General features: G+C 69.3%; 41 protein-coding genes and 1 riboswitch (2 of these 42 only partly in view). Of the genes, 13 read left to right on the top strand and 28 right to left on the bottom strand.

What is annotated here, in order from left to right; translation table 11 throughout:
* From AACL56_RS33800 to AACL56_RS33775, 6 genes are all read right to left on the bottom strand, one after another.
* Window positions 1-78, bottom strand: the beginning of a protein-coding gene (locus AACL56_RS33800) for a hypothetical protein (RefSeq protein WP_339095047.1). Its footprint begins 708 nt before the window's first position; 78 of the gene's 786 nt are visible here — the first part of the coding sequence; its start codon is at window positions 76-78; its stop codon lies beyond the left edge, outside the window.
* 13 nt (window positions 79-91) lie between these two features.
* Window positions 92-1,882, bottom strand: a complete 1,791-nt coding sequence (locus AACL56_RS33795) for a putative porin (RefSeq protein ID WP_339095045.1) — start codon at window positions 1,880-1,882, stop codon at window positions 92-94.
* A 59-nt stretch (window positions 1,883-1,941) separates the two neighbouring features.
* Window positions 1,942-2,661 (bottom strand): hypothetical protein, encoded by a 720-nt coding sequence (locus AACL56_RS33790; protein WP_339095043.1) that lies wholly within the window; start codon window positions 2,659-2,661, stop codon window positions 1,942-1,944.
* 10 nt (window positions 2,662-2,671) lie between these two features.
* Window positions 2,672-3,085: an ExbD/TolR family protein gene (locus tag AACL56_RS33785; protein WP_339095041.1), complete on the bottom strand. Its 414-nt coding sequence runs from the start codon at window positions 3,083-3,085 to the stop codon at window positions 2,672-2,674.
* A 12-nt stretch (window positions 3,086-3,097) separates the two neighbouring features.
* On the bottom strand, window positions 3,098-4,909 hold the full coding sequence (locus AACL56_RS33780; protein WP_339095039.1) for a DUF2341 domain-containing protein: 1,812 nt from the start codon (window positions 4,907-4,909) through the stop codon (window positions 3,098-3,100).
* Between the two features lie 63 nt (window positions 4,910-4,972).
* On the bottom strand, window positions 4,973-6,673 hold the full coding sequence (locus AACL56_RS33775) for a ShlB/FhaC/HecB family hemolysin secretion/activation protein (RefSeq protein ID WP_339095037.1): 1,701 nt from the start codon (window positions 6,671-6,673) through the stop codon (window positions 4,973-4,975).
* Window positions 6,674-7,069: 396 nt separating this feature from the next.
* Between AACL56_RS33775 and AACL56_RS33770 the strand changes: the two genes are divergently transcribed.
* The gene (locus tag AACL56_RS33770; RefSeq protein ID WP_339095035.1) at window positions 7,070-7,435 is read left to right on the top strand and encodes a hypothetical protein; all 366 of its coding nucleotides are present in this window, start codon (window positions 7,070-7,072) and stop codon (window positions 7,433-7,435) included.
* Between the two features lie 85 nt (window positions 7,436-7,520).
* On the opposite strand, the gene AACL56_RS33765 is transcribed toward AACL56_RS33770, so the two are convergent.
* The 6 genes from AACL56_RS33765 to AACL56_RS33740 all read right to left on the bottom strand — a co-directional run bounded on the left by AACL56_RS33765 (window position 7,521) and on the right by AACL56_RS33740 (window position 24,805).
* On the bottom strand, window positions 7,521-8,084 hold the full coding sequence (locus AACL56_RS33765) for an RNA polymerase sigma factor (RefSeq protein ID WP_339095033.1): 564 nt from the start codon (window positions 8,082-8,084) through the stop codon (window positions 7,521-7,523).
* Between the two features lie 13 nt (window positions 8,085-8,097).
* Complete coding sequence (locus AACL56_RS33760; RefSeq protein ID WP_339095031.1) at window positions 8,098-20,628, bottom strand: filamentous hemagglutinin family protein; 12,531 nt, start codon at window positions 20,626-20,628, stop codon at window positions 8,098-8,100.
* 180 nt (window positions 20,629-20,808) lie between these two features.
* A complete protein-coding gene (locus AACL56_RS33755; protein WP_339095029.1) occupies window positions 20,809-21,831 on the bottom strand; it encodes a FecR family protein in 1,023 nt (340 codons plus the stop codon).
* 36 nt (window positions 21,832-21,867) lie between these two features.
* Entirely contained in the window at window positions 21,868-22,404 is a 537-nt protein-coding gene (locus AACL56_RS33750) for an RNA polymerase sigma factor (protein ID WP_339095027.1), read from the bottom strand.
* A 13-nt stretch (window positions 22,405-22,417) separates the two neighbouring features.
* Window positions 22,418-23,134 (bottom strand): secretin and TonB N-terminal domain-containing protein, encoded by a 717-nt coding sequence (locus AACL56_RS33745; protein WP_339095025.1) that lies wholly within the window; start codon window positions 23,132-23,134, stop codon window positions 22,418-22,420.
* A 678-nt stretch (window positions 23,135-23,812) separates the two neighbouring features.
* Complete coding sequence (locus AACL56_RS33740) at window positions 23,813-24,805, bottom strand: LysR family transcriptional regulator (RefSeq protein ID WP_339095023.1); 993 nt, start codon at window positions 24,803-24,805, stop codon at window positions 23,813-23,815.
* Window positions 24,806-24,894: 89 nt separating this feature from the next.
* Between AACL56_RS33740 and AACL56_RS33735 the strand changes: the two genes are divergently transcribed.
* From AACL56_RS33735 to AACL56_RS33720, 4 genes are read left to right on the top strand one after another with little or no spacing between them, the layout of a single operon-like run.
* Window positions 24,895-26,103: a CaiB/BaiF CoA transferase family protein gene (locus AACL56_RS33735; RefSeq protein WP_339095021.1), complete on the top strand. Its 1,209-nt coding sequence runs from the start codon at window positions 24,895-24,897 to the stop codon at window positions 26,101-26,103.
* Window positions 26,104-26,128: 25 nt separating this feature from the next.
* On the top strand, window positions 26,129-27,400 hold the full coding sequence (locus AACL56_RS33730) for a DUF1254 domain-containing protein (RefSeq protein ID WP_339095019.1): 1,272 nt from the start codon (window positions 26,129-26,131) through the stop codon (window positions 27,398-27,400).
* 31 nt (window positions 27,401-27,431) lie between these two features.
* The gene (locus AACL56_RS33725) at window positions 27,432-28,406 is read left to right on the top strand and encodes a Bug family tripartite tricarboxylate transporter substrate binding protein (protein WP_339095017.1); all 975 of its coding nucleotides are present in this window, start codon (window positions 27,432-27,434) and stop codon (window positions 28,404-28,406) included.
* On the top strand, window positions 28,403-30,163 hold the full coding sequence (locus AACL56_RS33720) for a carboxylesterase/lipase family protein (protein ID WP_339095015.1): 1,761 nt from the start codon (window positions 28,403-28,405) through the stop codon (window positions 30,161-30,163). Before AACL56_RS33725 ends, AACL56_RS33720 begins: the two co-directional genes overlap by 4 nt.
* Window positions 30,164-30,436: 273 nt before the next feature.
* Here AACL56_RS33720 and AACL56_RS33715 read toward each other — a convergent pair whose 3' ends face one another.
* The 10 genes from AACL56_RS33715 to paoA form a co-directional block, all read right to left on the bottom strand.
* Window positions 30,437-36,181 (bottom strand): autotransporter outer membrane beta-barrel domain-containing protein, encoded by a 5,745-nt coding sequence (locus AACL56_RS33715; protein ID WP_339095013.1) that lies wholly within the window; start codon window positions 36,179-36,181, stop codon window positions 30,437-30,439.
* A gap of 461 nt (window positions 36,182-36,642) precedes the next feature.
* Window positions 36,643-37,584, bottom strand: coding sequence for a class I SAM-dependent methyltransferase (locus AACL56_RS33710; RefSeq protein WP_339095011.1), 942 nt, complete (start codon window positions 37,582-37,584; stop codon window positions 36,643-36,645).
* A gap of 129 nt (window positions 37,585-37,713) precedes the next feature.
* A complete protein-coding gene (locus AACL56_RS33705; RefSeq protein WP_339095009.1) occupies window positions 37,714-38,697 on the bottom strand; it encodes an aldo/keto reductase in 984 nt (327 codons plus the stop codon).
* A gap of 58 nt (window positions 38,698-38,755) precedes the next feature.
* Complete coding sequence (locus AACL56_RS33700; protein WP_339095007.1) at window positions 38,756-39,157, bottom strand: carboxymuconolactone decarboxylase family protein; 402 nt, start codon at window positions 39,155-39,157, stop codon at window positions 38,756-38,758.
* Window positions 39,154-39,639: a (R)-mandelonitrile lyase gene (locus AACL56_RS33695; protein WP_339095005.1), complete on the bottom strand. Its 486-nt coding sequence runs from the start codon at window positions 39,637-39,639 to the stop codon at window positions 39,154-39,156. Before AACL56_RS33695 ends, AACL56_RS33700 begins: the two co-directional genes overlap by 4 nt.
* A 100-nt stretch (window positions 39,640-39,739) precedes the next feature.
* Entirely contained in the window at window positions 39,740-40,591 is an 852-nt protein-coding gene (locus AACL56_RS33690; RefSeq protein ID WP_339095003.1) for an aldo/keto reductase, read from the bottom strand.
* A gap of 14 nt (window positions 40,592-40,605) precedes the next feature.
* A complete protein-coding gene (locus tag AACL56_RS33685; RefSeq protein ID WP_339095001.1) occupies window positions 40,606-41,217 on the bottom strand; it encodes a flavodoxin in 612 nt (203 codons plus the stop codon).
* A gap of 22 nt (window positions 41,218-41,239) precedes the next feature.
* Window positions 41,240-43,444 carry an aldehyde oxidoreductase molybdenum-binding subunit PaoC gene (gene paoC / locus AACL56_RS33680; RefSeq protein ID WP_339094999.1) on the bottom strand — a complete coding sequence of 735 codons (2,205 nt, stop codon included), beginning with the start codon at window positions 43,442-43,444 and terminating at the stop codon, window positions 41,240-41,242.
* Window positions 43,445-43,447: 3 nt separating this feature from the next.
* Window positions 43,448-44,398, bottom strand: a complete 951-nt coding sequence (locus AACL56_RS33675; protein ID WP_339094997.1) for an FAD binding domain-containing protein — start codon at window positions 44,396-44,398, stop codon at window positions 43,448-43,450.
* Window positions 44,395-45,042 (bottom strand): aldehyde dehydrogenase iron-sulfur subunit PaoA, encoded by a 648-nt coding sequence (paoA, locus tag AACL56_RS33670; protein WP_339094995.1) that lies wholly within the window; start codon window positions 45,040-45,042, stop codon window positions 44,395-44,397. The genes AACL56_RS33675 and paoA overlap by 4 nt, the downstream gene beginning before the upstream one ends.
* Window positions 45,043-45,179: 137 nt before the next feature.
* On the opposite strand from paoA, the gene AACL56_RS33665 reads away from it, so the two are divergent.
* Entirely contained in the window at window positions 45,180-46,190 is a 1,011-nt protein-coding gene (locus AACL56_RS33665; RefSeq protein ID WP_339094993.1) for a LysR family transcriptional regulator, read from the top strand.
* Between the two features lie 83 nt (window positions 46,191-46,273).
* Here AACL56_RS33665 and AACL56_RS33660 read toward each other — a convergent pair whose 3' ends face one another.
* From AACL56_RS33660 to AACL56_RS33650, 3 genes are all read right to left on the bottom strand, one after another.
* The gene (locus AACL56_RS33660; protein ID WP_339094991.1) at window positions 46,274-47,065 is read right to left on the bottom strand and encodes an ABC transporter permease; all 792 of its coding nucleotides are present in this window, start codon (window positions 47,063-47,065) and stop codon (window positions 46,274-46,276) included.
* Window positions 47,062-47,676, bottom strand: a complete 615-nt coding sequence (locus AACL56_RS33655; RefSeq protein ID WP_339094989.1) for an ABC transporter ATP-binding protein — start codon at window positions 47,674-47,676, stop codon at window positions 47,062-47,064. Before AACL56_RS33655 ends, AACL56_RS33660 begins: the two co-directional genes overlap by 4 nt.
* 195 nt (window positions 47,677-47,871) lie before the next feature.
* Window positions 47,872-48,051 (bottom strand): PepSY domain-containing protein, encoded by a 180-nt coding sequence (locus AACL56_RS33650; RefSeq protein WP_339094987.1) that lies wholly within the window; start codon window positions 48,049-48,051, stop codon window positions 47,872-47,874.
* Window positions 48,052-48,254: 203 nt separating this feature from the next.
* Here AACL56_RS33650 and AACL56_RS33645 point away from each other — a divergent pair, with 203 nt between their 5' ends.
* The 3 genes from AACL56_RS33645 (at window position 48,255) to AACL56_RS33635 (ending at window position 50,056) form a co-directional block, all read left to right on the top strand.
* Window positions 48,255-48,650 carry a hypothetical protein gene (locus AACL56_RS33645; RefSeq protein WP_339094985.1) on the top strand — a complete coding sequence of 132 codons (396 nt, stop codon included), beginning with the start codon at window positions 48,255-48,257 and terminating at the stop codon, window positions 48,648-48,650.
* A 199-nt stretch (window positions 48,651-48,849) separates the two neighbouring features.
* The gene (locus AACL56_RS33640; protein WP_339094983.1) at window positions 48,850-49,440 is read left to right on the top strand and encodes a phosphatase PAP2 family protein; all 591 of its coding nucleotides are present in this window, start codon (window positions 48,850-48,852) and stop codon (window positions 49,438-49,440) included.
* A gap of 133 nt (window positions 49,441-49,573) precedes the next feature.
* Window positions 49,574-50,056, top strand: coding sequence for a nuclear transport factor 2 family protein (locus tag AACL56_RS33635; RefSeq protein ID WP_339094981.1), 483 nt, complete (start codon window positions 49,574-49,576; stop codon window positions 50,054-50,056).
* A gap of 144 nt (window positions 50,057-50,200) precedes the next feature.
* On the opposite strand, the gene AACL56_RS33630 is transcribed toward AACL56_RS33635, so the two are convergent.
* The 3 genes from AACL56_RS33630 to mntP all read right to left on the bottom strand — a co-directional run bounded on the left by AACL56_RS33630 (window position 50,201) and on the right by mntP (window position 52,705).
* Window positions 50,201-50,749 carry a cytochrome b gene (locus AACL56_RS33630; protein ID WP_339094979.1) on the bottom strand — a complete coding sequence of 183 codons (549 nt, stop codon included), beginning with the start codon at window positions 50,747-50,749 and terminating at the stop codon, window positions 50,201-50,203.
* The gene (locus tag AACL56_RS33625; protein ID WP_339094977.1) at window positions 50,746-51,813 is read right to left on the bottom strand and encodes a catalase family peroxidase; all 1,068 of its coding nucleotides are present in this window, start codon (window positions 51,811-51,813) and stop codon (window positions 50,746-50,748) included. Before AACL56_RS33625 ends, AACL56_RS33630 begins: the two co-directional genes overlap by 4 nt.
* 319 nt (window positions 51,814-52,132) lie before the next feature.
* Window positions 52,133-52,705 carry a manganese efflux pump MntP gene (gene mntP / locus AACL56_RS33620; RefSeq protein WP_339094975.1) on the bottom strand — a complete coding sequence of 191 codons (573 nt, stop codon included), beginning with the start codon at window positions 52,703-52,705 and terminating at the stop codon, window positions 52,133-52,135.
* A 19-nt stretch (window positions 52,706-52,724) separates the two neighbouring features.
* Window positions 52,725-52,892: riboswitch (yybP-ykoY riboswitch) on the bottom strand.
* Between the two features lie 90 nt (window positions 52,893-52,982).
* Between mntP and AACL56_RS33615 the strand changes: the two genes are divergently transcribed.
* The 4 genes from AACL56_RS33615 to AACL56_RS33600 form a co-directional block, all read left to right on the top strand.
* Window positions 52,983-54,626, top strand: a complete 1,644-nt coding sequence (locus AACL56_RS33615) for a phosphoethanolamine transferase (protein WP_339094973.1) — start codon at window positions 52,983-52,985, stop codon at window positions 54,624-54,626.
* A gap of 148 nt (window positions 54,627-54,774) precedes the next feature.
* Complete coding sequence (gene hisD / locus AACL56_RS33610; protein ID WP_339094971.1) at window positions 54,775-56,094, top strand: histidinol dehydrogenase; 1,320 nt, start codon at window positions 54,775-54,777, stop codon at window positions 56,092-56,094.
* On the top strand, window positions 56,094-56,861 hold the full coding sequence (locus AACL56_RS33605) for an SDR family NAD(P)-dependent oxidoreductase (protein ID WP_339094969.1): 768 nt from the start codon (window positions 56,094-56,096) through the stop codon (window positions 56,859-56,861). Before hisD ends, AACL56_RS33605 begins: the two co-directional genes overlap by 1 nt.
* A protein-coding gene (locus AACL56_RS33600) for a LacI family DNA-binding transcriptional regulator (protein ID WP_339094967.1) crosses the window boundary here: on the top strand, window positions 56,858-57,671 show its 5' portion. The gene runs 239 nt beyond the window's last position; only the first 814 of its 1,053 coding nucleotides appear in the window; its start codon is at window positions 56,858-56,860; its stop codon lies beyond the right edge, outside the window. The genes AACL56_RS33605 and AACL56_RS33600 overlap by 4 nt, the downstream gene beginning before the upstream one ends.

Genomic DNA, 57,671 nt, shown 5'->3' with positions numbered 1-57,671 from the left:
GTGCGCCACGCCGGCCGGGCCCGACAGCGCTGCCAAGGCGGCGAGCACCAGCGCCGGGACTGTATTTCCTCTGGACACGGCTGGCTCCCTCCTAGAAGCGCGCATTGAATTCGAGCTGCAGGGTGTCGATCGACTGCGGCGGCCCGTAGACCTCCTTGGTCGAGATCCAGCGACCGGTGAACCACATGTTCTTGTCGATCGCGTACGAGCCGCCCAGGAAGTAGCCGCGCGCGTTGGTGCCGCCGCCGTGGAAGGTCGAGTCGTTGTAGCCGTCGGGCATCGCATCGGGTTCGATGCGCTTGTAGCCCGCCAGCACGTTCCAGTCGCCGCGTGCGGCCGGTGCCGGCTTGCCGTAGGTGGCCTGCAGCATGTAGGCGTTGCCGCCACTCTTGAAGTCGGCCTGCGAGGTGCCGCCGGTGGGGCCGAAGTTGTTCACGATGGCGCCGCGGATGCCGGCACGGTTCCAGATGTCCCTGGCGTCGTAGGCCGTGTTCTTCACGAAGTTGGCATCCAGGCGCAGGTTGTTGCCTGCCACCGCGGTGTCCCAGCGCAGGTTCAGGTCGATCAGGCGGAACTTGGAAGCCAGCCCCACGTACTGCGGCTGCGGTGTGCCGGCCGGGTTGAGCGGATCGAGCGAGATGTCGCGCAGCAGCATGAGCGTGTTGCCCTTCTGCATGAAGGCGGGGCGCGACCAGTCGGTGCTGCAGCCGTCGGCGCCCGCGTACAGCGCGCAGGGCTGCGAGACCTGGCCGCTGATGTTGCGGAAGTTGTAGTACGCGAGCGCGCCGCGCACGCGGTTGTCCTCGTCGAGCTTCCAGTCGGCGCCGAACTGCGCACCGAGCAGCCACTTGTTCTCGCTCTTCGCCTTGTCCTGGCTGCGGCTGGGCGCGTTGTCCGAGGAATACTCCAGCGGGATCAGGCCCAGCGTGCCGAACAGCGTGAGGTCGCGGTTGGAGGCCAGCTTTTTCTCGAACTGCGCGGCGATGCCGTCGAAGTTCAGGTCGCTCGAGTACAGCAGGTCGGTCGACATGAACGGATTGCCGAAGCGGCCCGCCGTCACCGTCAGCCAGTCGACCGGCTTGTGCGAGATCCACATCTGGTCGAGCCACACGCTCTTCTTGCCCAGGCCGCCGCCCAGGGTCTGCGTGGTGGACACCGGGCTTTCGTCGCTGCCCGAGGCCAGGCGCACGCCGGCCTTGGTGTTCTCGGTGATGTCGGCGTACACGCCCAGCCGCGCGCGGGCGCGGAACAGGTTGCGGCGGTCCTGGCGCGTGTTGAGCAGCGAGGGCAGCGCGAGGTTGGTGTTCGGGTTGACGTCGTAGCCCGAGCCCTTGTTGAGCTCGGCCCAGTTGATCTCGATATTGCTGTTGTTGCCGGCGTAGCCGCGCGACTCGTTGCGCACGCGCACGTCGCCTTCCACGCGGATGCGCTTGCTCCACTCGGGCGTCTCGTTGGGCGCGGCCCAGCCCTCGTCCTTGGCCTGCGCCATGACCTGCGCCTTGACCTCGTCGCGGATCTGGTCGCGCACGGTCTGCGAGATGTAGGGCACGCGCACGTCGCCCGGCGCGAGGCGCACGCCGCCGGCCGTCACGGCCGACGCCGCGGTGGCCGAGGCGGCCATGCGCTGCGCCTGCTGCGCCGCCATGGCTTCGGTCTGGGCCTGCGCCAGCAGCGCCTCGCCCACGTCCTTGGCGAGCGTGCCGCTCTGGATCAGGCCGCGGATCAGCTTGACCATCGCGGTCTCGGCGGGCGCCGGTGCGTTTTGGGCCGCGACCGGCGCGGCCGCCAGGACGAACACGGAGGCCACGGCCGCCGCGAGCGCGCACTGGCGCAGGATCGGCATCGCGCGCCGGCTCGGAATTCGTTGTTGAAGTTGGTTCATCGCTTCGTTCACAGGATTGATTGGGACAGTGGGGGCTGCGGCGCGCGGGCGTACCGCGCTCATGGCCTGCGCCCCCTCATGGACACGCGCATCGGGAATCGCGCCGACGCGGGCGGCTTCTCGTCGATGCGGTCGAGCCCGCGCACCAGCGCCAGCACGGCCTCGTCGATGTCGCTCGTGCCGGTGCCGCGCACCAGCTGCGCGCGCACGGTCTTGCCGTCGGCGCCGAGCCACAGGTCGATCTGGATGTCGTCGAACACGAGCTGGCGGGTGCGCGAATCGCGCGACAGCGCCTGCTGCAACAAGGTGGCCACGTAGCGGCCGTAGGAGCCGCTGCCCAGGCCGCCGCCGGCACCGGTGCCGCTCATGCCGCCGCCGCTGCCGGCCTGGATGCCGAACGCGTCGTTGCCGGCCTGCGCGGCGCTGTCCATGGTCACCGGGTCGCCCAGGTCCTTCGACGGGCTGGGCGGGGTGTCGTCCTTGGGCGGCTCCAGCGGCTCGACCGGCTTGGGTTCCGGCTCGGTCACGGGCTTGATCTTTTCCGGCTCGGGCTCGGGCAGTTTCTCGGGTTCGGGCGGAGGCGGCGGCGGGGGCGGCAGCATCAGCATCGGCGCATCGGCCACCACGCGTTTCGTGCTCGCGGTGTCCGACAGCAGGTGCCACACCAGCGCCACCAGCGCGGCGGCCATCGCCAGGCCGATGAACCACCCGCCCCAGCGGCGCCACAGTCCGTCGGGACGGCGCGCGGCGGCGGGAGAACTCGCGTCGCGAGGTTTCACTCTGCGTTCCTCACTTCTGCTTGCCGGTCACGAGGCCGATCTGGTTCAGCTCGATGCGGCGCAGCAGGTCGAGCACGTCGATCACCTTCGCGTACTGCACGCTGGAGTCGCCGCGCACGATCACGGGAAAGTCGGGCGACAGCGCCTTCTCGGTGCGCAGGCGCTCCTCGAGCTCGGGCAGCGTGACCGGGTACGCATCGAGGAACACGTTGCCCGCGTTGTCGATGGTGATGGCCTTGGTCTTCGGCTTCTCCAGCGCCACCGAGGCGCTGGCCTTTGGCAGGTCGACCTTGATGCCCGGGATGCTGGCGTTGCTGGTGAGGATGAAGATCACCAGCACCACCAGCAGCACGTCGACGAAGGGCGTGATGTTGATGCCGCCCGCGCGCTTGCGGGTGCCGAACTTGGCTGCGGTATTTGCCATGCTGCCTGGTCCTCAGGCGCGCTTGGCGACGACCTGCGGCATCGAGCGGCCTTCGCCCTGCTCTTCTGCCAGGCGCGTGACGAACTCGTCGACGAACACGGCCATGTCGGCGCCGATGGCATCCGAGCGCGAGGCGAGCCAGTTGTAGCCAAAGAGCGCCGGGATCGCGACGCCGAGGCCGGCGGCGGTACACAGCAGCGCGGCGGCCATGCCGGGCGCCACCGAGTTGATGTCCACCGCGCCGGCCATGGCCGCCACCACGAACACCAGCATGATCCCGATCACGGTGCCGAACAGGCCCACGTAGGGCGCGCCTTCGATGGTGGTCGACAGCCAGTTCATGCGCTTGGACATGCGCTCGGTCTCGCGCACCATCACGCCGTCCATCGCGGCGCGGATGGCGCCGATGGTGGCGGCCGACACCGCGCTCAGGTCGTAGCCGCGGTCGTGGCGGCGGCGCATCTCGTCGATGGCCACTTCGTACAGGCGCCACAGCGACGAGTCGGCGCGCACGTCCTGTGGCACCGTGTTGTTGACCGCCAGGCGGTCCAGCGGCGCGCCGGCGGCTTCGCGGAAGTGCTCGATGAAGGCGGCGTTGGCGCGCGAGGTGGCGCCGTAGCTGCGGCCCTTGCCGATCATGATGGCCCATGACAGCGACATCATCAGGCCCAGCAGCCCCACGACGACCCAGGCGTCCAGCGGCATCGCGGCCAGGATGAAGCCGAAGTGGCTCTTGCCGGCCTGCTGCTCGTCGGCGCCGAACACGGTCAGGCGCGACTCGGCGCCCTGCGAGACGGCGTCGGCCAGCAGCAACGCGTCGGCACGCGCCACCTTCGACAGGCGCACTTCGTCGATTGCGCCGGTGAAGGGCGAGAACGCGGCGGCCTGCGTGCCCTGGGCATTCGCGGCGGCGGCGGCCGTGGCCGGCGCATCGGCGCCGAGCGCCGCGGCGGTGTTCATCGCGGGCAGCTTGGCGGCCAGCGACACCGCAGGGCGTCCACCGACGAACAGCGCGACGCTGTCGCCCTCGGCCTTCACCGCGATGTGCGACCACTGGCCGGCCTGGATCGGCTGGCCCGGCGTGCTGCGCTGGCCGTTGACCTGCACGAAAGGCACGCCCTGGTCGATGCCGACCACCAGCTCGCCGGCGCCGTCGCGGCGTGCATAGATGGCCTGGCGCGCACCGAGCTGGTCGGGCTTGACCCATGCGGAAAAGGTGAGCGAACCGCCCGCCTGCACCGCCAGCGACGGCGTGGCGGGCAGCATCAACGCACCGTTGCCGAGCTGCGCGCCCTTGCCGATGACCGTGCCTTCGACGGGCACCGCAGGCGTCTGGCCGTTGTTGCCGTAGGCCGTGGTGTCGCGCGGCGGCACCGCGCCTTCGGCGAAGTGGTAGACCAGCGTGTAGTCGGGGTCGAAGCTGCGCTGGCCGTTGCCCGAGGCCGGGGCCTTGGGGTTGCCGTAGTACATCCACAGCTTCTGCGGCGTGCCGGCCGACACGTTGGGCACGTCCACCCAGATGAGCGCCATGCCCAGCAGCGGATCGAACTGCTCGATCTGGTGGTTGAGCACGGTCTTGTCGTCGGCCGCGACGAAGCGAAGGTCGGCGCCCGTTTCGCTGACGCCCTCGAACTTGAAGTTGCCGGTGTGCAGGCGCACCAGCACCGGCACGCGGCCGGCATCGCTGCCGATGGCGCCGGCCTGCGGACCGCCGTCGATGGTGACGGGCTTGCGGTAGGACCACTCGGCCTGCCACCAGGCGTGGGCCAGGCCCGGCAGGAGCGTGCTCAGCAGCGTGAGCACGATGAAAAGGATGCGTCGCATGACAGTTCTCCGGAAAACTCGTAGAGAGAAGAAATTGGGAAAGAGGAAGCGGAAGCCGCGCGCTCAGTAGTTCGCGGTCAGGCTGAAATTCACGTTGGCGTCGTGCCGTTTGGTGCGGGGACCGTCCTTCAGCGGATAGCCGAAATCGACCCGGCCCGAGAAGTACTGGCCTACCTTGAAGGTCGTGCCCACGCCCACCGAGGCGAGCTGGAACTTGTCGGCCTGCTCGGGCAGCGGACTCTTCAGGCGCAGCCGCGCGGCATCGACGAAGCCGTACACGCGCCAGTTCTCGACCCAGCTGCCCAGGAAGGTCAGCGGCTGGCTGCGCAGCTCGAGCGAGCCGACCACGCCGTAGTCGCCGGTGGCCTCGGCCGAGAGGTAGCCGCGCACCGAGTTCATGCCGCCGCCGGCGATCTGTTCGCTCGACACCAGCGGCGAGTCGGTCATCTGCGCGTTGACGCGGAAGGCCAGCTGCTGGCCGCCGTCGAAGGTGTGCGTGCCGTTGAGATCGGTCTTCAGCACCATGAAGCTCGGCGAGGACTTGTAGCGCTTGTAGTCGAAGGCGGCCCAGTCGCTGCCGTACTTGAACGAGCTGCTCGTGCCCACCACCAGCGACAGGCCCACGCCGTACTGGCTCTTCTCGGTCTGGCGAAGGCCGGTGTACGACAGCGTGATGGGCGCGTACTTCAGCGGCACCGTGTCGCCGGTGCTGCCGAGCTGCAGCGCTTCCTTGTTGTTCTTGAAGTCGACGCCCACGCTGAACGCGTGCCACCAGTTGCCGGCGTTCGGCATGGTGTAGATCGCCTTCAGCCCGAACGAGTGGCCCTTGCCGAGCACGCTGGTGCCGCCCACGGTGGCCACGTTGCTGTCGGACACGTAGGCGTTGCCCTCGACGGCCCAGTTGATGCCGGCGAACGGCGCGTTGTACGAGGCCGAGAACACCTTGGTCTGGCTCAGGTCCTGCGGCGCGCCGAAGAAGCTGATGGAGGCGCTGTGGCCGAGCTGCCAGAGGTTGTCGTGGCCGAGCGATGCGCTCGCGCGCAGCTTGCGCGTGTCGGCGCTGTAGTCGTTGTTGAGGCCCACGCTGGCGCGCCACGGGTTGCTGTCGTCGACCTTCAGGTCGACGTCCATCGTGCCGGGCATCGTGCCCTGGCGCACCAGCGGCATCACCTGCCGCTTGGGACCGCGGTTCAGCGCGGTGAGTTCGGTCTGCGCCTGCGTGAAGTTCGGCACCGAGCCTTCCTTCAGCGCGGGCACCTGCTCTCGAACGTCCAGCGGCGAGCTGTATTCGGCCCCCACAACGCGCACGCGGCCCACGCGCGTCTCGTTGACCTGCAGGAACACCACGCCCTGCGTGACCTGCTGTTCGGGCAGGTCGACGTAGACCGACTCGTAGCCCGCCGCCTGATAGGCCGCGAGCAGCGCGTCGCGCGCGGCCTCCACGTCCTTCAGCGTGCGCTCGGGCCCGAGGAACGGCGTGACCGCCTTCTCGATGGCGCGTTCATCGAGCACGGTGTTGCCGCGCACGATGTACTCGGCGATGTCGACCTTGCGCACGGATTCCGCCGATGCGGGCGCGGGAGCGGCCGAGGGTGCGCTCGCGTTCTCGGGCGAGGGTGCGGGTGCGGAGTTGCTCGCGGGTGCGGTGGTGGCCTCGGGCGCGCTCGCCTGCGCGAAGACCGCGCCCTGCGCGCCCATCGCCATCACCGCCAGCCACACCGCCCTCCAGCATGTCGGTGGACCGTTCTTCTTCATGTCGTGCATCTACAGCTCGTTCTAGGGAATGAATCGCTGTGCAGCACATGATGGAGAGTCTTCATGTCGCTGCTGCGTACCGCTATCTAGACGCGCGGTGTTCGCGGCGACTGCCGTTTGTCACAAAAACTTCATTGAAAAAGTCATACCCGGGCGTTTCGCCTGCCTAAGAAGAAGGGCCTCCGAAAACAGGCCCTGCGCTTTCGACGCCGCGATGGATGGACGGCGGATTTCTTTCACCGCTTTGCGACAGTGGCGCGCGTTGCTCGTGCACGCATGCAGCGGTCCTGCTCTCTTGTTCTCCTGCTTCCGCGCGGGGGCGAACCGTCTTCCGTTCGACTTGTGCCGTGCATAGACTTGCCGGCTTCACGCATGCGGTCGGCGCACGTCAACGTGGGAGGTGGGATGGGCAGCTTTCGTTTGTGCGGCATGGCCGCAGTGGCCGCGCTCGCTTCCGGCATCGGCTTGCCGGCACGCGCGGCCGATGCCGCGCCGGCACCCGCGTCGTCGTGCATCGAGGTGACCGTGAACGGCGAGCGCGTGCCTTCCTACGACTGCATGACCGACAAGCTTCGCCCGTCCGCCGCAGCACCGGGCGCGGCCGGCCAGGGCCTGGCCTCGGAGGCCATCGTGCAGCGCCCTTCCAACCAGCTCGGCCTGTTCAACCGTGCCGCGACCGAACACCGCATGGGCAACACGTTCGGAACCTCGGTGTACCCGCAGCGTCCGCCCGCCGCGGTGCCGTCCTCGCCGCTGATGCCGGCGCGGTAGGCGTCGCAAGGGCGGCCCTTCGGCGGGCGCTCGTTCCTTGCGCGCCCGCCCTCCCCGCCTCGCGCCGCCGCTTCAAGCCGTCGTTTCAAGCCCGCGCGCACGACGCACCGGCCGACACGGGCAGGTGAAGCAGTGCCTGCCGCATCATGGTGTCCACCCTGCGCAGCGACATGCCATGGCGCACCGCGACCTCGTGCCGCGTGAACTCGTGCACCCGCAGCGCGACCAGGATGTCCTGGTGCCGGTTGGGCAGCCGCTGCATCGCACGGTCTACCGCCTTCAGGTCGGAGCGCGCCTCGGCGATCAGTTCGGGGCCGGGCGAATGGTCGGGCAGGTGTTCCAGCGTGTCGTTGGCGTCGCCCGCGTACTGCCAAGGCCGCTCCGCGCGCAGGCGGTCCACGGCAGCGTTGCACGCCACTCGAAAGATGTAGGCCACGGGGCTTTGCACCGGGGCCTCGACGCGCGGAGCGGCCAGCCGCAGCCAGGCCTCGTGCAGGCTCTCGCTGGCGGCATCGGCGCAGCCCAGATGGCGCGCGAGCCGGCGATGCAGCTCGGCGTAGTTCTCCGCCAGCAGGGCCCGGAAGTCGGGCAGCGAGGCAGGGTCGAGCCCTGCGGCCTCGCCGCAGGGCGCATGCATGAGCGTGGTCATGGCGCGGCCGTAACTAGCGTCCGCGCGGCAGGCCGCGGCGCTCGCTGTCGCTGAGCCGCGCGATCTGCGCGTCGGTCAGCGCGCCATGGCCCACCATCTGGATGAAGCCCGACGGGTCGTAGCTCGCCTGCTCCGCCGGCGTGCGCCGCACCTCGCTGCCGGCACCCGGGCCCGCGCCGCCCGCGGGCTCTTCCCCGAAGCCCAGCACGCGCACGGTGAACACCGAGGGCAGCGCCTGCCGCTGCGACGCGCGCTCTCGCTGCAGCACGTCCTGCGCAGCGGCCGCGGCCTGCGATGCGGCCGCGCTCGCGTTGGTGAGCGCGCCGACGTTCACCGCCGCGATCGTCGGAATGCCCACCGACTCGCCCTTGACCGCGATGTTGGCCGCGTTCACCACCTGCAGGGCCGCGAGGTTCACGTTGCCCGACACGCGGATGCCCGCCTCGCCCGCGTCGATGGTGCCCAGCGGCGCGATCAGGTCGATGTCGCCGGCCGGCACCTCCGGGATCGGCGCCAGCGTGGCGATGCCCGCGCCGGTGCTCGGCACGTTCGACGACAGCGTGACGTTGCCCCACTGGTCGTACTCGCGCTTGGGCGGCGTGTAGACCACCGTGGTCTTGGAGCCGCGCCCGGCGTTGATGTCGCCCTCGGCCGACCAGCCCAGGATGTGACCGCCGAAGGTGGTCATGATGCGGCTCTGGCCCAGCAGGATGCTGCCCAGCGAATACAGCGAGATGTCGCCCGCGCCCTGCGTGATGACGCCCGGCGTGACACCGCCCTTGGCCACGGGCGCGTCGCCCTCGATGCCGAACAGCTGGGCGCCGCCCGGGGTCAGCATCTGGATGCCGCCGCCGAACAGCGTGTTGACGCCGCCCGAGCCGTACATCGTGATGTCGCCGCGGTAGCTGACGGCCTTGCCCGTCGCGTCGGTCTCGGGAAACAGCGCCGCGGTGGCATTGCGCCCGCGCAGGTAGCTGCCGAAGCGCTTGCCCTCGGTGTCGTTGTACTCGCGCCCGCCCGCCTTGAGTTCGGCGAAGTACACCTGCCGCGCGAACACGCGCTGCTGCGCGGCCGGCAACGCGTCGAAGAAGGCCTGCGCCTCGTTCGCCGTGCCGTCGAAGCCCAGGCCGTTGCCCTTGTCGGACAGCCATGCGAACAGCTCGGCCTCGTAGGTCTTCACGACCTTGCCGGGCTGGTCGGCCAGCGCCGCGCCGCTGTCGGCAAGGTTGGCCGCGCCGAGGTAGCGGGCCAGGAAGCCCGCATAGTCCGCGCCCTGCGCACCGGTGCCCGCCATCATCACGATGCTGGCGCCGGGTCGCTTGTCGCCCGGCGTCACCGGGCCCAGGCTCATCACGGCGGCGCGGTCTTCCATCACGATGTTGCGGCCCGCGCTCACTTCCAGCGTGCCGGGGCCTGCCACGTTGAAGCTGCTGTAGAGGATGTCTCGGCCCGCCACCACGCGCGAGACGTCCTGCGCGTGGTTGTGGATCGCCACGTTGCCGGTGGACGCCGCGCCGGTGTTCAGGCCGCTGCCCAGGCTCACTGTCGTGGGCTGCCCGAGCACGGTGCCGGCGCCCACGATGTCGCGCCCGGCCATCACCCAGGTCGGCGCGGCGGCCTCGTACCAGGTACGGCCGTCCTCGCGCGCCAGGATCTCGCCGCTGCGCAGGCCCACGATGTCGCCCGTCATCGCATAGAAGCGCGAAGGTGTGCGCGGCGCGTCGGCGGCGGTGCCCGCATAGGTTTCGGGCACGAAGGCGAACAGCCGGAACGGATCGGTGCGCGTCGCCATGCGGAAGCCCTCGGTGCCGATGTTGCTGGCCACGCGCGTGTTGTTGTCGAACCCGGAGAACGCGGGGTGCAGCGGGCCGGGCATGGCCGCCGGGTCCGCGCCCGACTGGTCGATGGGGTAGCGGCCCATGAAGAGCGAGTCGCCTGCCAGCATCTCGAGCTGGCCGCTGTGCGACGGCGCGAGCAGCAGCGATGTCATCGACGCGAAGTCGTTGACACCGTCGCTCGACGAGTTGGCGGCCGCGCCGCTGTAGATGCTGCCGCCCGGGGCCACCGCGCGCAGGATCGCCGGATAGACATAACGGTAGTCGCTGGCCGACACGTTGGCGCTGGTCATCGACGAGGTCTGGGTCGACTCGCTCATCTGCGTGCTGGGGGTCAGGTTGCCGCCGGCGGAGAACAGGTCGATGGCGGTGCGGTCGGTCCACAGCGAGAACCAGCTCAGGCCGCCGCCGCCGTAGGCGCTCGAACCCACGCTGAAGGGCGAGCTGTTCTGCAGCTTCACGCGCCCCGGGTCGGCCGCCGCGCCCACCACGAGGTTGCCCAGCGTGTCGATGCGCATGGCCGAGTCGCCGGGAACGAGCACCAGGCCGCCGGTCGATTCGGCCCGGGTCGAGCTGAACGGGTCGAAGGCGCGCGGGTCCTTCAGGTCGCGCCCGCCCAGGATCATGCCGCCGATCGAGCCCGCGCTCAGCTGCGTCGCGCCGCGCAGGTTGATCAGTGCGCCCTGAAGGTCGTGGTTGGGAACGAAGGAGCTGTTGGCGTTGCCGCGCGCCAGTTGCGAGCTGTTCACGCCGCCGCCGATGCGCATGTCGATGTCGCCGCCGCCGGTGAGCACGAGGCTGCCGTCGTCGGCCACGCGCCCGGTGCTGCCGACCGCCACCACCAGCCCCTGGCTGCGCGCGGTGCCCTTGCGCTCGAGCATGCCGGCGTTGCCGCCGGCCTCGATCTGCACGTTGCCGCCGCCGAGCGCGCCGAAGCCGGTGAAGCCGACCAGCGAGGGCTTCACGTCCGCGCCGAACGCGCCAGAGGGTTCGCGGGCATAGCTGCCGAAGTTGATCCACCACGCCGTGGGCAGCTGCGCGCTGCCGTCGCCCTGACGCCAGAGCCAGTTGCCCACGCCGACGGTGGACTTCTGCGACACGTCCTGGGTCGTCGCGGTCAGCATGTCGCTCGTGAGGTTGCCGCCCGCGCGCACCGTGAGGTTGCCGCCGCCATCGGGAAACCACGCCTGGTAGACGCGCCCGTCGCCGGCCACCAGCGATTCGTAGTCGGCGCCGCCCGTGCCCAGCACGCTGGTCGCGCCGTTGGCGTTGCCGCGCGCCTGGTTGTGGCGGGCGTCGACGCCTGCCGACTGCGTGCCGGCGGTGTACATGCCGTAGAGCGAACGCACGTCGATGTCGCCCGAGGCGATCAGGTCGAGGTCACCGGTGCCGGTGCGCACCACGCTCAGGCTCTGGCCGTGCACGGCGATCGAGTTCATGGCCGAGCCGTAGTCGATGCAGGCCTCGGGCGTGAAGTCGCAGATCGGCAGGTACTCCTCCGGCACGGGCGTGCCGCCCGGGAAGTCGTAGCCGTTGCCGGGCGCCCATGCGATGCCGGTCTTGGTGACGCAGTCGTTCGGGTCCAGCAGCTGGCACAGCCACTCGTCTTCCGCCGTCACGGGCTGTCCCGAGGGCATGCCCCACGCGTTGTTCTCCGACCAGACCAGCGTGCCGCCGCCCTTGGTGGCGGTCGCACCGTAGTGGGTGTCGGCCAGGCGCAGGCTTCCGGCGTTCGCCAGCGCGATGCGGGTGTCGGCGGCGCCCAGGTCGGCGCCGGCTACCAGCCGCACCGACCACGATTCGCTGCCGGGCGCCAGCATCGGCGCCAGCGCCCAGTTGCGCCCGCGGGTGCCGTCGCTGGCGGGGCGCAGTTCGATGAAGCCCACGCCGTCCTCGAGCACCACCCGCGTCGTCGACGGAATCAGCGCGCCGCGCTGCAGGTCGAGCGCGCCCCTGAGCAGCACGGTATTGCGCGGCACGCCGTTCTCGAAGGCGAACGGCAGCGGCACGCCCTTGGGCCACAGCATGGCGTTCAGCGCGGTGCCGCTGGCCAGCAGCATGCCGGCGCCCAGTTGCGTGCCTGCGGGCAGCACGACATCGCTCTTGAGCAGCGTGCCGCGCGCATGCAGCAAGGCACCCGCCGCGTCGCGCACGTCGGCGGCCAGCACGGTGCCGGCGGCCAGGGTGATCGGCTGCGCCAGCGTCGCAGGCGCCGGCAGGCGCACCCCCTCGCCCAGCGTCAGCGCCTGCATCGGCAGGTCGTAGTTCAGCGTGGCGCCCGACGGAAAGCTCGTGCCGTCGGCCACGCGCACGTTGCCGATCGGCAGCACCAGGTCGCCGTTGTAGGGCTGCACGCCCGGCACCAGCGCCCAGCCGTCTTCCTCGGGCGTGAGCGGCGGCGGCGCGAAGCCGTCGTTGATGGTGCCGTAGACCTCCATGTTGCCGGCGGCGCGCAGCACCAGGCTGCCCGCCTCGCCCGAGCCGTACACGCCGGTCTTCTGCGTGCGCGGGTTGAGGCTGGCATAGCGGTAGCCCGACAGGTCGAGATCGCCCTGCACCACCAGGTCCCTGTCGGTCGCGATCTCCACGCCGGGGCGCAGGTGCAGCGCGTCGGCGTAGGTGGCGTTGTTCAGGCCCGCGAGCTTGCCGTGCAGCAGCGCGCCGTTGGCGAGCGCGGCGTCCATGAACTTCGTGCTCTGCACGTGCTTCTGGTCGAGGTAGGCCTGCGTGATCTCGCGGTAGGGGCGGCCGCTGATCGAGTCGAGCCCGTCCTTGATGACGGCCAGCGGATCGGTGTCGTCGTAGCGCCAGACCGCGTTGAGTGCGATGGAGCGTGCGCCGTCGATGGCCAGGCTGCCGCTGGCGTCGATCCGGATGTCGCCGCTGGTCTCGCCGGTGCGCGCCGCGTACAGCTCCAGCGTGCCGCGCTTCTGGCCGTCGTGCTGGCCGGGCTGGGTGCCCACCGTGGCGCCGGTGCCGTGGCGCAGGTCGATGCGCGCGCCGCCGGCCAGCGTGAGCACGCCGTCGCCGCCGTTGAGCTCGACCATGGCGCGGTTGGGCGCGTCGATGATCTGGCCACGGCTGTCCACGCGCAGCACCGTGCCGTGCGCGTCGAGCACCGCGGCGCCGCCGATCGTCAGTCCGTGCTTGCCCGCCAGGCGGATGCTGCCCACGCGCTCGCCGCTGGCGTCGATGGTGCCCAGCACCGTGAGGCTGCCGTTGTCGACCGACACGTTCACCTCGCCGGCCTTCAGGCCGTTGCCGATGGCGAGGTCGCCCTGCTTCAGCTGGAAGCTGCGGTTGCCGAACACCGCGCCGTCGTTCAGGCGCTGGTTGAGGCTCGCGAACTGGTCGTCGAGCGTGCCGCCGTCGCCCAGGCGCTGCGCGCGGATGTCCACGCTGCCCGCCTTGAACGGCACCAGCGTGCCGCCGGCATCGTAGTGGCCGCTGCCGGCGCCGAGGATGCGGCCCTGCAGGTCGACCACGCCGGCCGACGCGTCCAGCGCCACCGCCTTCAGCGTGCCGGCGCGGTTCTGCTGCGCCGACAGGTCGATGGTCGCGCCGGCCGCCTGGCGGATGCTGCCGGCCCGGCTCTCGAGGTCGATGTCGCCGCCCCAGCTGTACTTGTCGAGGTCGTTGAAGGCCAGCTTGCGGCCGCCCACGTCGAGCAGCGCACCGTCGGCCAGCGTGATGTCGCCCTGCGCCTTCATCGTGAGCTTGCCGGTGGGCAGCACGATGGCGGTGTCCACCACGATGTCGCGCGCCTCGAAGGAGAGGTCGGCACCCAGCGCCTGCACGCCCTTGGCCAGATCCGCGCCGCGCGCGCCGCCTCCGGGCGCGCCGATGCGCAGGCTGCCGCCGGCCGTGATGCTGCCGACCGCGCCGGCGTCGCCGGTGAGCAGCGGCGTCGATATCTCGAGGTTGCCGCCGCTGTAGGTGTAGCCCTTGCCGGTCTCGTACGCGCCCTGGCTCTGGTAGACCGCGAGGCTGCCCTTGCGGCTGCTGGTCAGGCGCTCGCTGGCACCCAGCTTCACGGTGGAAAAGCCGAGCGCGAGGCGCGCGTCGTCGTCCTGCCCGTTGTTCACCGCATGCGGCATGTCGCCGAGCTCGATGCGCTCGGCCTGGATGTCGAGCGTGCCGCTGCCCGTGCCCGCGCCGCCGCTCGCCACGGTGCCCGGCGCCTGCGTGGCGCCGCTCCAGATCAGGTTGCGCGTGCGGATGGTCGCCACATCGCCCGCCGAACCCGCGCCGTAGATCGCCGGGGTGCCAAGCACCAGCGTGTCCAGCCGCGACTTGCCCGTGGCCGGATCGATGGTGTCGAGCGTGACGTTGCCGTAGAAGTTGACGGCGTCGCGTGCCGTGAGCGTGAGCGACTCGAGCGCCGGCGCGCCGGTGCTGCTGTCGCCGTTCAGCAGGCGCTGCAGCACCTCCTGGTTGAGCGTGAGGCCGCTCGCCAGTACGCCGCGCGACTGCGCGTCGGCCAGCGCGGCGGCCGAGCCGGCGTTCACCGCGCCCACCGCCAGCGCGAGGTGGCGCGTGCCGTAGCGCGCGGCCTCGTCGAGCTCGAAGCTGCCGTTGGTGGCGGCCGTGATCGTGCCTTCGGAGTACAGCGTGGCGTTGGCGCTGCACGACGCGCTGTTGCACACGCCCAGCCGGATCGAGCCCTTGCCCGCGGCGGCAGGCGCCAGCACGTCGAGCCGGCCGTTCGACACGGCCAGCAGGTTCGACGTGTCGGGCTGGTAGACGAAGCCGTCGGCCGCGTCGTAGATGGCCGCGCCCTGGCCCAGCGTGGAGATGCCGGCGCCGGCCTCGACGGCCATGTCGCGGCGCGTTGCCAGGAACACCTCGGGGGCCTTCAGCAATGCGCCCGCGCGCAGCGTCACGTCGCTCGCCACGTCGTTGAAGCCGACATAGCGCCCGCTCTGCCCGTAGACCACGGCGGGCCGTGCGCCGACCACCAGCCGCTCGGCGTGCAGGCCGTTGAGCGTGTCCGCGCGCACCGAGGCGCCCTCGAAGCCCGGCGTGCGCGATTGGCCAGTGCCCACCACCTCGATCAGGCCACCCAGCAGCACGGCGCTGCCGCCGCGCCCGCCCTCGGCCGCCTGGAAGCGCGCGAGGCCCTCGAAGTCCAGCGACATGTCGCTGCGCCCGGCGCTGAGCACGAAGGTCAGCGAACCGGCATCGGCCGGCAGCACCGCGCGCGGCACACCCACGCGTGCGGCGTCGGCCCGCACGAAGTCGGCGTAGCTGGTCTCGTTGTATTGCGAGTACGTGCGCAGCACGTCGGCCGAGGTCACGATCACCTGCGTGGGAAGGCTGTCGCGCACGCCGGTGCCGGCCACCGACAGCTGCCCGGTGCTGGCCCAGGAACCGTTGCGCATCGCCAGCGCCTGCCCCGCGGGGCCGACGCTTTTCGCCGCGCCGTTGAGCTCCACGCGGAAGGCGCCCGGCAGCAGCGCATAGGTCGAGGGCATCAGCGTGTAGGTGCCCGCGGGCAGCCCCGGCACGCCGGCGCCGATGGTGATCTGCCGGCCCACCGCGATCGGCGAGGCGCCCGCCGGGCCGGTGGCCGGCGCGGCCACCGGCTGCACGCCCGGCACGATGGCTAACACCGCGTTGGTGGACAGCGAAGGCAGCGAGAAGCGGCCGTCGGCGCCGACCTGCATCAGCGGATGCAGGCGCGCGTCGGTCGAGCCGCCGCGGCCCGCGATGAAGCCCGCGCCCGCGAGCTCGCCGCCGCCCGACATGTCGAGCAGCGCGCCGGCCTGCACGTCCACGTGCTCGGCCCCCAGGCGGATGCCCGCGCCGCCGCCGTCGCCCAGCAGCCGCACGGCGCGCCCGCCGTAGCTGTAGTCGATGCCGTCGGTGGTGCCGCCGTAGGGCATGACCAGTCCGGCACCGCTGACCGAGGTGATGCTGCCCGGCAGCAGCGCCACGCGCAGCCCGCCCTGCTCGAGGTCGGTACCCAGGCGGATGTTGCCCAGCGGCGCGCGCAGCACGCCACCCTGCTCGATCACGGCGGCGCCGAACTCGAGCGCGCCGAAGGCCGAGGACGGTACGCCGGCCGGCGCCTCGCCGCGGCGCTCGATGCGCAGCGGGCTGTCGGCGTCGAACACGGTGCGCAGCAGCACCGGGTCCATGCGGTAGCCCGCGTTCACCACGGCGATCGCGCCGGTCTCGGGATAGAGCTGCGCCGCCGCGAGCGTGAGGCCGCCGTGCGTCCACAGGCGCGAGCGCGCGTCGTTGTCGTTGGCCAGCAGGAAGCGGATGTCGCCGTCGCTCGCCAGCTCGACCTTCTCGAAACCGCGCCGCTCCACGTGCACCGGCGTGAACTCGCTCTGCATCGCATAGCGGCCCTCGGTGCCGAAGGACAGGCTGTTGCCCAGGTCGAGCAACTGGCCGGCCTGGACGGAGAACACCGCCTGCGAGTCCAGCGGGGTCATGCCGTGCAGCATGCGCGGGCGCAGGATGCCGGTGGTCGCGTAGTACGCGCCCGTGCCCGACAGCTTGACGTAGGGCGCGGCCAGTTGCACGCGCGCCGACGCGCTCGACGACTCCGCGAGCGACAGCGAACTCGAGAACAGCGTGAGGCTCTGGCCCATGCGCAGCGACACGTCGCCGTCGAAAGAGAGCTGGCCGTTGGCCAGCAGCGTGAGGTTGTCGAAGCCGCCGGCACCCAGCCGGTCTGCCGACAGCGTGGTCTTGCCGTAGCGCAGCGCCGCATCGGCCTGGCCAGGCGCGAGGCTGTCGGCCAGCAACGAGGGCTGCGCCTGCGATTGCGACACCACGAGCTCGCGCGGGACGATCGCTTCCTGCTGCGCCCGGGCAAGGCCGGTGGCGGCATACAGCGGCGATTCGAGCGCGATGTCGAGCGACCCGCCCGCCGCCCCCGCGCCGCCGGCCGCCGCGCGCAGCGAGCCGTCGATGTGCAGGCCGAGGTACGAGCTCAGCGAGATGCGCCCGCCGTCGGTGGCGACGTTCGTGGGGCCGAGGCCCGGCACGTCCAGCAGCGCCTGTGCGCCCGAGGCGTCGAGCTTCGCGCCCGGCCGCACGATCAGGTAGGCGTCGGCCGAAGTGGCGGTGGCCAGGTCGTGGTCGATCGCGCCGCCCAGCACGATGCTGCCGCCGCGCTCCACGCTGCCGTACGTCCGCCCCTGCGCGTCGGTGGCCGTGTGGGCGTGGCCCGACACGTCGAGCACCGCGTTGTCGCCGATCCAGATCGAGCGCGTGTGCACCTTGCCGTCGGCGTTCGGCGTGAGCTCGGCCACGTCGAGGAAGCCGTATTGCTGCTGCCGCACGTCGATGCTGCCTCCGTGCGCGACCAGGGTTCCGTCGACCGTGATCTGGCCGGCGCCGCGCAGCGCGATCGTCTGGCCCGGATCGACCTCGATGCGCGCGCCGCGCCCGATGGCGAGCGTGCTCGTCGCCGGATCGATCTCGGTCAACGTGCTGCGGCCCGCCTGCAGGGTCAGGCTCGCGCCCTTGCGCTGCTGGAGCACGGCCTTGACCGGGTCTTCCTCGTGGAGCGGCGGCGTCCACAGCGCGAGCGCCTGCGCCGCGGCCGCATCGCTCGCTATGCGGCGCGCGTCGTCACGGAAGCGGTACACCGGCATGTTCACGACGACCTGCGTGCCTTCGGCCACGGTCAGCCCTTCGCCGCCGGTGACCTCGTAGGCGGAAAAGCCCTTGTCGAAGAAGTTGCCGCCGAGCACCAGCGTGCCGGCATCGGGCGTGTCGGTGCCTGCCGGCGCGTCGGAGATCAGCACGTTGCCCGCCTGGATCGACAGCGTGCCGCCGCCCGCGACGCCGTGGCCGCGCAGCTGCGCGCCGGGATCGATGCGCAGCGTGCCGGTGGGCGTGGTGGTGGCGAGCGTCACGTTGCCGCCCTTGCCGGCCTGCGTCTTGCCGCCGGCACGCATGACCGCGCCCGAGGACACATCGATCTCGCTCGCGTCGTGCAAGGCCACGTCGCCAGTGCCGCGGATCGACACGCTGCCGCCGTTCGCATAGGCCACGTCCTGCGCGAGCGGGTCGAGCTCCGTGTTCCGCCACAGGCCGCTCGCATCGAGCTTCACATGCTCCGCCAGCGCCACATGGCCGCGCGGCGCCCTCGTGTTCACGATCGACTCGAGGGTGTTGCCCGTGGCCGGCTGCGCGAGCACGTTGCCCAGCGCGATGCTGCCGCCATGCGCGGTCAGGTTGGCCTGCACCGCGACGTCGTTGCCGTACAGCGTGATGTTGCCGCCCGCAGCCACCTGCAGGTCGGCATTGAGCTCGATGCGTTCGCGCGCAGCGATCCGCACGGCGCCCAACCCCAGGCTGTTGAGGTGTGCGGTGTCGAGCAGCAGGCGATCCTTGCGGTCGGCTGGCAGCGCGGTGCCGAAGTCCAGCGCCGCGGCGATGCGCTCGTTCGCGTCGCCCATCTCCCTGAGCTCCACCCGGTCCAGGGCGGCGCTCAACAGGTAGTTCGTCGCGCCCGTGCGCCGGTCGAACATCGGCGTGTAGTCGCCGACGATGAACTGGCCACGCCGCGAAGCCGCGTCGTGCGACTGGTCGTAGCCGTCGAGCGCCGCTTGCGGCGCCTGGGTCTGGCGCAGGCCCTGGAAGGCCTCGGCGGTGATGCCGCCTTCGATCACCGCCGCCTGGGTGCCGACCACCAGCCGGCCGGCATCGCGCCCGACCGTGTAGCCGTTTTCCAGGCGCTGCTGCGGGCCGATCAACGGGTTGTAGAAGAAGCCGGTGGTCTTGTCGCCCCAGCGCTTGTGCTCGTCCTCGAAGCCGCGGTAGAGGCCTTCGTAGCGCTGGTCGCCCGGCGCCTTCGAGACCTCGTACAGGCGGCCGTCGGCGCCCTTGAGCCAGGTCTGGTGGATGAAGCCGGTCTGCACGTTGAGCGTGCCGCCCGAGAGATTGATGCTCGAGCCGGCCTGGGTCACGACCTCGGCGCCACCGAAGCTCACCGTGCCGCCCTGCGCCATCCATTCGCTGGCGGTGTGGCCCTCGGTGCCGAGATAGCCGCCCACCTCCAGCAGCCCGCCGGCGGTGTACCAGCGGTCGCTCGTGTAGCCGTTGGTGCCCTTGGGCACGAAGACGAGGCTGCGCCGGTCGATCCACACGTCGTTGTTGTTGAGGCTCTTGCCGTCGCGGTTGAGCGGCGCATCGCGCTGCTCGTTGCCCTGCACGTTGACCTTGACGTTGTTGCTCTCCATCGCCAGGCTGACGCCGACCGCGCCCGAGACGTCGATCTGCGCGCGGTCGCGCACCAGCGTGCGCCCGGCCGCGACGACCGCGACCTGGCCGCCCGTCGCGAGTGTCAGGGAGTCGGCCTGGAAGTCGACCGTGCCGCTGCTCGCGATCTCGATGCGCGACTGGTCGCGGCGGTCGCTCACCGCCACGATCTCCGGGCCGCTGGCCAGCACGGGGCCGCGCAGGCCGTCGCGCTGGCTGTCCAGCGCGGTGGTCTTGCCGTCGTCCTCGATCACCACCGCCGTGGCGGCGCCCTGCCCGAGCGCGACCGTGCCGCCTTCGCCCACGGCCGAGAGGTGGACGGTGCCGCGGTTGTTGACCGTGCTGGTGGCCAGCGCCACGCCGTTCTGCTGCACGTCGCGCCCCGCCAGCGTCACGTCGCCCTCGCGGGCGACGATCGATCCGGTGTTGACGACCTTGCCCGCGAGACTGCCGGCGGCGAGCTGCGGCGTGACCTCGTTGCCGCGCGTGGTGGAGGCCTGGTTGCCGCCCGTGCCCGCTCCCTTCCTGATGAGGAAGCTGTCGCCGGCCGCGAGCGCGGCCTGCCCCCTGGGCGTGGCGATGTCGCCGGCGTTGTGCACTTCCTGGCCGACCAGCAGCACGTAGCCGCCGCCGTCGGTGGAGATCGTGGGAGTGCGCGTGGCGATGCGCGCGCCGGCCTGTACTTCCACCTTGCCCTGCGCGTCGGTGAAGCTCGGCGCGGTGCCCGCGCTGTAGATGCCGCTGGTCCTGAACTGCTCGTCGCTGATCTTCGCCGCCGCGGCCACGAGGTTGCGCGTGTCGGTCTGGCTGCTGCCGCTGAACACCACGCCGTTGCGGTTGGCGATGAGCACCGTGCCGTCGCCCCTGATCTGCCCCTGGATCTGCGACGGCCGCGCCTGCGGGTCGTTGACGCGGTTGAGCACCGTCCAGTCGGCCTGCTGCTTGAAATCGACGGTGGTGTTCCTGCCGACGTTGAAGGTCTCCCAGTTCAGGATGGCCTTGTCGCCCGTCTGCTGGATCGCGACGTTCGTGCGGCCGTCGGGCTGCTGCGACTGCACCGGGGCGTTGGCGTTGGCCCAGCCCGCGGTGAGGCTCTTTGTGTCGACCTTCAGGCCGCCTTCGGCCAAGCCGTCGGGCACCGACGAAGGGTCGTTCTGCGCGGCTGCGCGCGCCGCGGCCTGTGCCGCCTGCTGCGCCGCGATGCCGCGCGCGGCGAGGTTCAGGTTGCTGATCGACTGCTGCAGCTGCTCGTTGGCGCGCTGCTGCTGCGCCTGCGGGCTCGTGAGCATCGACGCGGGCATGCCGTTGGGCAGGCGTCCGGTGGCGGCGGCCGCGCCCTGCGCCATGTTCTTCTGCGCCATCCACGCGGGGCTGAACGCCTGCTGCGCATGGGCCGGCACGACGGCCGTGGCGGTCGTGCCGGCGGCCAGTGCCATGGCAATGGCCTGCACCAACGGCGAAATGCGGAAGCTCCTCGCTGGCATGACAGCGTCCGTCCTGCGGCTGTCATGTCTCTCGTATGTGTTCATCTGGCGCCCGGTAAAGAGTGAAGTGCACGGGCACTGATTTCGTGGCCCTTACTGGACAGACAGGACGGCGCAAACAAAACCGCTAACTTTTTCAATCCTGACCGGCGCCTGAGGCCAATCGTGTTGTCACAAATATCAGCTAAGCACCAGCACGTGACCGGGCAGGGTGCGCGCCGAGAGGTCGTACGAGCGCTGGATCTGGAGCAGCACCGTGTCGAGCGATGCGATGGCGAAACGCCCGCTCACCGGCCGGTCGGCCAGCGCGCGCGCCAGCAGCACCACGCGGCCCGGGCGGTAGCGGTTGATTTCCGCGACGACATGCGAGAGCGGGGTCTGGCGGAACACCAGCACGCCGGTGCGCCAGGCCGAGATGTCCGCGCCCTGCACGGCGGTGGCGCCGCCGATCGAGGCCGCGTCGTACACCACCTGCTGGCCCGCCAGCAAGGTGCGCGCGCCGGCCCCATGCGTGACCTGCACGCTGCCCTCGATGCAGGTGACGCAGGCGCCGCCGTCGATGTAGCGCACCTCGAAGCGGCCTGCCTGCGCGTCGCTGCGGCCCGCGCCTGCGACCACGCGGAACGACTGGCCTCCCATGACGGAGGCGCCCGATGCCGGAGAAAGCTCGACGGCCGCCTCGCCGGCGATCAGGTCGATGCCGACCGTGCGGCCGTCGAGCGTCTGGCGCTGCACGCTGGTCTGCGTGTTGAGCACCAGGCCGACGCCATCGGCCAGCGCGACCGAACGCTGTTCGCCGGTGGCGGTGCGGAAGTCGGCGTTCCATTCGTTCACCGACGGCCACAGCGCGAGCGGCGGGTACACGGCAGCGGCGACGCCTGCCGCGCCGGCCGCGCCTACCGCGGCGCCGAGGAACGCGCGGCGCGCGAGCACCGGCTGCCGCGCCGGCTGGCGCATGGCCTGCCGGTGTTCGGCCAGGAGCTCCGGCTGCTGCGCCGTCGCCTGGCCGATGGCCGGCTCGAGCGCCTTCCACAGCCGCCTGGCCTCGGCGAAGGCCTGCGCATGCAGCACGCTCGTCTCCCGCCAGCGGCGCAAGCCCTCGAGGTCACGCTGCGTGGCCTTGCCGGAAGTGAGACGGCGCAGCCACGCCTGCGCCTCGCGCTGCAGCTGGGCTGTCTGCTCGGGATCGACGCGGATGCTCATATCCATAAGACGGTTGCGGGGGCGGCGAACCGCATTTTATTTTTCATGGTCTCCGCGCGCATCGCGGGGCCGGCCCATGCGGGCCGCGCAGAAATCGTGCGCATCCTTCAGTTCCTTCTCCACCGTGCGCAGCGAGATGCCGAGCCGCGCGGCCACCTCGCGCTGCGGCAGGTGCTCCCAGCGGACCATCACCAGCACCTGCCGGCGGCGCGGCGGCATGCGCGCGATGAGCGCCGCGAGCGCCGCCATCTCGGAGCGGTCTTCGGCAATCTGCGCAGGGCCTGCGGCAGGGTCAGGCGCCTCGTCGAGCAGGGCGTCGATTTCCTCGGACGTGGCGAGCCGGCCCTGCTTGCCGAGTTCGTCGTAGGCCAGGTTGACGGCCATGCGCAGCAGGTACGAGGCGGGGTCGCGCACGCCGTCGATGTCGTCGCGGCTTTCCAGCCGCAGCCAGGTGTCCTGCAGCGCGTCGCCCGCCCGGTCGGCGTTGCCCAGGCGGCGCGCGAGCCGCTGCTTGAGCTCGTCGTAGCGCGAGACCAGGAAGTTGCGCAGCGCCGGCAGTGCGTTCTCGGGCATGGCGGGCGTCGCCTCAGCGGTGCGCCGGGCATTCGAGCCCAGGCGTCTGCGAGCGCGGCAGGATCAGCATCGTGAGCGGCTGCGCCATGTCGGGCGGGGGCGGCCGGTCGATGCGGATCTGGCGCAGCGTGTCCAGGATCGCGCCGTCGCGCGCGCGGTCGCCGCTGGTGTGCAGGAGGAAGGCGTTGGCGATGCGCCCGGTGCCGTCGATCACGAAGCGCATGGCGGCGCGATAGCTGCCGGGCACGGTGCGCGGATTGGCGCAGAAGGCTTCCCAGATGCGGGTCTGCACGAGGCCGTCGTAGCGGCGGTCGGGCGGTGCGGCCGGCGGCGTGGCCGCATCCTCGCCTGCCGCGCCGGCGGGTGCGCGTTTGAGCACGAAGGCCGTGGAGGTGCCGGTGCCCGAGTAGTCCGCCACCAGGCCGGTGCCCTGCAGCAAGGCGTGCAGCGCCTGCGCGGGCGTCGCCTCGGCCCGAACGGCGCTCGATTCGCGCCCTGCGACGAGCGTTGCGTCGAAGAACACCGGCAGGCCGGTGCGCAGGCCGTACTGCTCGAGCGCCGCGTGCAGCGGCTGACGCGGAATGTCGAACGACAGGCGTGCCGCGCCCTGCCCCTCTTCCTTCGCCACGGCCTCCTGCGGCTGAGCGCGCGCACTCACCGCGAGCAACGCCATGCAGCCCGCGAGCGCAAGGTTGGCCAGTCGAAGAAGAAAGGGAAGGTCATGCCGCATGGATTCGAAACGCCCGGCGAAGGCCGCCGCCCGGGGGCATGTCGAAGTGGATGCTAGGGCTGCTTCATGACGGTCGAGTGACTCGGCGCGGCGGTGACGTCGTCGAGACTCCGGCGCGCCGGTTCATGGCGCCAAACAGCGACACCAGCAGCAACAAGTTCCGCATCGTGCTGGAGCCGACCGCCGTATTGCTTGCGCTACGGCAACAGACGCTGCCGCCGTCCACGCCACCTGACAGGGCGATCACCAGAAATTTCGACCGTGCTACTTTTCTGCCTCCCTAACCTCGGCGGACATACGGATGCCGATCGCGAGCACAGCGCGAGGCGTCGTAGACGGCCGCAGCGCGGCACCCAGGGGCCTGACCGGTCCTCGTGGACGAAGGTTGCGCCATCCAGAGCGCACTTCAGTGCTCAGTACAGGCGCGGCCCCGGAATTCAAGATTGGCACTAGCAGCAAGTGAACCCCCCGTGACCGATAGGCCTCGCCCACAGAGAAGGGAGTGTGGAACCTAGCGAGGCAGGTATCTTTGCGCCGGATTCGACCTCGCAAGGGACAAGATCTCCACGTCTCCCTCTCACGATGCGGCGGTCACTGCGCCGGAGCTGCGCGCATCACCTCAGACACTCGATGAGGCTGCTCTTGTTCACGCACTGCGTGTGCGGCAATGAACGCCTTCTACGCCACCGGAGCCGCCAAAGCGCGACGACGTGGCGCTCCAAGGCGCGTGGCGGCGGCCTTTACTGCGTCGGCGAAGGCCAGCAGCACCTGGGGGCGCTCCATGCCGTCGCGACGAAGAAAGAGCCCGAAAGACGGCAGTGGCACCTTGGGCGCGATCTCGAGCCGCCGCACGCCGCCGCGCGCGATCTCGTCCATGGCGTGCTCCAGCCGCACCGCGCACAGCAGCGATGGGTCCTGTCGCATCAGTGCGCCGATGGTCACGGACGATATCGCCTCGATGACCGGCACGGGCGGCGTCGCGCCGTCATTCAGGAACGCCGTCACGAAGGCCTGGCGCACCAGCGTGTCCTTGGGCGGCAGCAGCCATGGCGAGGCGCCGAGGTCGCTCCATCGCAGCCGTCGACGGCCGCTACCGGGGCCGCCCTTGTGCGACGTTGAAGCCAGCACGCAAAGCTCGTCCTGCAGCATCGCGACGGGCTCCAGCAGCGGCGTGATGTCTGCGGCGATGAGCTCGGGCGTCACGGCACCATAGACACAATCGAGCTCGCCCGCCAGCAGGCGCTGGATCAGCTCATGCACCCGCCCTTCGCGAATCTGCACCGCGGCGCCAGGCATGCGTTCGCGCAGCCGTGCGATCGCCGCCGGCACGGTGGCCGTGACGGACGGCGCGCCCACGCGCAGCACGGCATGCGCGCCCTGCTGCATCGCGCCGACGTCCTCGGTGGCGCGCGCCAGCTGATTCAGCACCGACCGGGCATGGAAGACCGCTGCAGCGCCCAATGCGTTCGGATGAACGCCCTGATGGTTGCGCTCGAACAGACGCGCGCCGAAACAGGCCTCGATCTCGCCGAGCATCTTGCTGATGGCCGGCTGGCTCAGATGCAGCTGCGCGGACGCGCTTCGCATGGTCTCCGCCTCGGCGAGCACTGCGAGCAGTTCGAGGTGGCGCAACCGAAGCTTGCGCACGAGGCGGCCGGTGGTGGCGTCCATGGACTCTCCTTGTCTCTATTCCGAATCGTGATCACTCCCTCACGATTATCGAATTTTCAAGAATCGACGGCGGGGATAAGGTCCTGCCCATGCGCATCCAAGACAAAGAGACATCGACACCCGCCACCCCTCTCGAGGGCGTGCGCGTGCTGGACCTGGGCCAATACATCGCGGGCCCCGGGGCGGCAATGGTGCTGGCCGAACTGGGTGCCGAGGTGATCAAGGTCGAACCGCTGGCAGGCGACCAGGCCCGCCATATCGGCAGCTACGGGGAATCGATGATCCGGGCCTATAGCCGCGGCAAACAGTCGATCGCGCTCGATCTCAAGAGCGAGGCGGGCCGCGAGATCGCCTGGCGGCTGATCGGCCGCAGCGATGTGCTGATCCAGAACCTGCGACCGGGTGCCGTCGAGGCGCTGGGTTTCGGCCCGGCGGAGGTGCGCGGGCGCTTCCCGGCACTCGTCTACCTCTCGATCTCGGGTTTTGGCCACCACGGCCCGTCGAGCGAACGGCCGGGCTACGACATCGCCGCGCAGGCGGAGAGCGGGCTCATGTCCGTCACCGGAGAGGCCGACCGGCTGCCGCAGAAGGTGGGCGTACCGATCATCGACGCCGCCGCGGCCCACCTGGGCGCGCAGGCCGTGCTGGCGGCGTTGTACGGTCGGGCGCGCACCGGCCGGGGCGAGACGCTGCGCACGTCCCTGCTCGAGGTGGCGATGCACCTGCAAGCCACGACCTGGTGCGACTACCTGGGCGGTGCACCCGAGCCCACGCGCATCGGCGACGGCCAGCCCAACAACGCGCCTGCGGCCGAGGTGGTCCCCACGCGCGACGGCCACATCGTGTTGTCGGCCTACGCCGAGGACCATTGGGCCCGCTTCTGCCGGGTCGTGGGGCGCGAGGAACTGATCGCCGATCCCCGGTTTCGCAGCAACGCGTTGCGCGTGCAGCACCGCAAGGAGCTGAGGGCCGTATTGCGTGACTGCCTGTCGTCGATGAGCAGCGAGGAATGCGTCGCGCTGCTCAGCCGCAACCAGATCGTGGTCGGTGCCGTGCGCAGCTACGCGCAGGTGCTGCAGAGTCCAGATGTGCGCGCGAGCGGCATGCTGGTCGACGCGCCGGCGCCCGACGGCACGCGGCATGCCGCGCTGGCCTTGCCCTACACCCTGGGCGACGCGCCCCGCGCTGCCCCCCCGGCAGCCCCGGCCTGTGGCGACGACACCGACGCCGTGCTCGCCACGCTGGGCTTCGCCGCGGGAGAGATCGCCGAACTGCGCCAGCAGGGCGCCGTCGCCTGACGCATTCGAAGCAACCGACCTCCCGATGACACTCGACAGCCGATCCGATCTCGCCACGACGGGCGCCGAAGCCTGCGTGATCCAGACCCTGCCCCTTTTCGAGATGATGCGCATGCGCGCGGCCACCACGGCAAGACGTCATCCGACGCTCGGGTTCGCCTCCGACGAGCCTGGATCGTCCTGGCGCTGGGTCAACCAGTTCACCCACACCCACCGCAGGCTCGGCCCGGACGATCGCGAGGTCGTGAGCCCGAACAACGACACGGTCTACAGCAACGCGTGGATCGACCTCTCGCAAGGGCCGGTCCTGATCGAGTCGCCGGACATGGGCGAGCGCTACTGGACGCTGGGACTGCTCGACGCGTGGACCAATCCTTTCGCCTATGTCGGGCGGCGCACCACCGGCAGCCGCCCGCAGTGCACGCTGGTCCATGGCCCGGGCTGGCGCGGCGACATTCCTGCAGAGGTCACCAGCACCATCGCCGCACCCGGCGACGACGTGTGGCTCATCGGCCGCATTCTGGTCGACGACGACGGCCCCGACGCTGGGCGCGTGCGCTCGTTGCAGCAGGCCCTGCGCCTGCGACGCCTGGACGGCGGCGATGCCGCGATGCGCGTGGACGCGGCGCTCGACGGCCGGGACACCCGCATCCCCTCGGCGTCGCACTACCGCGCGGTGGTCGATGCGGCCTTGCGCGGAAATCCGCCGCCCGACGGCGAGTCGCTCTCCTGGCCGCCCGAAGACGATGCGTTGGCGGCAGCATTGCCGGGCGTGTACGAACGGCTGCGCACCGCAGGCCAGCCCCACGCGCTGGGCGGCGGCTGGGCCATCCCGGTGATGGTCCGCACGCACTGGGGCGACGACCACCTCACGCGGGCGCGCATTGCGCGCAACTTCATCGGGGCCCTGGGTGTCGATGAAGCCATGTACCCGACGGCCGAGGTCGACGTGGCGGGCGAGCCGCTGCACGGTGGCAGGCGCTACGAACTGCGCTTCGCGCCGGACCTCGGTCCGCGGGTCGACGCCTTCTGGTCGCTCACGATGTACCGACGCAGCGACTGCCTGTTCGTCGCCAACGCGATCGACCGCTACTCGATCGGCGACCGCACACCGGGCCTGCGCACCGAACCGGATGGAAGCATCGTCATCCGCCTGCAGGCCGATGACCCCGGCCCCGGTGCCAACTGGCTGCCCGCGCCGGCGGGCGAGCTCTTCTACGTGGTGCTGCGGCTGTACCAGCCCCGTGCGGAGCACCTGGAACTGCGCTTCGACTACCCGCCGATCCGCCCGATCTGACGAACGATTCAACAAGACGGAGACAAGGACCATGCACATCAACCGCCGCCACCTGCTCGCCTGCGCCGCTGGGCTGGCGCTGCCCTGGAGCCTGCACGCTTCCGCGCAGGCCTGGCCCACCCGGCCTGTCCGCCTCGTGTCGCCCTACGGCGCGGGCGGCTCGAACGACATCCTCACGCGCGTGCTCGGCGACTTTCTTTCGCGCCGCCTGGGTCAGAGCATCGTCATCGAGAACAAGGCCGGCGCCGGCACCCGCATCGCGAACGATTACGTGGCCAAGGCCGCGCCCGATGGCTACACGCTGCTGCACGCCGCGGCGCCGATCGCGATCGGCGAGGCGCTTTACAAGGACCTGACCTACGACGTGCACAAGAGCTTCACCGCGATCGGCAGTACGGCCATTGCGCCACTGTTCCTGGTGGTGAACGCCCAGGCTCCCTACAAGACGCTGACCGAATTCATCCGGCATGCAAAGGCAGACCCGAAAGGCGCCACCTTTGGATCGCCCGGCGCCGGCTCGGCCCCGCACCTCACGGCCGAACTGCTGCTGCGCGCGGCCGGCGCGAAGGGCATCGTGGTCCAGTATCGGGGCGACGCGCCGGCTTACACCGAGCTGCTGGCCGGCCGCATCGATGCCACGCTCACCGCGATCTCGACCGCAGTGCCGCACATCCAGGCCGGCAAGCTGCGCGTGCTGGGCGTGGCGAACGAGGAACGCACGCAGCTCTACCCCGACGCCCCGACCCTGCGCGAACAGGGCCTGCCCACCGTGGTCGGCTACGGCTGGTACGGCATGCTCGCGCCGGCCGGCACTCCGGCTGACGTGGTGACACGCCTGCACACCGAACTCAAGGCCGCCTTGGCCGACCCCGACGTGCGACGCAAGGCCGAAGCCGCCGGCCTGCAGTTGCGCGGCGGCTCACCCGCCGAGTTCAGTGCCTTCATCGCGAGCGAGACGCGCAAATGGGCGCAGATCATCCAGGCCGCACAGATCACCGCAGAATGACCGGCGCGCCTGAGCTCAGGAGCCGCGGCTGGCTCACCGTTGGCGCCGCGCTGTTGGCGCTGTGCCTCTGCGGTTGCGCGGCGCCCGGCCTGCGCGAGGCGGCGATGCAGCGCCAGACCACCTGGGGGCCGGTGACGGGCAGCGACGATTCCGCCGTGAGCGGCACCTGGAGCTGGAAGGGAGTGCCGTACGCGCAACCGCCAGTCGGCGCGTTGCGCTGGCGTGCACCGCGCGATCCGCAGCCATGGAGCGCTGCGCGCCCTTCCCAGGCTTTCGCGCCGGCTTGCGTGCAAACCCAGCGCCTCTACGGACCGGGCCTGAACAACCGCTACGACGAGACGGTGGGGAGCACCCTGGGCCGCACCGTGGGCGACGAGGACTGCCTGTACCTCAACATCTGGACCCCCGCGTCGCTCCCCGGCGCGCCACGGCCGGTGATCGTGTTCGTGCATGGCGGCAGCAACATCGCGGGCTACACCGCCGACCCGGTGTACGACGGTGCCGCATTGGCCAGGCACGAGGACGCCGTCGTGGTTTCCATCAACTACCGGCTCGGCATCTTCGGCTTTCTGGACGCCAGGGCACTCAAGACCGGAGTCCGCGAGGAGGATTCCGGCAACTTTGCCTTGCTGGACATCGTGAAGGCCCTCGAATTCGTCGCCGCGAACGCAGCGGCCTTCGGCGGCGACCCGCGGCGCGTGACGCTGATGGGCCAATCGGCCGGTGCCGTCAACGTCTATGCACTGCAGAGTTCTCCGATGCTGGTGGCGCGCGGGCGCGTCCTCTTTCACCGCCTGGCGGCCCTCAGCGGGGGCCTGTCCACCGCAGCGTCGCTCCCGTCCGGAGGCATTCCCGCCGTGCTGCCAGCGCCGGTATGGGCGGCGCGCGGCCAGGCCCTGGTGCTCGAATCGCTCGTGGCAGGCGGTCAGGCCGCCGACGAGACGCAGGCGCGCCAATGGGAGGCCGGCAGCAGCCCCGAGCGCACTGCCGCCTGGCTGCGCAACCTGTCGGCCGACACCCTGCTGCAGGTCGTGCGCACGCGGCTCGCGCCACGCGGCATGGCGGCAAGCAACCCGATCCCCGATGGATGGGTGCTCGCGCAGGACCCGATCATGGCGGTGCGTGCGGGCCGCTATTTGCGCATGCCGGTATTGGCGGGCCACACGCGCGACGAGACGAAGCTCTTTCCGCAGCTCTTCGCCCTGAGCCCGGCGTTGGGCGGCGCCAGCGGCCGCCTGCTGGACGACGGGGCCGTGTTTTCGCTCGCTGCACGCTACAACCCCGAAGCCCCGCCGCAGACCGCGCTGGAGCAATGGATTCCGCCGGCCTATCTGCCGGTGGGCACGCCGGACACCGGCTTCGATGCGCGCGCGCGACGCCTCGATGCCCTGTGGTTCTCGGCGATCCGAGACGACATGCTCGATGCACTGCGCACGCGCCAGGAGGCTGTCTGGGCTTACGAGTTCGAATGGGACCGCCTTCCGCCGCCCCTGGACCAGATCTTCGGTGCCGCTCACACCTTCGACCTGCCTTTCATCTTCGGCAATTTCGGGCCTTCGCTCTACTCGCGCTTCATGTTCACGCACGCCAATGCGCCGGGCCGGCTGGCACTGTCGGACGCGATGATGCGCAGCCTCGGGGCCTTTGCGCGGCGTGGCGACCCCAACGATGCTCGATCGGGCACGGTCTGGCCGCAGTGGCCCAGACGCCTGGTCTTCGATGCCGAGTTGCAGCACGCGGCGATTGGCGTGCGCTGAGCTGGAGCCGCGCGGCCAATCCGTTGGCGCACGACAGCAACTCCGCGATGCGAGAGGCCGTCGGTGCCAGTCGCAGATCCTGCGTCCGGTGGTCGAGCGCATCGCCGAGCCGCGCCGGGCGCGAGCGCTGTCACCCGCAGGCCCGATCCATCGGGCGTTGGTCCGCCATGAAATCGCGAGACCGGAGGGACGCTCGAAGCTCAGGCGGAAAGCCAGCGATTCATCGACAGCCGAGCACTCCGACCCACGCTGCGTGGGCGTCAAAGATGCGTGTCACCATTTCACCCGCACGCCGACCGAGCCGTTGACCGAGCTCCTGACCTTCGCGTCCCCGCCCGAGGCCCAGAGCTTGCCGATTTCGCCATAGACGCTGGTCGATGTACTCAGGGCCAGCGTGAAGCCGCCGGCCAGCTCGGAGCTGGTGCTGCCCGTCGGTGCCGCGATACCGGTCGCGGTCGTGCCGTTGACGAAGCGCGCGATGTCCGCACCGCCCGATGACTTGTACACGTTGAATCGGCCGTACGGTTGCAGCGTCCCCAGGCCGGTGTCGATTTCGCCCTTCACACGGACGCCTGCTCGCGCGATCCAGCCGCTATCGGCCTGCGGCTGCGCGATGGCGCCTGCGATGGCCGAGTTGCCCAGGTCCATGTGCTGGTGGATGAGCTGCAGTTGAGGCTCGATGTGCCAGCCGCCCGCACCGAGCGCAAAGGATTGGCCGATCTCGATCGAGCCCAGCAGGCTATGGCCCTTGCCTCCGACGCCCACGCTGGCGAGCGGCTCGACGGTGTAGCGGTGACGTCCCGACTGCACGACGGCATCGGCATGGAAACCGGTGTCGCTGGTGTAGGTGCCATACACGCCCACATACTGGCTGCGCAGGTCATTGCGGCCGACGGCCAGGTTCTGGATGCCGCTGGCAAAGCCGTTGGTGCGCGCGTCGCCGTCGAGCTGACCGACGTAGAGGCCGGCGCGCCAGCCAGGCATGGCCAGCAAGTCGGTGCCGGCCTGGAAGCCGGTCAAGCGGCCCTTGCTGGTCGGTGAGACGGCGCCGCCCTGGCGGATGTCGATGTCGGTCGAGAGCACGCGCGCCCACGCGCGGCGGTCCGAGCCGGTCGGCGAGGTGGCGGCGCCCTTCACATCGTCATCTCCCACGCGCTTGCGCAGGTCGCCCAGCATCGCGAGGTTGCCCTGGCGCAGCTGGCTCGGCAACGAGGCGTACAGCGCGGCTTCGGGGCGGTAGGTGACCACCGACGACCCTCCCATTGCTCCGGGCGTTGCAGCGTGGGCGGTGGAGCGCAGGAACCAGTTTTCGCCCGCGCCGCCCGCATCCGCTGCGTAGAGGCGGTATTCGTAGGCGCCCGCGTCGACGTGGCCGCCGGCCAGGCTGAACGCGTCCTTCGTGGTTTGCGCGGTGGTCGTGGCGCCCCCCTGCGCCGTCACCACTTCGATGCCGTTACCACTCGTGAGCGCACCCAGGCCGCCGAGGTTGGCGATCTGGACGCTGGTCTTGCCGGTCGCCGTTCCGCCGTTGATCACCAGGCGGTCCGAAGGACCGGTGCCGTTCAAGGCTGTGCCAAGCTTGAGCACGCCGTTGTTGCCGACGTAGTTGCCGTTGACCGTCAAGGTCGTGCCCGCTGCGGCGCCCGCCAGCGAGACCGTGCCGCCGTTGGCGAGCGAGGCGACCGTCTGATTGAAGCCCGCAAGATCCAGTGTCGCGCCTGCGGCCACGCTGTGCGCCGAGCTGGCGCTGAACGTTCCGGTCGCGGCCGCGCGCAAGGTGCCTTGAGCCACGTTCGTGGAACCGGTGAAGGTGTTGACGCCAGCCAGCGTCAGCGTGCCCGTGCCCTCCTTTGTCAGGAAGCCGCCGCCGCTGATGTCACCGCTCAGGGTGCCCGAGAACGCACCGGTGTCGATGACGGGGTCGCTCGTGCCCGTGAGCCGGATCGCGTTGGCGATGTTCACGCCATCGGCACTCAAGCCCAGTGTGGTGCCGTCGTCCATTGCGAGCGCGCCGGTGCCCAACGCCTGGCTGTGGCCTACGTCCAGGCGGCCCTCCTTCAGCGCGGTGCCGCCCGTGTAGGTATTCGCGCCCGACAGTGTGAGCTTGCCGCTGCCGACCTTGACGATCGAGCCACCAGCATCCGAAATCACCCCCGAAATCTCGGTGCTGGTATTGAGGCCACCGACGTTGAGCGTCTTGTTGCCCAGCAGCACCCGTCCCGCGCCTTGAAGTGAACCGATGCTCACGCCCGGCGTCGTGAGACTGCGAATGCGCACGACGCCGCCGGCGTTGTTGATGACTGTCGCCTTGTCGGCGGTGGCGGTGTCATAGATGTCCAGTGCGCCACCGACCTCGTTCGTGATGGTGGCCTGTCCTGCGGAACCGTTGTCAAGCAGGTTGGTTGCGCCGCCGACGTTGGTGATCTTCGCCTGCCCGGCTGTGGCGTTGTTCCAGATCGTGACCTGGCCTCCCCGGTTCTCGATCGTGGCATCGGCCGCCGTGGCGTTGTTTCCGAAGACGATGCTGCCTCCGGCTTGTGCCACCAGGGTGGCGCTGCCGGCCGAGCTCTTGTCGTTGAACTGCGCAAGGCCGCCGTTGACGACGCCGCTGCCTGCGGCCATCGCGATGTTCAGCGCCCCGGCGCTGGCAGTGCCGCTGAAGATAAGGCTGGCATTGCCAGCCACGTTCACCGGGCCTGTACCCAGAGCACCGGAGACGCTCGCATTGAGCGAACCTGCGTCGATGCGGGTGCCGCCCTGATAGCTGTTGGGCGCGGACAGCACCAGATCGCCATTGCCGATCTTGCGCAGCACCCCGCCGCCGCTCATCGTGCCGGCGTAGCTGCCTGGCACGGCCTGGTAGAAGTTGACGGTGGCGTTGTTGAGGATGTCTCCCCGCAGGCTGACAGTGTCGCCCTGCAGTACGCCGGCCGTGACGGTCGTGCCGCCCGTATAGATGTTGACGCCGGTGAGCACCAGTGTGCCGGCCCCCGTCTTGTTCAGTCCGTCCGAGCCTGTCAGGACGTTGGCAATCGTGGCCGTCCAGTTCGCGCTGGCGGCGCTGCCATCGCCCACGCGCACTTCGACCGGGACCACATGCGTCACATCGGCTGCCAGCGTGAGCGCGTCGCCCGTGAGCCGGTAGCCGTCCGACGCGAACTGCATGCCGCCGGCACGCACCGCCCCCGCGCCGTTGTCGATCGTGACCGTTCCGGGCGCCCCCCCGAAGACCGCGAATCCACCGGCAGGCTGCATCGGCGCAGTTACGCTGCCCGTGGCGTCCGTGAAATTCGAACTCGCCGCAGACCACGTGCCGCTACCGCCACCCATCTGGGTCTCGCTGGCCAGGCCGTTGGCGTTCCAGACATTCAGCGTGTAGCCCGCCGTGTGAACCAGATTGATCTGTTTGTCGACCGTGAGGATCTGCAGGCTGCTGCCAGCCGGCGGTGTGAAACCGCCATTGGTAAAACTGAGCGCGCCTTTGTAGCTGAACAGGTTGTACAAGCCCGGCCCCATGCCGCCTGCATCGACGACATTCAGCGTGCTGCTGTCGATGCTCAGGTTGCCGCCCACGGCGACGTTGTCGCCGAGTCCGAAAGACTGGAACGAAGAGCCGGGCGCACCGAATTCGAAGTTCAGCACGGCCCCCTTCTGCAGGGTCAGGTCGCCCAGCACGTTCAACGTGCCGATCGAATGCCCGGGCGCCAGCGTGGCGCCGCTCGACACCGTCGCATTGCCGCCGATGGTGCCGTGCCCGCCGAGGGTGGCGCCGGAGGCGACCATCGCGTCGCCGGCAATGCTGGCCTTCGAACCTGCCGTACCCCCCACGACCAGCGTTCCCGCGTTCACGGAAGTGGTGCCGGTGTAGCTGTTGATGCCGTCCAGCACCAGTTCCCCGACGCCTTGCTTGACCAGTGAGCCGCCTGCGCCGTCGATGGCCCCCGCATAGCCGATGTTGTCGGCCGTGCCGAGTGTGAGCGCCTTCGCGCCAAGCGAGATGCTGCCCGAACCACTGACGTTGCCGAGGGTGAGGCCGGAGGCCTTGGTGCCGCTCACATCGACATGGGCGGCGGCGCCGAGGGTGAGCGCGCCGCCGCTCGCGAGCGCACCGTTGCCGCTGAGGATCAGGTTGCCTGCGTCGAGTATGGTGCCGCCGGTGTAAGTCTGCGCATTGGTCAACGTCCAGCTGTCACCGGCGTCGGTGATGTGCAGCGCGCCACCGGTTCCCCCGCCGATCCCGCCATCGGCGATGACGCCGCCGAAGGTCGACACGCTGGCGCCGTTGTAGGTGGTGAGGGTCTTTCCGCCCAGCGCGATGCGGCCACCGCCCAGAATGAAGTTGGCCTGGCCGCCTGATGCGGCGAGCTGCGAGATGTCGAAGGTGGCACCCGTGGCGACGTTCAATGCGTAGCTGCCGATGTTGCCGGCGCCCTTCAGGGCGAGCGTTCCGGCGTCGACGAAGGTGCCGTCCGTGTAGTCACTGCCGCCGTTCTGGAGCGTGAGTGTGCCGCTTCCGGCCTTGCGCAGGGCACCGAAGACACCGTCGTTGCGAATGGCGCCCGTCATCGTCACATCGAAAGCGCCGGTATCGAGGGTCCCGTAGTTGACGACGTACACATCGCGCGCCAGCGTGAAGGAGGCACCGGCGCGCAGGCTCGCGTCGTTCACGCGCACGGCACCCGTCGGATCGCCGAGACTCGCGTCGCTCGACACCTGCAACGCGCCGCCCAGGATCGCCGTACCACCGGAGTACCCGTTGCTGTTGCCCAGCGTCACCGTTCCGGTTCCGGACTGGGTCAGCGCGCCGGTGCCCGAGATCACGCCGCTGAGCGTCGCGTCCACGCCGCCGCGCAGCGACAGGCCTCCAGCCAGAAGGTCCACCTTGTTCGACAGCGTCAGGCCCGCCGTCGAGAACTCGATGGCGCCGCCATTCGACCGGACGGTGCCCGTGCCGAGACCTGCGGCATCGTCGATCGCCGCAACCGCGCCATTGCGGAGCGCCGCATCCGAAGCGGCCGAGGCACCTCGCAACACCCACCGCCCGCTGTCGATGGCCAGATGATTGAAGTTCAGGTACTTGTCGTGGCTGATCGCGCCGTCCGTGGCCGTCCCCTGCACGAGCTTCAGCGTGTTGTCGCCGCCTGCCCCGCCGTCGACGAAGCCCGTTGCGGCGAAATGGAGGCTCCCGGCGCCCACGGCGACATCGACCGAGGGTGCAGAGCCGACCGCAGGCAGCAGTTTGGAATCGGTGGTCGCAACGAACGTGTTGGTGCTGTTCGCTCCGAGCGACACGCTGCCGTCGAGGATGCCGGCATTCGTGAACGTATTGCCCCCTGCGCTCGATTCCAACGCGACCCGGCCGGTGATGGTGCCGGTGTTGTCAACATGGACCTGTCCGCCGCCGTACAGTGCCATGACCCCGGCGTCCGCACCGACGAGCGTCGCACCGGTGATGCCTGTCGTGGCCATCGTCCCCGTGTTGGTGACCGAAGTGGTACCGCCATCCCCATTCTGGATCGTCAGCGCGAGCCCCGTGAGCCCGAGCGCGACGCCACTGGTGCCGCCCAGGATGCCGTTGTTGGTGACTGTTTGCGTGCTGAAGCCGGCGTTGCCCATGAAGACACCGGACGACAGCTTGCTCGGCGTCCCGCCCACCGCCGTTGGATCGATCTTCCCGTTGTTGGTCAACGTGAGGTTGGATCCGGTCAGTGACATCGCGATGCCGCCTACGCCGGACAGCACGCCGACGGTGGCGTTCGGGTTGACCGTGACATTGAGATTGTCCGTGCCGTTGCTGAAACTGGGCGCCAGGGGATTCGCCGCTCCGGAGCAAGTGATGCCCAGTGCGGAACTCGTGCATACGGCATATGCCGGGGAGCAGGCCATTCCCGCAAACGCCAGCAGCGCGGTCGCGACAGGACGACTCGCCGAAGACTTGCCATTGGCCTTGCTTGTCTCGGGCGCCGCAACCCACGCGCCCGCGGATGCATTCCAGACAGACTTGAATATTGTGTTCACCGCCACTCCCTTTGTGATCGGCGAGCCTATAGCGCCTCTTTCGAATGACCAATATCCGAAATCGGTGGTAATTGCCCGAGACGGCAACCGCGGCTAATGCATTCCTACTCGCTGGCTGGCTCGAGAACGATGGGAGGAAGAGCAACATCCAAGGTTGCTGCGCGCGGCGCGACAGCCCCGGCCTTCACGTTCTTGTCCACGATCTTCATCACCGCGTACTTGGATCGTCCAGGCTCCACTTACCCGCCATGTCCTCGACCGGTGGCTTCGTCTTCCTCATCTCCGCGGCAGTGACGTTGCCGCCCTCTCGGGCCGCCGCGACTCGGGCGATGAATTCGAGAGCTTGCACCACCGGATGTCGTTCATGGCGTGCCAGAGGCCCTCCTCCCGCACTCGAGCTGACTCATTGCGCGAGGCTGAAGTCGTCGACGCTGGCGCCAGATGCGCGAACGCGATTGCACTCATCGGTCGAGTGGAGGCGCCCGGTAAACAAGTACCTTCAGCGAGCGTTGGTCGCAGACGTCCGCAAAATCAGCCGGATTGGAAAGGCGCTCGACGAAGATGAGTTCCGGCGCCAGATTGGCCATGTGATCGAGCAGGAATGCCGGGCCCATCTCGGGAGCGTTGAGACAGAGCATCAAATGGCCGTCTGGCGCAAGAAGATCCGGAAGACGCTTGATCAGCCGTGCGTAGTCCTTGGTCGCGACAAAGCTGCCCTTCTGATAGCTTGGAGGATCCACGATGACCAGCTGGTAAGGCCCGCTGCGCGTGATCTTTCCCCATGAGCTGAACAGGTCGTGGGGAAGAAAGCTGGCGTGCTCCAGCACGTTGTTGGCACGGTGGTTCTGCTGTCCGATAGCCAAAGCGGCTTTGCTCATGTCGAGGTTGACGACATGCCGCGCGCCCGCCTGCAGAGCGACGACCGAGAATGCGCATGTATAGGCGAAAAGGTTCAGCACGCGCACCCGTGACTGCGCACCGGAGCGCGCCGCGACGTATTCGCGCACCCAGTGCCGTCCTTCGGCCATGTCCAGGAAAAGCCCGTGGTTCTGGCCCCTGCCGACATTCACGCGATAACGCGTCGCGCCTTCGGTGACCCAGTGCGGATCCGGCACCTCGCCGGACATCAGGCGCGTGTCGCTCTGGCCTTCGCGGCGGCACTGGAACACCCAGTCCAACGGCTGGCTCGGGGCAAGTTGGTCCCAGCGCGCTGCGAGTGCATCGCCCACCGCAGCCAATTCGTCTTCAGCCAGAGGCTTGAAGCTGGTCAGCACCCACACCGGTGGGAAAAAGTCCAGCGTGAGGTGCTCGCACCCGGGGTAGAGTCCGCCGCGTCCGTGGAAGACGCGCTTTGCGTCGGTGGGCAGCGCCGTCGTGGCGATGGCGTTGAGCAGGGGTTGCATCAAGCGGGTGGATGTTCGAAGAGAAGGGCTTCAATTCTGGCTTATTGGCGAACGGACCCACGCGGCGACGCTGGAGGAACATGACGCGCTCCAAGGCGTTCTCAACGAACGTCCGGCGCTGCTTCCCATCTACCTGCCTACGAGCTTTTGCCGATCCGCCGAGTACCGCGTGCCCTGTACCTGCACGCCGTCAACCGCTGCCTCGACTTGCGCAAGTTCGTCCGTCGACAACTCGACCGAGGCGGCTGCGGCGTTCTCTTCCAGCCGATGCAGCTTGGTGGTGCCGGGAATCGGCACGATCCAGGGCTTGCGGGCCAGCAACCAGGCCAGGGCCAGCTGCGCCGGCGTGACCTGCTTGCGCGCCGCAATGCCGGACAGCACGTCGACCAGCGCGCGATTCGCCTTGCGGGCTTCCGGCGCGAAACGCGGCACGGTGTTGCGGAAGTCCGCGGCGCCGAACGAGGTCTGTGCATCGATCGCGCCGGTCAGGAAGCCCTTGCCCAGCGGGCTGAAGGGCACGAATCCGATGCCGAGCTCCTCCAGCAGCGGAAGGATCTCCGCCTCGGGCTCGCGCCACCACAACGAGTACTCGCTCTGGAGCGCGGCAACGGGTTGCACCGCATGCGCGCGGCGGATGCTGTCGGCCCCCGCTTCCGACAGACCAAGGTGCCTGACCTTGCCTTCGCGAATCAGGTCCTTCACCGTGCCTGCGACCTCTTCCATCGGCACCTGCGGATCGACGCGGTGTTGATAGAACAGGTCGATGCGGTCGGTGCGCAGGCGCATCAAGGCTTCATCGGCCACCTTGCGGATGCGCTCCGGCCGGCTGTCGAGACCCTTGCCGGCGTCGCCGTCGCGAAAGCCGAACTTGGTGGCGATCACGACCTGGTCGCGCATCGGCGCCAGCGCTTCGCCGAGCACGCTTTCGTTCGCGAAGGGTCCATACGCTTCCGCCGTGTCGAAGAAGGTGATGCCGCGCTCGAAGGCCGCATGGATCAGCTTGACCGCGTCGGCCATGCCGGTGGCCGGCCCGTACCCGTAGCTCAGTCCCATGCAGCCGAGGCCGAGGGCGGAAACCCGCAGGCCACTGCGGCCGAGTTCTCTTTGTTTCATGGTTCGATCTTTCCTGTGCGGTTTCCAGTTGAATGCCGAGCAGCCGCCCGGGCCGTGTTCATGGCTTGCCGAACACCTCTTTCGCGACCCCGATGGCGGTCACGGCGCTCGGCCAGCCTGCATAGAAGGCGAGATGCGTGATGGTCTCGATGAGTTCTTCCTGCGTCACGCCGTTGTCGCGCGCGCGGACCATGTGCGGGCGCAACTGCTCGGGCCGGTTCATGGCGATGAGCGCGCTCACGGTGACCAGGCTGCGGTCCCGCTTCGACAGCCCCGGCCGTTCCCAGACGTCGCCGAACAAGACGTCGTCGGTGAGTTCGGCGAACTTGGGCGATATCTCGCCGAATTGCCGCTGGGCGGGTGTCTGGGGTTTCGCGGCCGCCGGCGCCTGGGCAAAGGCAGGGACCGCGGCCGACAGGGCGAGCGCGACGGCAACAAGGGAGGCGGTGACGGATTTCATGGTTGCGTTGCGTACTGGGTGTCGCTGACTTTCTCCAGCCAGTCGACGGCCTTGCCGTCCGCCTGTTCGGTGATCGCGATGTGGGTCATCGCGGTGGTGGGCGCCGCGCCGTGCCAGTGCTTCTGGCCCGCTGGAATCCAGACCACGTCGCCGGGCCTGATCTCCTGCACCGCGTCTCCCCAGCGCTGCACGCGGCCGGCACCCGCGGTGACGACGAGCGTCTGGCCCAGCGGGTGCGTGTGCCACGCCGTGCGCGCACCGGGTTCGAAGGTCACGTAGGAGCCGGTCGCGCGAGTGGGACCGTTGGGTTTGGGGAACAGCGGGTCGATGCGGACCGTGCCCGAGAAGAACTCCGCCGGCCCCTTGGCCGATTGCTGCGAGCCGTTGCGCGCGATCCGCAGTCCGGTCTGGTTCTTGTCGTCCTGAGCGAACGCGGAGGCAGCCATCGAGAGCGAAATGGCGGTCATGGCGAGAGATTTCATGAACAGTCCCGTTGGTTTGCAAACGAGGTGCGAAGGTGTTGCCCGGCGCGCGCAAAGAGGCCGAGGCGGCCGTCCGCCGGCGGTGTCGGATCGGGCGCCTTCACAGCTCGAGCCGCCGTTCGCTCATCCACTTGACGATGGCCGGGTCGCGGTGAGAGAAGAAGCTGCTGGTGGCGCTGTCGAGCGTCGTGATCTCGGCCATGTCGTCCGCGCTCAGCGCGAAGTCGAACACATCCAGGTTCTCCTGCATGCGTTCCTTGCGCACCGACTTCGCCAGCGCCACGATGCCGCGCTGGACGAGCCATCGCAGCACGACCTGGCCAACCGTCTTGCCATGGCGCGCGCCGATGGCGAGGAGGCGCTCGTTCTGGAAGAGGTTGTTGCGTCCTTCGGCAAATGGCGCCCAGGCTTCGGCCTGCACGCCGTTGTCGCGCATGAAGGTGGCACTGTCGGCCTGCTGGTGGAAAGGATTGACCTCCACCTGATTGACCGCCGGAGGAATCTCGTTGAAGGCCATGATGTCCATCAGCCGGTCCGGCTCGAAGTTGCTCACGCCGATGGCGCGCAGCTTGCCGGCCTTGCAGGCTTCTTCCATCGCCCGCCAAGAACCGTGCACGTCGGCATACGGCTGGTGGATGAGGTAGAGGTCGAGGTAGTCCAACTGCAGCCGGCGCAGCGACTTGTCGATGGCGTCGCGGGTGCGTTCGTAGCCGGTGTCCTGCACCCAGAGCTTGCTCGTGACGAACAGTGCCTCGCGCGCCACGCCGCTGTTGCGAATGCCCTGGCCCACGGCCGCTTCGTTCATGTAGGACGCCGCGGTGTCGATGAGCCGGTAGCCCGACTCGATGGCGTCGACGACGCTGCGCTGGCACTCGCCGGGGTCCGGAATCTGGAAGACGCCGAAGCCGAGGATAGGCATCTGGAGCCCGTTGTTGAGGGTGACGTGTTGCATGGTGTTCCTTTGTCTCAGGGTTTGTTGGCCGTGGCCGTGGCCGGCGCGCTGCGCAGCCATGCATTGACCCGGTCCATGGTCTGGCGCTCCTGGTCCGCCTGCATCGAGAAAGCGGCCTGAAGCCTCGCCTTCGGTGCGTGCCGAGCGACGACCTGCTCGCTGCTGCCCAGCCCATAGCCACCGTGGGTGATGAACGGGATGACGGCCTTGCCGGCAAGGTCGTGCGCGGACAGGAAGCTGCGCACGATGGACGGCGCGGTCTCGCCCCAGACCGGAAAGCCGAGGAAGACCGTCGCGTAGGCGGCGATGTCCGGCACCCTGGCCGCGAGTGCCGGCTCGGTGTTCCGGTCGCGCTCCTGGCGGGCCCGTTCGACGGTCGCCAGGTACTCGTCGGGATACGGCGCCGCCGGCACGATCTCGAACAGGTCCGCACCGAACGCACGCTGGATCAGGCCTGCAACCACGCGCGTATTGCCCGACCGCGAGAAGCAGGCCACCAGGACGGGCCCGGCGGGGCGGGAGACCGGCAAACCCGCAGCGGTCGATGCCTGGGCGCCCTGCCCGAGCGGCAGGCCGGCAAGGCCTGCCATCAGCGCGCGGCGGGAAGGCTGGGGTACGGTCTTCATCGGCGAGGCCATCCGGTTCGCATCAGGCCGCGGAGGACGTGGACGACGGCATGCGCCCGATGAGCTTGTCGAGCGTGAGCGGGTAGTCGCGCAGGCGCACGCCGGTCGCGTTGTAGACGGCGTTGGCCACGGCCGCGCCCACGCCGCACAGGCCGAGCTCGCCGACGCCCTTGGCCTTCATCGGCGAGGAGACCGCATCCGCCTCGTCGAGGAAGATCACTTCCTGGTGGGGAATGTCGGCGTGCACCGGCACTTCGTAGCCCGCCAGGTCGTGGTTCACGAAGAAGCCCTGCCGCTTGTCGACCGCGAGCTCCTCCATGAGCGCACCGCCCACGCCCATCGTCATCGCGCCGATGACCTGGCTGCGCGCGGACTTCGGGTTGAGGATGCGCCCCGATGCGCACACCGCCAGCATGCGGCGCACGCGCACCTCGGCCGTGTAGGCATCGACGGCCACCTCGACGAAGTGCGCGCCGAAGGTGGACTGCTGGTACTGCCTGCTCAGCTCGGCGAACTCGATCGCGTCCTCGACCACGAACCCGCTGTCGCCCGCCAGCTCGGCGAGCGCGACGTTGCGCCCGCCGGCGCGAACCATGCCGTCGGAGAACGCTGCGCCCTCGACTGGCAGGCCCGCGCGCTGCAGCACGGCTTCGCGCAGCTTCACGCAGGCGGCATACACGCCGGCGGTGGAGCAGTTGGCGCCCCACTGGCCGCCCGAGCCGGCGGACACGGGGTACGAGGAATCGCCGAGCTTCACCACCACGCGCTCGAGCGGCACACCCATCATCTCGGCGGCCGTCTGCGCAATGATGGTGTAGCTGCCCGTGCCGATGTCCGTCATGTCGGTCTCGACGGTGACGATGCCGCGGCCATCGAGCCGCACGCGCGCGCCCGACCTGGTGACCTGGTTGTTGCGGAAGGCCGCGGCCATGCCGATGCCGATCCAGTGGCGGCCTTCGCGCCGCATCGCCGGCCTGGCGCTGCGCTGCGCCCAGCCGAAGGTCTTCGCACCCAGGTGCATGCATTCGATGAGCTGGCGTTGGGAGAAGCGGCGCTCCGGCTTGGCCGGATCGACCTGCGTGTCGTTGAGCACGCGGAACTCGATCGGGTCGAGGCCAAGGCGCTCGGCCATCTCGTCCATCGCGATCTCCAGCGCCATCAGGCCCGGGGCCTCGCCGGGCGCGCGCATCGCGTTGCCCTCGGGCAGGTCGAGCACGGCAAGCCGCGTTCCCGTCAGCCGGTGCGCGCCCGCGTAGAGCAATTGCGTCTGCTGCACCGCGTTCTCGGGCTTCCCGTTCACCAGGTTGCCGGACCAGCTCTCGTGCCCGATCGCGGTCAGCCTGCCCTGTTTCGTCGCACCCAGCCGGATGCGCTGGATGGTCGCGGGACGGTGCACGGTGTTGTTGGCAATGAGCGGGCGCTGCAGCGCCACCTTGACGGGGCGCCCGGCCATTCGCGCGCCGAGCGCCGCCAGCACCGTGTCGGCGCGCAGGAACAGCTTGCCGCCGAAGCCGCCGCCAACGAACGGCGACATCAGGTGGATCCTGTCCTTCGGCATGCCGAGCGTGGCCGCCAGGTCGGACACGGTCCAGTCGATCATCTGGTTCGACGTCCAGATGGTGAGCCGGTCGCCTTGCCAGGCGGCGGTGGTCGCGTGCGGCTCCATCATGGCGTGCGATTGGTCGGGCGTGCTGTAGGTCTGGTCGAGCTGCACCTCGGCCCCGGCGAAGGCGGCGGCGAAATCGCCGACCTTGTTGTCGCGGTCGGTCGTCTTCGCCTGCGACGACTTCGCGCCGTGCAGGTCGAAGGCCCCTTCGGCGCGGGCATAGCTCACCTGCAGCAATTGCGCTGCCGCGCGCGCCTGCTCGAAGGTCTCGGCCACCACGAGCGCAATGGCCTGGTGGTAGTGGTCCACGCCCGGCCCGCCGAGCAGCCTGGCGGTATTGAACTGGCCCTTGCCGAGCTGGCCGGCGTTTTCCGCGGTGACGATGGCGATCACTCCCGGCGACGCCTTCGCGCGCTTCTGGTCGATCGAAACGATCCGGCCCTTGGCAATGCCGGCGCCCACGACATAGCCGTAGGCCGCTCGGGGCGCTGCGTCATGGCGCTCGTAGGCGTAGGGTGCGGTGCCGGTGACCTTGAGCGGCCCGTCGATGCGGTCGACCGGCTTGCCGATGACCTTGAGCTGGTCGATGGGATTGGTGGTGGCGGGAACATCGAATTTCATCGTTCAGCTCCTTGCATCCGCGAGGACGGCGTCGAGGGTGCGCTCCACCAGCGTCACCTTGAATGCGTTGTGCTCGCTCGGGCGCGCGTCGGCGAGCAGCGCCGCGGTGACGGCCCCGGCGCCGCGCGGCAGTTCGCGCTCGGCGGCTTCGATGCGCCAAGGCTTGTGCGCGACGCCGCCCAGCGCCACGCGGCCGGTGCCGTCGCGCTGCACGATGGCCGCGACCGACACCAGCGCGAAGGCGTACGACGCGCGGTCGCGGACCTTGGCGTAGAAATGCCTGCCGCCCACCGGCGCCGGCAGCCGCACGGAGGTGATCAGCTCTCCGCGCGCCAGCGCGGATTCCACCTGCGGCGTGCGCCCGGGCAGGCGATGGAAGTCGGCGATGGGGATGGTGCGCCGCGTGCCGTCGGGCCGCATGGTTTCCACCGCCGCGTCGAGCACGCGCATCGCAACGGCCATGTCGCTCGGGTGCGTGGCGATGCACGCGTCGCTCGTACCCACGATCGCGTGCTGGCGGTTCACTCCGCCGATGGCCGTGCAGCCGCTGCCGGGCTGGCGCTTGTTGCAGGCCATCTGGGTATCGTAGAAGTAGGGGCAACGCGTGCGCTGCAGCAGGTTGCCGGCGGTGGTCGCCTTGTTGCGCAATTGGCCCGATGCACCGGCCAGCAGCGCGCGCGACAGCACGGCGTAGTCGCGCCGCACGGTGGCATGGGCGGCCAGATCGGTGTTGCGCACCAGTGCGCCGATGCGCAGCCCGCCGTCGTCCGTCGGTTCGATGCGCTCGAAACCCAGGCCGTTCACGTCGATGAGGTGTGCCGGCGTTTCGATCTCCAGCTTCATCAGGTCCAGCAGGTTGGTGCCCCCCGCGATGAAGCGCGCGCCCGGCGTGCGCGCCGCGGCCGCGATGGCTTGCGCGGGCGAACTCGCCCGTTCGTAGCTGAAGCTTTTCATGCCTTGCCTCCCGGGTTCGCGCCTGCGACCTCGGTGATCGCATCGACGATGTTGCTGTACGCGCCGCAGCGGCAGATGTTGCCGCTCATGCGCTCGCGCAGCTCGGCCGCGGACAGCAGCGGGCGTGCCGTCAGGTCGCTGCTCACGTGGCTCGGAATGCCTTGCTCGATCTCGCCCAGCACGCCGACGGCGGAGCAGATCTGGCCCGGCGTGCAATAGCCGCACTGGTAGCCGTCGTGCCTGACGAAGGCGGCCTGCATCGGATGCAGGTTTCCCGGCTGGCCCAGGCCCTCGATGGTCGTGACGGCGGCGCCTTCGTGCATCACAGCCAGCGTCAGGCAGGAATTGATGCGCCGGCCGTCGACCAGGACGGTGCAGGCGCCGCACTGGCCGTGGTCGCAGCCCTTCTTCGTGCCGGTCAGGTGGAGGTGTTCGCGCAGCGCGTCGAGCAGGCTCGTGCGGGTGTCGAGCACCAGCAGCCGCGGCCGGCCGTTGACGACGAGATTCACGGGCGTCGCCGCCGGCGTGGCCGCGGGTGCGGCAGCAGCCGTCGAGGCGCCCGAAAGCGCCGGCACGGATGCGGAGGCAGCGCCAGCTTTCAGCAGGCCGCGTCGGGAAATCTGGAAAGCATCGTGGGTTGTCATGGCGTTCCTGTCCGGGTGGAGGGCGGTTGAGCGGATGGGATCCAGCCACTTTAGGCCGCACCCTCCTCCGGAACTAGCCCGCAAACGGTTGCCGGACTGACAAGTGCAACTTGATAATGAACGTTTGAAAGGACCCGATGCCGATCAACGAGCTGCGCTCCATCGCCACTTTCGTGAAGACGGCCGAACTCGGCAGCCTGCGCCAGGCCGCGGCCGCGCAGGGCATGACGCCGCAGGCCGCGAGCCAGGCGCTGGCGCAGCTGGAGAAGCACCTGGGGGTGCGGCTGTTTCACCGCACGACGCGCAGCATGTCGCTGACCGACGAGGGTCGGCATTTCCTGGAGGCTGCGCAGGCGCCCTTGCTCGGCATGCAGCAGGCCCTGGAAACCACGCGGCAGGCCAAGGACGGCATTGCGGGGCCGCTGCGCGTGGTGGGCCCGCTGTCCGTGTTCGCACCGGTGCTGTGGCCGCTGCTGGACACCTTCTGCCGCCGCTATCCGGAGGTGCAGCCCGACGTGCAGCTGGACGACCGCATCGGCAACTGGGTCGAGGATCGGGTCGACGTGGGATTTCGCATCGGGCCGTCGCCGGTGGATGGCGTGATCGGGCGGCGCCTGTTCACCTTGCAGCTCATCATCTGCGCGTCGCCGGCCTACCTGGAGCGGCACGGCGTGCCGGCCAGCCTCGGCGCGCTTTCGGGGCACCGCTGCAGCGCCTTCCGCAATCCAGGCACGGGACGCGTGCTGCCCTGGTACGTCAGAAGCGGCGAAGAACTGGTCGAGCATCACGTCGTGCCTGCGCTGACGGTGAACGACGAGGCGCTGGAAACCGAGGCGGTGCTGGCCGGCCACGTGATCGGCCTGCTGACCGGGGTTGCGGCGGCGCCCCACATCCGCGCGGGCCGTCTCGTGCCGATACTTCTCGAGCACGTAGCCGACAGGGCGGGCGTGTTCGTTTACTACGGAAATCGCACTTCGTTGCCGGCCCGGGTGCGGGCATTCATCGACATGGCGATCGAATTGCTGGCGGACAACCCCGCCTATGTGCTTGGCAGCGACGAACTGGTGGCCGCGCACGAAGCCTGGGCACGCTCCGTGCGCAACGCGCCAGGCAACCTTGGTCGATCCGACGACGAGGGAGGCCATTGATCGGCGAGCCTGCCCGCTCGCGTGATGGAAACAGGCGCCGCCGAGCGTGCCAACCGAATCGGATGCGACGCGATGGCCGCGCGTCAGCGCAGCCGGTCGGACCGCAGCCGCTGCCGCTCGTCGGTCATCGATCGTGCCGCCATGTAGACCACGCCTGCCGCGGCGAAGCCACCGGCACCCGTCAGCAGGAACAGCAGCAGGATCTGGTACTTGGCCGCTTCGATCGGGTCCATGCCGGCAAGGAGCTGGCCGGTCATGATGCCGGGCAGCGTGATCAGGCCCGCTGCGGACATCTGGTTGACGATGGGAATCATCCCGCGCCGAATCGACGAGCGCGTGAGGTCGGCCACCGCTTCATGGAACGTCGCGCCCAATGACAGCTTCGCCTCGATCGCGGCGCGTCCGGCGGTCACGCCCTCGAAGAAGCTGTCCAGACCGAGGCTCGCGGAATTGAGCACGCTCCCGAGCACGATGCCCATCAACGGAATGGCGTAGCGCGGGTCATACCAGGGCTGCGGCCGGATGGCGGTCATCAATGCCAGCACCACGGTTGCCACGCTCGACAGGCCCACCGCCACCGCGCCGATGCGGAAGTTGCCCGCCCCTTGCAGCCGCCGGGTCGGACGCACCGCCACTTCGCGCGCGGCGGCGAGGACCATCAGCACGATGATGACCGAGGTGGCGACCGGCGATGCGGCGGCGAACACGACGCGCAGCACAAGACCGACCAGCAACAGTTGCACCACCATGCGAGCCGCAGCCACCAGCACCTGCCGATGCAGCCGCAGGTGCAACAGCAGCGAGGCACCGGCGTTCAGCAGCACCAGCAACGTCGCCAGCGCGAGATCGGCGGCATCGAGATGGATGGTGGTCATGCGCTGCGCAGGACGAAGCCGTCCATCTCGAGACGACGGTGTGCAATGCGCCCGGCCTGCTCGCTCGAATGCGTCACCATCAGGATGCCCAGGCCTGCGGCCATCTCCTGCTGCAGGAGGCGCTCGACCGCCAGCGTGGTGGCCTGGTCGAGCGAGGCGGTCGGTTCATCGAGAAGCAGTACGGAAGGCTTGCGCGACAGCGAGCGCAGCAGCGCCAGGCGTTGACGTTCTCCGGTGGAAAGCCGGACGACGTCGCCGGACGCAATGTCGCTCGGCAGCCCGACGTCGTTCAGCCATGAAGGCAGCAGCCTCGACGCTTCCGCGGGGAAATGCTCTGCCACGGTGGCGCCCCACCAGGCAGGCTCGGCAGCCTGGTAGATGACACGCCGGCGCCACTCGGGACCCGACCAGGTGTTGCGGTCCCGGCCGTCGAGCGTGACGGCGCCCTCGCCCTGGTCGAGGTCGGCCACCAGGCGTAGAAACACGCTCTTTCCGGAGCCCGACTTGCCGAGCACGCAGACGCATTCGCCCCTGCCCAGGTCCATGTCGATGGAACCGCCGCGCAAGGTGCGCAGACCTCGCACGACGAGAAGCGCTTTCGAACCCGTCATGCGGCGAACGCGCGCGAACCGGGCGCGGGCCCGAGACACCCCGGCCCGGCTTTGTCGCGAATCGCCACCCTTTGCGATGAGCGGACGCGGTGCGGGTGATGAGCGCTGGTGGTGGCTTGCATGACGGTGCGGCTCATCATAGGCAGGCGCGAAAGCCGGACACGTTCGCTCGGTCATCCCGCCTGGGGTCGCGCGTCATGCACCGCGTCGCGATCGGCCGGACCGCTCCCGGCGCGCGACGAGGCGCCTGCGAGCCCATACCCAGACGCCGGTGACTGCAAGCACGGAAACGGCCACGCCGATCATTGCCACGACGATCCTGTAAGGCATGCCGAAGACGCGCGCCATGTGCAGCGCGGCCAGCCATTCCTCCACCGCGTTGCCGGCCGTCGGGCCGGCGAACCCGAGGGTGGCGCTTCATTTCGCTGAGCTCAAGGTTCGACTCACCCGCGTCACAAACCCGCCTTCGAAATATCGCCCGCCCCGATCAGGCTTCGTTCATATCGGGCTCCTAGCATTCGTGCATGCTGCTTGCACGCGTCCGCCTTTTTGCTGAAGCACACCACAGGCTGTGGTGCATGGCGGGCATCCTGTTGATCTTCCTGCAGCCCTTCATTGCGGTGCACTTCCGCTGCGACGGGCTGGAGGACGAGCCGATGCTGCGCGTGCGCAGCGCCAGCGAAACCTCGCAGTTCGAGGCCGACGACCGCGCCGACCACCCTGCCGACCGTGAGACCACGGTGTTCGCGCAGGCACCGGCCAGCATCGACCAGCCCGATGTCCTGGACTTCGCACTGAGCGGCCTGATGGCCATGGTGCTCGCGATGCTGCCGCTGGTGCTGGCGGCGGGCCGGTTAGCGGCGCCTGTCGTGCGCGAAGCCCCCGAGCACGTGCCGCCGCACGGCGGTGCACCGCCTCCCGCGGTTCCCTGGCGGCGCCTGCCGCCGCCTGCTGTCCCGCCCCTCCCCGCCTGAGAAGCGAACGGCGCCCTGTGCGTCGCACCGCCCCGCTGTTTGACGTCGTGCGACGTCAGGACGTGTCACGCCCCGTACGCAGCGCGGCCTTCCTTCCTCGTCGAAAGGTTCTGACCATGTCCAGCTTCATCAGGTGTGCACGGCGCGCCGGGCGCCAGCTTGCGCCGATGTTTTTCCGCGGCCTGCCCGGAGCGGCGCCATGAATGCGTCGAACCTTGCGCTGTTCCAGTGGCTCGCAGCCGGCAGCCAGCCAACACCGTGGGTGCTTTCCGTGGCTTCGGCCCTCGCGCTGTGGGGCGCGTGGCTCAGCGCGGCCGTGCTCGGGGTGGCGCTGTGGCGACACCGCACCGACCGCGCCTACCTGTGCGTCGTCGCAGCGGCGGCGGGCCTGGCCTCGCTGCTGTCGCATGCCATCGCGATCCAGCTCGACGTGCCTCGTCCCTTCGTGCTGGGGCTGGCGCCCGCGTACATCGCGCATGCGGGCCGCGGCTCGCTGCCGAGCACGCACGCGACCGTGATGTTCATGGTGGCGGCCGCTTTCCTGCTGCGCCCCAGCCTGCGCCGCCTGGGCCTGCCGCTGCTGGCGGTGGCCACCGCCACCGGATGGGCGCGCGTGTACGTGGGCGTTCATTTTCCGCTCGACATCGTCGCGGGGTTGCTGCTCGGCGCGACGGTCGCCGGAGCGCTCGCCATCGGGCTCCGGGTCTTTCATCTTTTCGCGGCGCGAGCGGTCCACAGCGCCGACGTCGGCGTCGGCAGCGCGGATCGCTCGCCTTGGAGGCATTCATGATTTCACCGATCGCCGCCAGGCATTCGCGCGCCGGGTCGGGTGCACGCATTCCGCTCGATCGCCCGGCGCCCGCGGCGTCCGAAGCGGCGCAGGCAGCCACACAGACGGTCTCAGGATCTTCCAGAGGATCAACATGAACAATCAAAGCACTCGACAACACTCCCGCGGCAGCAATGCCGCAGACAAGCTGGCCGTGGCGGAGGCGCTCTACCGATTTGCAGCGGGCATCGATCTGCGCGACAAGGAATTGCCGACAGCGTCGTTGGCGCTCGAGTCGGTCTCCGGCTTCAGGCCTGCAGCGGCCAAGGCCGGGTTCGACTGTCCGGTGCTCACAGGCCGAGAGACCATCGTCCACGCGCTGCTGACCTCTCTCGGTCAACTCGACAAGACGCACTCCGTCAGCAATCCGCGAGTGACCATCGACGGTGAAACCGCAAAGCTGGAAGCATTGGTCGAGGCGCAGCATGTGCCTCGCAAGGACCCTTCGCGCCACTACCTCATGAAGAATCGCTACGACGTCGATCTGGTGAGGCAAGACGGAGTCTGGGTGATACAGCGTACAACCGTGGACAACGTCTGGCGCACTGGCGACTCGACTGTGATGTCTGGTGTGTAGCGCGCCAAAGAATACAAACACCTTCCTTCGCAGGTCCGCCGACGACAGGTTGCTCGTCGTGCAGGCGCGCCTGGAAGAGCACCCCGATGACCTGGACCTCAACCCATTCCCGGCACAGGCTTCGCGGTGCGGCCGATCACCGGATCATCGACGCCTGTCGCTTCGGCCGGATGTCATGGTCTCGAACACGCCGTCCTTCCGGACCCAGGCGTGAAAGAGCGCTGCGGCGAAGTGCAGCAGGAACAACGCGAACAGGCAGAACGCGAGGGCGCGGTGGGCTGTCCACAGCATGCTGTGCAGCTCGGCGTTGGGCGGGACGATCGAAGGCAGCCGCATCCCGGCGAAGACGACGGGATAGTCCGCCGCCGACAACATGGACCAGCCCAGCAGCGGCATCGCGATCATCAGCACGTAGAACGCCACGTGCGACAACCTGGCCGCGAGCTTCATCGGCTCGCTCATGCCCGCCGGCAGCGGCGGCGCCCCGGTCCGCCAGCGCACGGCGAGACGCAACAACGCCAAGGCGAGCAGCACGATGCCCAGCGGCTTGTGGATGCTCACCAGAAGCAGATAGATGCTGTCGATGGTGGACATCATGCCCACGCCGATGAACAGCATCGCAAGGATGCCGAGGGCCATGCCCCAGTGAAGCACACGCTGCGCCAAGGAGAATTTCATGCTGGAGCGGCTCATGGCTTGCCTTCGGCTTGGATGCGCGGATAGTGGGATGACTCTGCGGTGCGCCGGTCGTAGGACACGGCGTAGGCGGCTGATCGCGCTGCCGGGAACGGATCGTCGGACGTGTGGATACCCTCCGGCAGCACCGTGGGATCGAAGTTGATGTCGCGGCACGCGCCATCAGCCTCGGGCTCGATGCGGGTGACCAGGAGCGTGCCCGCCTCGATCTGGCGGCGATCGTCGGGCCACACCTTGGTCGGGTCGCTGGTGGGATCTCCCGGATTGGCAAGGGTCACGACCAGTTTCCATTTCTGTGGAGCGGCAGCGACCCGTTCGGTGATCTCCTTGAAGAGGAAGTCAGGGTCACGCTTCTTCAACTCTTCCGGCGGCACCGGCACGACGGCAGCGGTCGGAATGAACGACCAGCGAACGGTCTGGCTCTGCCCCTGCGCGTTGGTGAACACGAAACTGTTGAGGCTGTTGAAGCGATCCTCGGCATACGACTCGGCAAAGGGCGCCGTGCCTGCCCATGCCCCGAACGCGCGCAGCGATGGATGACTGGCAGCGAATTGCTTGGCCGCCGACGGATCATCCTTGTTGGCGTTTGCCCGCTGCAATTCATAGAAGTCTTTGGGCGTGGCGATCGGAAAAAAGGGTGGATTGATCATGGCAGTGCGCCACTCCTGTCCATCCGCCGCCTGTATCCGCAGGCTCAGGCCACGCACACGGCCGGTGCCATCCGCCATGGTGGGAATCGGGCCGGCGAGATTGAAACGCCCGGTGACGGGATAGGTGCCGACTTTGAACATGGGCGCCCGGGAAATCGCGACGGCATCGCCGTTCGCCTCGAAACCTCCGGCAAAGCAGATGCCTTTGGCATGGTTGCGCCTGAATCCCTTCACGGGACCGCCCGGCGGCGCGAGCGAGTCGACGATCTTCGTTGGCGTCAGGCGCGCGGGTGTCAGCCAGCCAGCCGCGTAGGCGAATGCGCAAGCGGCAGCGATCACCAGACAGAGGATGGCCGCAAGCCGAACGACGATCGGCAGCCCTGCGGACGGAGCATCTTGGTGTTTTTTCATCGGGTTCTTCTCAAAGGCTCGACGGAGGGCGTACTGAGGACTTCTCAGGACGTGGCCTCTCGACAGCGGCGCCTGCGCGTTGGCATGCCAGCGTGCTCGATGCGTCTGAGCTTAGTTCGCGAGCACGCTCGCCCGGGTTACGCCATCTTGAAAAAATCGATGGACGGAGGGCGGGATGGGCGGACCGGCCACGGTCGGTGCCACTGGCTTGGAGCGATGGAATGCTCACGCACTCGCGGCTGAAGTCGTCGGCCGCCGTCAGGCACTCGATGCGATGCGCTGCACTTCTCCGAGCAGACGCCATGCATGGGCCAACAGCTCAAGCGAGCGCAGACAGGTGCTCATAGAGGATGACCGAGCCGATCCCCACGAGCAAAATGCCGCCGATGGCTTCGGCCCAGCGTCCGACCACGCTGCCCAGCACCCTGCCGACCATGACGCCGACGGCGACCATCGCGAAGGTTGCGAACCCGATCGCGGCAGCGACAGGCAGGATGTCGACATCCAGAAACGCCAGGCCGACGCCGACGGCCATGGCATCGATGCTGGTTGCGAACCCGGTGACCGCGAGCAACCAGAATCCGTGGCGGCGAGGCTTCTCGGTCTCGGCTTCCTCCGGCTTGCGGACCGCTGCCCAGACCATGCGGCCGCCGAGCACGGCCAGCAGCACGAACGCGATCCAGTGGTCCCAGGCCTTCACGTAGTCGGCAGCGGCCAAGCCGAGCGCCCAGCCGACCAACGGCGTGATCGCCTCGATCACGCCGAAGATCGCGCCCGTTCGAAGCGCCTCGGTCCATCGGGGTTTCTGCAGTGCGGTGCCCTTGCCGACGGCCGCGGCGAATGCATCGGTCGACATGGCCAGGGCCAGCAATGCGGTGGAAGCGAAGTTCATGTGGGGGACGTTTTCTACGGTCGGGCGAGAGCGCAACGGCACTTCACCGCTGCCCGACCTGCGTCGCGGTGAAATGCCGATGGTCTCGCCAACCGCCGAAACGGTTGCCTGCGCCACAGCATGCAAGATGCCGAGTGTGTTGACGAAGGCGCTTCCAGGAGCGGAAGCCGGCTACTCCCCAAGGGAGCCGCGAGTATAGGCGCCTGCCCGAATAGCCCGCTGCATGGCCGGCCAATTGACGATCCGGCCGCGCTCGCGCTGCCAGAATCGGCGCCGCATGAACACCGCCGGCAGCCGAGCCCCCGTCCCCCATCGCACAAGCCATCGACGTTCATGGCTCGCCTTTGCAGCCATCGCGGCCACGCTGCTCGCGACCATCGCGCTGGGCCATGACGGTCGGCGCGTCGCCCAGCTTGCAGTGCTCGCCGCGCCTGCACTGGCGTGGATGCTCTGGCCGGTGCGCACACCCGTATGGCACCGGATCCGCACCGTGGCCGTCTGGCTCTGCGCGATGGCCTTCGTCTTCGACGGCGTGCTCCGTGCCTATCTGCTCGATACCTACCAGGCCGCTCCGGACAGCTCGTTCGTGCAGGCCGCAGCGGCCAACACGAACAGCCGCGAGACCGGCGAATACTTCGCCACGCACTGGCGGGCCTTCCTGATCTGGGCGTGCACCGTGGTCGTGGCCGCGGTGGTGGTGGCGCGGTCCGTCCGCCACGGTGTGCGGCGAGACGCTGCATGGCCCCGGGGCGCCGTCGCCGTCGTCGCGCTGGCGATGGTGCTCGGCGGCATCGCGCACCTCAGCAAGCCCTGGCGCCGGCTTCATCCCGTGGTTTTCTGGGCCAACTGGAACCAGTCCGTGCACCAGCTCCGCGAGGCATGGGCCGACCAGCAGCAGGAGCGCGACCAGGCGCTCGAACGCGCCAGGGCAGCCGCACCGGTGATCGCCCACGAGGGGCCCGCAACCGTCGTGCTCGTCATCACCGACAGCATCAATCGCGACAACATGGGGCTCTATGGCTATGCGCGAGCGACCACCCCGCGACTGCTCGCGCACAAGGCGCAGCTGCAGGACCAGATGGTGGTCATGCGCAATGCCTGGTCGGTCGATGCGAGCACCCTGCCGTCGCTGCGCAACATGTTCAACTTCGGGCAGCCGCAGAGCGAACAGCCGCACCACGTGCTCGCGCTCGCGCGTGCTGCCGGCTACAAGGTCTGGTGGATGAGCAACCATGACGACGTGGCCATCGAGCAGCAGCACGCGAAGCTGGCCGACGTGGTCGACATCGTGAACCGCGTGCCGGGACGGGCCGGCGCATCGCTCGACGGAGAGCTGCTCGACTGCGTCCAGGAAGCGCTGGAGGACAAGGCGGAGCGCAAACTGATCGTCGTCCATCTGATGGGCGCGCATCCGCACTACAACCTGCGTTTTCCGGCGGGCGAGAACCCCTTCGACGACCAGGTCGACGGCGTGGAGGAAGCGCTCGAGAAGAGCGGCCGCTCGGCCTGGGTGCGCAAGTTCCGCCAGGAGTACGACTCGGCCTTGCTGTACCACGACTTCGTGGTGTCCGAGACCCTGCAGCTGACGCGCCGCATCGGCCGCACGGACGAATACCGCGCGTGGATGTACCTGTCCGACCATGGACAGGAGGTGGGCCATGGCAGCAACTACGCAGGCCACAGCCCTTCGACCGCTTCGGGATACCGGATACCGACGGTCATCTGGCGCAACAGGCTCCAGGACACGCTCGCTGCGGACGTCGGCGATCGTCCCTTCCGGGCGGATTGGGCGGGCTGGACGATCGCCGACCTGCTGTATCTGCGATGGAGCGGCGCAGCCGGCCATCGAAACGCGCTCGGACCGGACTACGTCTGGGTGCCGCCGACCCTGCCCGTGAAGGTCGACTCCTTCGTCCATTGAGCCGCAAGGGCTCCGGCCCGCGCTTCCCGCAACGCATTGACCAGCCAACTGCTGGTTTCAGTTCTTCCTAGGGTTTTCCCTGTTTGCATACGAATGCAAGGTTTCGACATTGCATACGAATGCAACGACCCACCACTGGAAGAACCCGATGATCAAATACCTCAAGCGCGGCAAGGACGTGCAAGTCCGTGCCGATGACGATGCCAAGGTGCGCGCCACCGTCGAAGGCATCATCAAGGACGTGGAAGCACGCGGCGACGCCGCAGTGCGCGACTACAGCCACCGCTTCGACAACTGGAACCCCGACGACTTCCGGCTTTCCGCCGATGCGATCGAAAAAGCACGCAAGAGCCTGAGCGCACGCGAGATCGAGGACATCGCCTTCGCGCAGAAGCAGGTGCGCAACTTCGCACAGATCCAGCGCGATTCCATGAAGGACGTCGAGGTCGAGACCTACCCCGGCGTCATCCTCGGCCACCGCAACATCCCGATGGACGCGGTGGGCTGCTACATCCCCGGCGGCAAGTACCCGCTGCTGGCCTCGGCCCACATGAGCGTGCTGACGGCCAAGGTGGCCGGCGTGAAGCGCGTCGTGGCCACCGCTCCGCCCTACCAGGGCGCGCCGCATCCGGCCATCGTCACGGCCATGGCCATGGCCGGTGCCGACGAGATCCTGGTGCTGGGCGGCGTGCAGGCCGTGGTGGCGATGGCCGTGGGCACGCAGACCATCGCACCGGTCGACATGCTGGTGGGCCCGGGCAACATGTACGTGGCCGAGGCCAAGCGCCAGCTCTACGGCCGCGTGGGCATCGACCTGTTCGCAGGCCCGACCGAAACGCTGGTGATCGCCGACGAGACCGCCGACGGCGAGATGTGCGCAGTCGACCTGCTGGGCCAGGCCGAGCACGGCCCCACGTCGCCCGCGATCCTGCTCACCACCAGCGAGCAGCTCGCGCATGCCACCCTGGCCGAGATCGAACGGCAACTGAAGATCCTGCCGACCGCGGCCATCGCCGCAGTGAGCTGGGCCGAGTACGGCGAGGTGATCGTCTGCGACACGCAGGAAGAGATGCTGCAGAAAGCCAACGAGCTCGCCTTCGAGCACGTGCAGGTGCTCACGCGCGACCCCGACTACTTCCTGGCGCACATGACCAACTACGGCGCCCTGTTCCTCGGCTCGCGCACCAACGTGAGCTTCGGCGACAAGGTCATCGGCACCAACCACACGCTGCCCACCAACCGCAATGCGCGCTACACCGGCGGCCTGTGGGTCGGCAAGTTCCTGAAGACCTGCACGTACCAGAAGGTGCTGACCGACGAGGCGAGCGCGCTGATGGGCGAGTACTGCTCGCGCCTGTGCCACATGGAGAACTTCGCAGGCCACGGCGAGCAGGCCAACCTGCGTGTGCGCCGCTACGGCACGCGCGCCGACGTGCCTTGGTACCAGCCGGTGCCGGCGCTGTCGTGATGAGCGCCCTGCCCCGCTCGCCGGGCTTTAGGGTCGACGGACAGCGCGCGCTGGTCACCGGTGCCGGACGCGGCATCGGCCTGGCCGCGGCGGCCGCGCTCGCGCGTGCCGGCGCGCACGTCACGCTGGCGGCGCGCTCGGAGAACGAGCTGCGCGAGGCCTGCGCGCAGATCCGCGCCGAAGGCGGCGCCTGCGACCACCTCGTGCTCGACGTGACCGATTCGTCGGCCGTGAGCGCCGCACTGGGTGCCGCCGCGCCGTTCCAGATCCTCGTGAACAACGCCGGTCTCAACCGGCCCAAGCCGCTCGTCGACGTGCAGGACGAGGACATCGATGCGGTATTCGACCTGAACGTGAAGGCCACGCTGTACGTCACGCGCACGGTGGCGCGCGGCCTGCTCGCGGCGAAGCTGCCGGGCTCCATCGTCACCATCTCCTCGCAGATGGGCGTGGTCGGCAGCCCGCGGCGCACGCTGTACTGCGCGAGCAAGCATGCCGTCGAGGGCATGACCAAGGCGCTGGCCTGGGAACTGGGGCCGGCGAACATCCGCGTCAACACGATCTGTCCGACCTTCATCGAGACCGCGATGACGGCCGGCATGTTCGCCGACCCCGCGTTCCGCGGCTGGGTCACCGAGCGCATCGCGCTGGGCCGCCTCGGCAAGACCGAGGAGGTCATGGGCGCGGTGGTGTTCCTGGCGAGCGAGGCCTCGAGCCTCATGACCGGCAGTGCGCTGATGCTGGACGGCGGCTGGAGCGCGGCATGAGGTCGAACGCCACCGCGCAGGACGTGGCCAGGCTGGCCAACGTGTCGCAGTCGGCCGTGAGCCGCACCTTCACGCCCGGCGCCAGCGTGTCGGAAGACACGCGCGCACGCGTGATGATCGCGGCCAAGTCGCTGGGCTACCGGCCCAACGCCATGGCGCGCAGCCTCATCACGCGGCGCAGCCGGATCATCGCGCTGGTCATGGGTTACCTGGAGAACCAGTTCTATCCGCTGGTGATCGAGAAGCTCTCCCAGAAGCTGCAGAAACAGGGCTACCACGTGCTGATGTTCATCAGCGACGGCGACGAGACCGACGGCGTGCTCGACGAGATCCTGCAGTACCAGATCGACGGCATCGTCATGGCGTCGGCCATGCTGTCGCCCGACCTCGCGCGCCAGTGCGCCGATTCGGGCGTTCCGGTGGTGCTGTTCAACCGCGTGCCCGACACCAGCGCCTTCGCGCGCCACACCACGAGTTCGGTCACCTCCGACAACCGCGAAGGCGGCCGCATGGTGGCGCAGCTGCTGCTCGAGCGCGGGCACAAGCGCATCGCGTTCCTTGCAGGGCTCGAGAAGTCGTCGACCAACCTGGAGCGCGAGCGCGGCTTCAACGAGGCGCTTGCCGAAGCAGGCGCCGCCGTCTTCCGCCGCGAGGTCGGGCACTACAGCTTCGAGCGCGCGCGCCACGCCGCGCGCGCCATGTTCGCCGGAGTGCCGGCCACGAAGCGCCCGGACGCTGTGTTCGTCGCCAACGACCACATGGCGATCGCCGTGATGGACGTGCTGCGCCAGGAGCTGGGCCTGCGCGTGC

This window comes from Variovorax paradoxus (genome assembly GCF_902712855.1).
GTDB lineage: Bacteria > Pseudomonadota > Gammaproteobacteria > Burkholderiales > Burkholderiaceae_C > Variovorax > Variovorax paradoxus_Q.
This window is presented reverse-complemented; position numbering and strand designations above follow the sequence as displayed.

Bases quoted from the DNA above. Each gene is read 5' to 3' on its own strand.
- AACL56_RS33740 (WP_339095023.1), bottom strand. From the start codon at position 24,805: ATGGACGCCACCACCGGCCGCCTCGTGCGCAAGCTTCGGTTGCGCCAC.
- AACL56_RS33730 (WP_339095019.1), top strand. From the start codon at position 26,129: ATGACACTCGACAGCCGATCCGATCTCGCCACGACGGGCGCCGAAGCC.
- AACL56_RS33795 (WP_339095045.1), bottom strand. From the start codon at position 1,882: ATGAACCAACTTCAACAACGAATTCCGAGCCGGCGCGCGATGCCGATC.
- AACL56_RS33625 (WP_339094977.1), bottom strand. From the start codon at position 51,813: ATGAAAAAACACCAAGATGCTCCGTCCGCAGGGCTGCCGATCGTCGTT.
- AACL56_RS33785 (WP_339095041.1), bottom strand. From the start codon at position 3,085: ATGGCAAATACCGCAGCCAAGTTCGGCACCCGCAAGCGCGCGGGCGGC.
- AACL56_RS33615 (WP_339094973.1), top strand. From the start codon at position 52,983: ATGAACACCGCCGGCAGCCGAGCCCCCGTCCCCCATCGCACAAGCCAT.
- AACL56_RS33705 (WP_339095009.1), bottom strand. From the start codon at position 38,697: ATGAAACAAAGAGAACTCGGCCGCAGTGGCCTGCGGGTTTCCGCCCTC.
- AACL56_RS33770 (WP_339095035.1), top strand. From the start codon at position 7,070: ATGGGCAGCTTTCGTTTGTGCGGCATGGCCGCAGTGGCCGCGCTCGCT.
- AACL56_RS33780 (WP_339095039.1), bottom strand. From the start codon at position 4,909: ATGCGACGCATCCTTTTCATCGTGCTCACGCTGCTGAGCACGCTCCTG.
- paoC (WP_339094999.1), bottom strand. From the start codon at position 43,444: ATGAAATTCGATGTTCCCGCCACCACCAATCCCATCGACCAGCTCAAG.
- AACL56_RS33745 (WP_339095025.1), bottom strand. From the start codon at position 23,134: ATGCGGCATGACCTTCCCTTTCTTCTTCGACTGGCCAACCTTGCGCTC.
- paoA (WP_339094995.1), bottom strand. From the start codon at position 45,042: ATGACAACCCACGATGCTTTCCAGATTTCCCGACGCGGCCTGCTGAAA.
- AACL56_RS33735 (WP_339095021.1), top strand. From the start codon at position 24,895: ATGCGCATCCAAGACAAAGAGACATCGACACCCGCCACCCCTCTCGAG.
- AACL56_RS33655 (WP_339094989.1), bottom strand. From the start codon at position 47,676: ATGACGGGTTCGAAAGCGCTTCTCGTCGTGCGAGGTCTGCGCACCTTG.
- AACL56_RS33720 (WP_339095015.1), top strand. From the start codon at position 28,403: ATGACCGGCGCGCCTGAGCTCAGGAGCCGCGGCTGGCTCACCGTTGGC.
- AACL56_RS33765 (WP_339095033.1), bottom strand. From the start codon at position 8,084: ATGACCACGCTCATGCATGCGCCCTGCGGCGAGGCCGCAGGGCTCGAC.
- hisD (WP_339094971.1), top strand. From the start codon at position 54,775: ATGATCAAATACCTCAAGCGCGGCAAGGACGTGCAAGTCCGTGCCGAT.
- AACL56_RS33750 (WP_339095027.1), bottom strand. From the start codon at position 22,404: ATGCCCGAGAACGCACTGCCGGCGCTGCGCAACTTCCTGGTCTCGCGC.
- AACL56_RS33635 (WP_339094981.1), top strand. From the start codon at position 49,574: ATGAACAATCAAAGCACTCGACAACACTCCCGCGGCAGCAATGCCGCA.
- AACL56_RS33685 (WP_339095001.1), bottom strand. From the start codon at position 41,217: ATGAAGACCGTACCCCAGCCTTCCCGCCGCGCGCTGATGGCAGGCCTT.
- AACL56_RS33700 (WP_339095007.1), bottom strand. From the start codon at position 39,157: ATGAAATCCGTCACCGCCTCCCTTGTTGCCGTCGCGCTCGCCCTGTCG.
- AACL56_RS33640 (WP_339094983.1), top strand. From the start codon at position 48,850: ATGAATGCGTCGAACCTTGCGCTGTTCCAGTGGCTCGCAGCCGGCAGC.
- AACL56_RS33695 (WP_339095005.1), bottom strand. From the start codon at position 39,639: ATGAAATCTCTCGCCATGACCGCCATTTCGCTCTCGATGGCTGCCTCC.
- AACL56_RS33630 (WP_339094979.1), bottom strand. From the start codon at position 50,749: ATGAGCCGCTCCAGCATGAAATTCTCCTTGGCGCAGCGTGTGCTTCAC.
- AACL56_RS33775 (WP_339095037.1), bottom strand. From the start codon at position 6,673: ATGCACGACATGAAGAAGAACGGTCCACCGACATGCTGGAGGGCGGTG.
- AACL56_RS33710 (WP_339095011.1), bottom strand. From the start codon at position 37,584: ATGCAACCCCTGCTCAACGCCATCGCCACGACGGCGCTGCCCACCGAC.
- AACL56_RS33725 (WP_339095017.1), top strand. From the start codon at position 27,432: ATGCACATCAACCGCCGCCACCTGCTCGCCTGCGCCGCTGGGCTGGCG.
- AACL56_RS33660 (WP_339094991.1), bottom strand. From the start codon at position 47,065: ATGACCACCATCCATCTCGATGCCGCCGATCTCGCGCTGGCGACGTTG.
- AACL56_RS33755 (WP_339095029.1), bottom strand. From the start codon at position 21,831: ATGAGCATCCGCGTCGATCCCGAGCAGACAGCCCAGCTGCAGCGCGAG.
- AACL56_RS33645 (WP_339094985.1), top strand. From the start codon at position 48,255: ATGGCGGGCATCCTGTTGATCTTCCTGCAGCCCTTCATTGCGGTGCAC.
- AACL56_RS33605 (WP_339094969.1), top strand. From the start codon at position 56,094: ATGAGCGCCCTGCCCCGCTCGCCGGGCTTTAGGGTCGACGGACAGCGC.
- AACL56_RS33665 (WP_339094993.1), top strand. From the start codon at position 45,180: ATGCCGATCAACGAGCTGCGCTCCATCGCCACTTTCGTGAAGACGGCC.
- AACL56_RS33675 (WP_339094997.1), bottom strand. From the start codon at position 44,398: ATGAAAAGCTTCAGCTACGAACGGGCGAGTTCGCCCGCGCAAGCCATC.
- mntP (WP_339094975.1), bottom strand. From the start codon at position 52,705: ATGAACTTCGCTTCCACCGCATTGCTGGCCCTGGCCATGTCGACCGAT.
- AACL56_RS33690 (WP_339095003.1), bottom strand. From the start codon at position 40,591: ATGCAACACGTCACCCTCAACAACGGGCTCCAGATGCCTATCCTCGGC.
- AACL56_RS33760 (WP_339095031.1), bottom strand. From the start codon at position 20,628: ATGCCAGCGAGGAGCTTCCGCATTTCGCCGTTGGTGCAGGCCATTGCC.